This is a genomic window from Psychrobacillus sp. 05T411, assembly GCF_056396485.1.
The window spans coordinates 1-57,671 of record NZ_JBFTLO010000024.1 but is presented as its reverse complement, the minus strand read 5'-3'; the positions used below and the strand labels follow the sequence as shown (position 1 = coordinate 57,671).

The 57,671-nt window shown below is 38.0% G+C and carries 54 protein-coding genes and 1 other annotated feature (1 of these 55 running past the window's edge); of the genes, 14 read left to right on the top strand and 40 right to left on the bottom strand.

Annotated features, from left to right (window positions below):
• The 4 genes from AC1DFT_RS16065 to AC1DFT_RS16050 all read left to right on the top strand — a co-directional run.
• A protein-coding gene (locus AC1DFT_RS16065) for a nucleoside 2-deoxyribosyltransferase (RefSeq protein WP_478159854.1) crosses the window boundary here: on the top strand, positions 1–459 show its 3' portion. 24 nt of this gene lie to the left of the window's left edge; only the last 459 of its 483 coding nucleotides appear in the window; its start codon lies off the left edge, out of view; its stop codon occupies positions 457–459.
• A gap of 210 nt (positions 460–669) precedes the next feature.
• On the top strand, positions 670–1,239 hold the full coding sequence (locus AC1DFT_RS16060; RefSeq protein ID WP_478159852.1) for a GNAT family N-acetyltransferase: 570 nt from the start codon (positions 670–672) through the stop codon (positions 1,237–1,239).
• A 153-nt stretch (positions 1,240–1,392) separates the two neighbouring features.
• Complete coding sequence (locus AC1DFT_RS16055) at positions 1,393–1,761, top strand: potassium channel family protein (protein WP_478159850.1); 369 nt, start codon at positions 1,393–1,395, stop codon at positions 1,759–1,761.
• Between the two features lie 424 nt (positions 1,762–2,185).
• Entirely contained in the window at positions 2,186–2,335 is a 150-nt protein-coding gene (locus AC1DFT_RS16050) for a hypothetical protein (protein WP_478159848.1), read from the top strand.
• Between the two features lie 69 nt (positions 2,336–2,404).
• Here the strand turns inward: AC1DFT_RS16050 and AC1DFT_RS16045 are convergent, their stop codons facing one another.
• From AC1DFT_RS16045 to AC1DFT_RS16035, 3 genes are all read right to left on the bottom strand, one after another.
• Positions 2,405–3,049, bottom strand: a complete 645-nt coding sequence (locus AC1DFT_RS16045; protein WP_478159847.1) for an FMN-dependent NADH-azoreductase — start codon at positions 3,047–3,049, stop codon at positions 2,405–2,407.
• Between the two features lie 146 nt (positions 3,050–3,195).
• Positions 3,196–3,993: an alpha/beta hydrolase family protein gene (locus tag AC1DFT_RS16040; protein ID WP_478159845.1), complete on the bottom strand. Its 798-nt coding sequence runs from the start codon at positions 3,991–3,993 to the stop codon at positions 3,196–3,198.
• A 264-nt stretch (positions 3,994–4,257) separates the two neighbouring features.
• Positions 4,258–4,842: a LysE family transporter gene (locus AC1DFT_RS16035; protein WP_478159843.1), complete on the bottom strand. Its 585-nt coding sequence runs from the start codon at positions 4,840–4,842 to the stop codon at positions 4,258–4,260.
• Between the two features lie 114 nt (positions 4,843–4,956).
• Here AC1DFT_RS16035 and AC1DFT_RS16030 point away from each other — a divergent pair, with 114 nt between their 5' ends.
• Positions 4,957–5,511, top strand: coding sequence for a helix-turn-helix domain-containing protein (locus AC1DFT_RS16030; protein WP_478159841.1), 555 nt, complete (start codon positions 4,957–4,959; stop codon positions 5,509–5,511).
• A gap of 173 nt (positions 5,512–5,684) precedes the next feature.
• A complete protein-coding gene (locus tag AC1DFT_RS16025) occupies positions 5,685–6,464 on the top strand; it encodes an ABC transporter substrate-binding protein (protein ID WP_478159839.1) in 780 nt (259 codons plus the stop codon).
• A gap of 54 nt (positions 6,465–6,518) precedes the next feature.
• Here AC1DFT_RS16025 and AC1DFT_RS16020 read toward each other — a convergent pair whose 3' ends face one another.
• The 4 genes from AC1DFT_RS16020 to AC1DFT_RS16005 all read right to left on the bottom strand — a co-directional run bounded on the left by AC1DFT_RS16020 (position 6,519) and on the right by AC1DFT_RS16005 (position 12,205).
• A complete protein-coding gene (locus AC1DFT_RS16020) occupies positions 6,519–6,794 on the bottom strand; it encodes a YqhV family protein (protein WP_478159837.1) in 276 nt (91 codons plus the stop codon).
• A 277-nt stretch (positions 6,795–7,071) separates the two neighbouring features.
• A complete protein-coding gene (locus AC1DFT_RS16015; RefSeq protein ID WP_478159835.1) occupies positions 7,072–8,250 on the bottom strand; it encodes an MFS transporter in 1,179 nt (392 codons plus the stop codon).
• 20 nt (positions 8,251–8,270) lie between these two features.
• The gene (locus AC1DFT_RS16010; RefSeq protein WP_478159833.1) at positions 8,271–8,684 is read right to left on the bottom strand and encodes a MarR family winged helix-turn-helix transcriptional regulator; all 414 of its coding nucleotides are present in this window, start codon (positions 8,682–8,684) and stop codon (positions 8,271–8,273) included.
• 434 nt (positions 8,685–9,118) lie between these two features.
• Positions 9,119–12,205 carry an efflux RND transporter permease subunit gene (locus AC1DFT_RS16005; protein WP_478159831.1) on the bottom strand — a complete coding sequence of 1,029 codons (3,087 nt, stop codon included), beginning with the start codon at positions 12,203–12,205 and terminating at the stop codon, positions 9,119–9,121.
• 100 nt (positions 12,206–12,305) lie between these two features.
• Between AC1DFT_RS16005 and AC1DFT_RS16000 the strand changes: the two genes are divergently transcribed.
• Positions 12,306–13,139 (top strand): TetR/AcrR family transcriptional regulator, encoded by an 834-nt coding sequence (locus AC1DFT_RS16000; RefSeq protein ID WP_478159829.1) that lies wholly within the window; start codon positions 12,306–12,308, stop codon positions 13,137–13,139.
• 45 nt (positions 13,140–13,184) lie between these two features.
• Here the strand turns inward: AC1DFT_RS16000 and AC1DFT_RS15995 are convergent, their stop codons facing one another.
• The 4 genes from AC1DFT_RS15995 to AC1DFT_RS15980 form a co-directional block, all read right to left on the bottom strand.
• On the bottom strand, positions 13,185–14,792 hold the full coding sequence (locus tag AC1DFT_RS15995; protein WP_478159827.1) for a thiamine pyrophosphate-binding protein: 1,608 nt from the start codon (positions 14,790–14,792) through the stop codon (positions 13,185–13,187).
• Positions 14,793–15,102: 310 nt separating this feature from the next.
• The gene (locus tag AC1DFT_RS15990) at positions 15,103–16,038 is read right to left on the bottom strand and encodes a hypothetical protein (RefSeq protein WP_478159825.1); all 936 of its coding nucleotides are present in this window, start codon (positions 16,036–16,038) and stop codon (positions 15,103–15,105) included.
• A 128-nt stretch (positions 16,039–16,166) separates the two neighbouring features.
• Positions 16,167–16,544: a PH domain-containing protein gene (locus AC1DFT_RS15985; RefSeq protein WP_478159823.1), complete on the bottom strand. Its 378-nt coding sequence runs from the start codon at positions 16,542–16,544 to the stop codon at positions 16,167–16,169.
• A gap of 128 nt (positions 16,545–16,672) precedes the next feature.
• Positions 16,673–17,020, bottom strand: coding sequence for a winged helix-turn-helix transcriptional regulator (locus AC1DFT_RS15980; RefSeq protein WP_478159821.1), 348 nt, complete (start codon positions 17,018–17,020; stop codon positions 16,673–16,675).
• 112 nt (positions 17,021–17,132) lie between these two features.
• On the opposite strand from AC1DFT_RS15980, the gene AC1DFT_RS15975 reads away from it, so the two are divergent.
• Entirely contained in the window at positions 17,133–18,191 is a 1,059-nt protein-coding gene (locus AC1DFT_RS15975; protein WP_478159819.1) for an LLM class flavin-dependent oxidoreductase, read from the top strand.
• 367 nt (positions 18,192–18,558) lie between these two features.
• On the opposite strand, the gene AC1DFT_RS15970 is transcribed toward AC1DFT_RS15975, so the two are convergent.
• Complete coding sequence (locus tag AC1DFT_RS15970; RefSeq protein ID WP_478159817.1) at positions 18,559–19,797, bottom strand: MFS transporter; 1,239 nt, start codon at positions 19,795–19,797, stop codon at positions 18,559–18,561.
• Between the two features lie 331 nt (positions 19,798–20,128).
• Entirely contained in the window at positions 20,129–20,599 is a 471-nt protein-coding gene (locus AC1DFT_RS15965) for a DinB family protein (protein WP_478159815.1), read from the bottom strand.
• 165 nt (positions 20,600–20,764) lie between these two features.
• On the opposite strand from AC1DFT_RS15965, the gene AC1DFT_RS15960 reads away from it, so the two are divergent.
• A complete protein-coding gene (locus AC1DFT_RS15960) occupies positions 20,765–22,009 on the top strand; it encodes an aminopeptidase (protein ID WP_478159813.1) in 1,245 nt (414 codons plus the stop codon).
• 168 nt (positions 22,010–22,177) lie between these two features.
• Positions 22,178–23,311, top strand: coding sequence for a cation:proton antiporter (locus tag AC1DFT_RS15955; RefSeq protein WP_478159811.1), 1,134 nt, complete (start codon positions 22,178–22,180; stop codon positions 23,309–23,311).
• Positions 23,312–23,352: 41 nt separating this feature from the next.
• Here the strand turns inward: AC1DFT_RS15955 and AC1DFT_RS15950 are convergent, their stop codons facing one another.
• From AC1DFT_RS15950 to AC1DFT_RS15900, 11 genes are all read right to left on the bottom strand, one after another.
• The gene (locus AC1DFT_RS15950) at positions 23,353–23,931 is read right to left on the bottom strand and encodes a DNA-3-methyladenine glycosylase I (RefSeq protein WP_478159809.1); all 579 of its coding nucleotides are present in this window, start codon (positions 23,929–23,931) and stop codon (positions 23,353–23,355) included.
• Positions 23,932–24,083: 152 nt separating this feature from the next.
• On the bottom strand, positions 24,084–24,563 hold the full coding sequence (gene rraA, locus AC1DFT_RS15945) for a ribonuclease E activity regulator RraA (protein ID WP_478159904.1): 480 nt from the start codon (positions 24,561–24,563) through the stop codon (positions 24,084–24,086).
• 120 nt (positions 24,564–24,683) lie between these two features.
• A complete protein-coding gene (gene metG / locus AC1DFT_RS15940; protein WP_478159807.1) occupies positions 24,684–26,324 on the bottom strand; it encodes a methionine--tRNA ligase in 1,641 nt (546 codons plus the stop codon).
• Positions 26,325–26,370: 46 nt separating this feature from the next.
• Positions 26,371–26,610: a binding site (T-box leader), on the bottom strand.
• Between the two features lie 210 nt (positions 26,611–26,820).
• Positions 26,821–27,042, bottom strand: coding sequence for a helix-turn-helix domain-containing protein (locus AC1DFT_RS15935; protein ID WP_478159805.1), 222 nt, complete (start codon positions 27,040–27,042; stop codon positions 26,821–26,823).
• 9 nt (positions 27,043–27,051) lie between these two features.
• Positions 27,052–27,534, bottom strand: coding sequence for a DUF2975 domain-containing protein (locus AC1DFT_RS15930; RefSeq protein WP_478159803.1), 483 nt, complete (start codon positions 27,532–27,534; stop codon positions 27,052–27,054).
• A 95-nt stretch (positions 27,535–27,629) separates the two neighbouring features.
• Positions 27,630–28,370 carry a ZinT family metal-binding protein gene (locus AC1DFT_RS15925; protein ID WP_478159801.1) on the bottom strand — a complete coding sequence of 247 codons (741 nt, stop codon included), beginning with the start codon at positions 28,368–28,370 and terminating at the stop codon, positions 27,630–27,632.
• 394 nt (positions 28,371–28,764) lie between these two features.
• Positions 28,765–29,682: a VOC family protein gene (locus tag AC1DFT_RS15920; protein ID WP_478159799.1), complete on the bottom strand. Its 918-nt coding sequence runs from the start codon at positions 29,680–29,682 to the stop codon at positions 28,765–28,767.
• Positions 29,683–29,816: 134 nt separating this feature from the next.
• The gene (locus AC1DFT_RS15915; protein WP_478159797.1) at positions 29,817–30,575 is read right to left on the bottom strand and encodes an ABC transporter ATP-binding protein; all 759 of its coding nucleotides are present in this window, start codon (positions 30,573–30,575) and stop codon (positions 29,817–29,819) included.
• 3 nt (positions 30,576–30,578) lie between these two features.
• Entirely contained in the window at positions 30,579–32,891 is a 2,313-nt protein-coding gene (locus tag AC1DFT_RS15910; protein ID WP_478159795.1) for an ABC transporter permease, read from the bottom strand.
• Between the two features lie 438 nt (positions 32,892–33,329).
• Complete coding sequence (locus AC1DFT_RS15905) at positions 33,330–34,112, bottom strand: glucose 1-dehydrogenase (RefSeq protein ID WP_478159793.1); 783 nt, start codon at positions 34,110–34,112, stop codon at positions 33,330–33,332.
• Between the two features lie 17 nt (positions 34,113–34,129).
• A complete protein-coding gene (locus AC1DFT_RS15900; protein ID WP_478159791.1) occupies positions 34,130–34,900 on the bottom strand; it encodes an SDR family NAD(P)-dependent oxidoreductase in 771 nt (256 codons plus the stop codon).
• A gap of 143 nt (positions 34,901–35,043) precedes the next feature.
• Here AC1DFT_RS15900 and AC1DFT_RS15895 point away from each other — a divergent pair, with 143 nt between their 5' ends.
• On the top strand, positions 35,044–35,688 hold the full coding sequence (locus AC1DFT_RS15895; protein WP_478159789.1) for a TetR/AcrR family transcriptional regulator: 645 nt from the start codon (positions 35,044–35,046) through the stop codon (positions 35,686–35,688).
• 158 nt (positions 35,689–35,846) lie between these two features.
• Here AC1DFT_RS15895 and AC1DFT_RS15890 read toward each other — a convergent pair whose 3' ends face one another.
• The 7 genes from AC1DFT_RS15890 to AC1DFT_RS15860 all read right to left on the bottom strand — a co-directional run bounded on the left by AC1DFT_RS15890 (position 35,847) and on the right by AC1DFT_RS15860 (position 45,606).
• Positions 35,847–37,778 (bottom strand): FUSC family protein, encoded by a 1,932-nt coding sequence (locus tag AC1DFT_RS15890; protein ID WP_478159787.1) that lies wholly within the window; start codon positions 37,776–37,778, stop codon positions 35,847–35,849.
• A 268-nt stretch (positions 37,779–38,046) separates the two neighbouring features.
• On the bottom strand, positions 38,047–38,424 hold the full coding sequence (locus AC1DFT_RS15885) for an SET domain-containing protein (protein WP_478159785.1): 378 nt from the start codon (positions 38,422–38,424) through the stop codon (positions 38,047–38,049).
• 335 nt (positions 38,425–38,759) lie between these two features.
• Positions 38,760–39,143: a VOC family protein gene (locus AC1DFT_RS15880; RefSeq protein WP_478159783.1), complete on the bottom strand. Its 384-nt coding sequence runs from the start codon at positions 39,141–39,143 to the stop codon at positions 38,760–38,762.
• A 180-nt stretch (positions 39,144–39,323) separates the two neighbouring features.
• Positions 39,324–39,599: an ArsR/SmtB family transcription factor gene (locus AC1DFT_RS15875; protein ID WP_478159781.1), complete on the bottom strand. Its 276-nt coding sequence runs from the start codon at positions 39,597–39,599 to the stop codon at positions 39,324–39,326.
• A gap of 406 nt (positions 39,600–40,005) precedes the next feature.
• The gene (locus AC1DFT_RS15870; protein ID WP_478159779.1) at positions 40,006–40,722 is read right to left on the bottom strand and encodes a dihydropteridine reductase; all 717 of its coding nucleotides are present in this window, start codon (positions 40,720–40,722) and stop codon (positions 40,006–40,008) included.
• Between the two features lie 596 nt (positions 40,723–41,318).
• Positions 41,319–42,860 carry a right-handed parallel beta-helix repeat-containing protein gene (locus AC1DFT_RS15865; protein WP_478159902.1) on the bottom strand — a complete coding sequence of 514 codons (1,542 nt, stop codon included), beginning with the start codon at positions 42,858–42,860 and terminating at the stop codon, positions 41,319–41,321.
• A 181-nt stretch (positions 42,861–43,041) separates the two neighbouring features.
• Positions 43,042–45,606: a beta-glucosidase gene (locus tag AC1DFT_RS15860; protein ID WP_478159777.1), complete on the bottom strand. Its 2,565-nt coding sequence runs from the start codon at positions 45,604–45,606 to the stop codon at positions 43,042–43,044.
• Between the two features lie 568 nt (positions 45,607–46,174).
• Here AC1DFT_RS15860 and AC1DFT_RS15855 point away from each other — a divergent pair.
• Entirely contained in the window at positions 46,175–46,483 is a 309-nt protein-coding gene (locus AC1DFT_RS15855; protein ID WP_478159775.1) for a hypothetical protein, read from the top strand.
• A gap of 116 nt (positions 46,484–46,599) precedes the next feature.
• The gene (locus tag AC1DFT_RS15850; RefSeq protein WP_478159773.1) at positions 46,600–47,283 is read left to right on the top strand and encodes a polysaccharide lyase; all 684 of its coding nucleotides are present in this window, start codon (positions 46,600–46,602) and stop codon (positions 47,281–47,283) included.
• Between the two features lie 132 nt (positions 47,284–47,415).
• On the opposite strand, the gene AC1DFT_RS15845 is transcribed toward AC1DFT_RS15850, so the two are convergent.
• Positions 47,416–47,565, bottom strand: coding sequence for a hypothetical protein (locus AC1DFT_RS15845; protein ID WP_478159771.1), 150 nt, complete (start codon positions 47,563–47,565; stop codon positions 47,416–47,418).
• Positions 47,566–48,206: 641 nt separating this feature from the next.
• On the opposite strand from AC1DFT_RS15845, the gene AC1DFT_RS15840 reads away from it, so the two are divergent.
• Positions 48,207–49,097, top strand: coding sequence for a LysR family transcriptional regulator (locus AC1DFT_RS15840; RefSeq protein WP_478159769.1), 891 nt, complete (start codon positions 48,207–48,209; stop codon positions 49,095–49,097).
• Between the two features lie 16 nt (positions 49,098–49,113).
• Here AC1DFT_RS15840 and AC1DFT_RS15835 read toward each other — a convergent pair whose 3' ends face one another.
• From AC1DFT_RS15835 to AC1DFT_RS15800, 8 genes are all read right to left on the bottom strand, one after another.
• Positions 49,114–50,130: an ABC transporter ATP-binding protein gene (locus AC1DFT_RS15835; protein WP_478159767.1), complete on the bottom strand. Its 1,017-nt coding sequence runs from the start codon at positions 50,128–50,130 to the stop codon at positions 49,114–49,116.
• Complete coding sequence (locus AC1DFT_RS15830; protein WP_478159765.1) at positions 50,108–51,112, bottom strand: ABC transporter ATP-binding protein; 1,005 nt, start codon at positions 51,110–51,112, stop codon at positions 50,108–50,110. The genes AC1DFT_RS15835 and AC1DFT_RS15830 overlap by 23 nt, the downstream gene beginning before the upstream one ends.
• A 17-nt stretch (positions 51,113–51,129) precedes the next feature.
• Positions 51,130–52,065, bottom strand: coding sequence for an ABC transporter permease (locus tag AC1DFT_RS15825; protein ID WP_478159763.1), 936 nt, complete (start codon positions 52,063–52,065; stop codon positions 51,130–51,132).
• A 15-nt stretch (positions 52,066–52,080) separates the two neighbouring features.
• Positions 52,081–52,998 carry an ABC transporter permease gene (locus AC1DFT_RS15820; protein ID WP_336499243.1) on the bottom strand — a complete coding sequence of 306 codons (918 nt, stop codon included), beginning with the start codon at positions 52,996–52,998 and terminating at the stop codon, positions 52,081–52,083.
• A gap of 182 nt (positions 52,999–53,180) precedes the next feature.
• A complete protein-coding gene (locus AC1DFT_RS15815; RefSeq protein WP_478159760.1) occupies positions 53,181–54,731 on the bottom strand; it encodes an ABC transporter substrate-binding protein in 1,551 nt (516 codons plus the stop codon).
• A gap of 28 nt (positions 54,732–54,759) precedes the next feature.
• A complete protein-coding gene (locus tag AC1DFT_RS15810; RefSeq protein ID WP_478159758.1) occupies positions 54,760–55,947 on the bottom strand; it encodes a M20 family metallopeptidase in 1,188 nt (395 codons plus the stop codon).
• Between the two features lie 1,068 nt (positions 55,948–57,015).
• Entirely contained in the window at positions 57,016–57,240 is a 225-nt protein-coding gene (locus tag AC1DFT_RS15805) for a hypothetical protein (protein WP_478159756.1), read from the bottom strand.
• A 178-nt stretch (positions 57,241–57,418) separates the two neighbouring features.
• Positions 57,419–57,671, bottom strand: a 253-nt coding sequence (locus AC1DFT_RS15800) for a nuclear transport factor 2 family protein (protein ID WP_478159754.1), incomplete at its 5' end; no start/stop codon positions are given.

Below are 57,671 nucleotides of genomic sequence, written 5' to 3'. Positions count from 1 at the left end.
GGGTTATTTGGTCTAGGGGATAGATTAATCAATGAATTAGTCGCAAAAGAGGTACGAGCGGCGATTCCAGGAGTAGATCTATACGTACCACAAGAAAACATGGCCATTAATGACAAAGCTGCTTATGCAGATAGCCTGGCAATTGCTGGAGCGGATATGAAGGCATTAAAAGAAAGCGACTTTTTAGTGGCTGTTATGGACGGTGTTGAGATTGATGCGGGTGTAGCTGCTGAAATCGGTGCATTTTCTATGTTAGATCGACCTATTTTCGGACTTTATACAGATACACGCCAACAAGGTCGGGACAATACGAAAAAAATTGATGCATTAGTAGCGGATGGAACCGAAAACCAATTTATGTATCGCAATTTATTTGTAGTCGGTTTGATTAAACAAAATGGGATGATTGTAAATACTGTGGAGCAATTAGGAGAAGTATTAAAGAAAGCGAAGTTATAATTTATTCAACATCTATTTAGCTGTGCACGATTACAAAGCCGTTTTCTGCTATATAATTATTTGAATATTTAAATTATAATTTGTATACATACTCGAAAGGAGTGTTAATGATGAAAAACTTACAAATGGTGATTGGAAAGTAAAGGCATATGCCGTCTCTTTTCAGTCCAATTCATATACCTAAAACTATGAAATGAAAAGAGGAATTTGATGTTTTATCAAGATGATGAATTGATTATTCGTCCACTTCAATCGGATGATTTACCTAGACTCTGGGAATTAGCTTTTAAAGACGCAGCCCCTGAATGGAAAAAATGGGATGCACCTTATTATGAGCATAAAGCAATTCCATTCGATACATTTATGGAACAGGCAGATTCTTATGTTGCTCGGGATAACTTTTGGGCCATTGAAGTTGCAGGGTACGTTTGTGGAATCGTTTCATATTATTGGGAACATGAGCCTTCCAATTGGCTTGAGATGGGAATCGTTTTCCATGAAGCCCCTAGCTGGGGAAAAGGTCTAGGGACGCGTGCCTTAAAACTTTGGATGACGCATTTGTTTCATACAATGCCCCTTGTTCGTGTTGGCTATACAACATGGTCGGGTAATAAACGTATGATTCGTGTCGGAGAAAAGCTAGGAATGACAATGGAAGCACGCATTCGAAGCGTTCGTTTTTATGATGGTCAAAATTATGATTCCATTCGAATGGGTATTTTACGTGAGGAATGGGAATCTTTAAGAATAGAAGTTGCAACAAACACAGAGATAAAATAGTAGTTTGCTTTTTACGAAGGCTAAGTTAGGTCTATCTAACCTAGTCTTCTTTTTTATGAACGTGAAAAATAGTACTCGGCTTTCTGTTAGTACGTGCACTGATGTTTTGCTATACTACTGAGATATAAAATTTATTTTTGTAGGTGAACCAATATGTTGTCCTTTATATTAACTGTTAAAAGATTTTTAGAAGCTTTTATAAAAGCTTTCAAGGAACCAATCTTTCTCTCCCTGTTTACCACTTTATTTTTTATCCTTCTTTCCGGTACTCTTTTCTATACGAAAAAAGAAGGATGGGACGTATTAGACGCTATTTACTTTTGCGTGGTAAGTCTAATTCCTACTGGTGTAGAAACAAACCTTTATCCAGCTACGGATTTTGGAAAAGTGTTTACAATGATTTACCTAGTGGTAGGAACTGGCGTAATGTTTATCACCCTACTTACTTTAGGTAAAACGATGATTAACGCTGAAGCATTAGAAGAAAAAAGAAGCAAATTACGTAGCAAGGCGAAAAAATAATGGAATAGTATTTTTCAAAGCCGAAGATTTCATAAAATCTTCGGCTTTTTACTTACTATTTCTTATTCTAGAATAATTATTGACTACTCAGAATAATTATATTAGTATTATAACAATTTAGTAGACGGAAGGAATATATAATAGAAGTAGCTATCATCATTCGTAACATGCTCATCTTGGAATCGGTTAACAGAGCTTTGCATGAATGGGGAGTAGTAGAAGATCATATTCATTACGAAGTGTTTAATCCCATTGCGATTTTGGGTAGTCAGAAATAAAGTAAATAGGGAAAGCCAGAGATTTCTTAACGAATTCCTGGCTTTTTATTGTTCACTTTCATTCATATACTCGGTGTTCCAAGTTTACTTTCAAAGACACCAGGGTAAATAGATTACAAGAGTAAATAGAATAGGAGTGATTAATAATGGACGAAGAAAAACGTGTGGAAGTACATCGGGAAGAAAAAACAGATTCAGGTTTGGTAGGGGCAACATTTATTAAATACGCTGCCTACCTAATTATCTTTTTTGGCATACTCTGGTTTTTAATCTCGTATGTTTTCCCAAAGTTTTAACAAATATAAAAACCCCACATTCAGCCTTTCGGGTAGAATGTGGGGTTTTGTAAATCTATTTATATTTTATTAAGCGTTAACAGTTTCTGAAGACAATGATTTGGCAATCGCAGTAACTCTTTCAAGACCCTCAGCAATAATTTGTTCTGCTTTATCCGGCATAGCATTATGACCTTCGATAATTACTTCTTCTACGGACATTCCGAATACGCCACCAAAAACATTACGCATATAAGTAGCTGCCATTTCCATTGGTGCTGACTCAGGTGTAGAGTAGATTCCTCCACGTGCACTTAATAGAATTGCTTTTTTCTCCGTCATCAAGCTAACCATTTGACCTTCTGGAGTATATTTAAATGCATATCCTGCTTGATATGTGTAATCTACAAATGTTTGTAATTTTGCTGGAATTGTTAAGTTCCATAATGGGAATGCGAAAACCACTACATCTGCAGCAGATAAAGCGTCCATTGCTTTTTGTTTAGCAGCTAGTAAGCGTTGTTCTACATCTGTTAACTCTCCGCCATTTTGTGTTTTTCCAAATGCATTAAACAAATCTTGGCCAAAATAAGGCATGTCTTCTGCAAACACGTCAAAAGTTGTTACATTTAGATCTTTTGCGTCTTTTACAGTTTCCATAAATGTTTCATACATTTTGCTTGATATTGCTTCCGTCGCTGGACGGTTATTTGCTTTTACTACTAAAATATTCATTGATTTCTTTCCTCCAAGGCTTTTCTTGCTACGGTTACCTTTAGTAACTAACATAACGTTCTTTATTCTAGCACACGCTTCAATTAGAAATCTATTTTAATGCTCATGATGGAAAGATAAATGAAATAGTATAGTAACGAAACTATTTATAACGCTATTTTATTAGAAAGCACTTCGGTCTTTTCTAGCCACACAAGTGTTTCCTCAAACAATTTCTCTTCGAAAGAATAGCTAGCAAATGTATGATTAGCATCTTTAATAAAACGGATATTTACTGTACGTCCACGTTTCAACGACTCTGAATAGTAAACAGCGTTCTCTTTTGGAACATCTTCATCTTCCGCTGCGTGAATGACAAGTAACTGTCCTTCGTAAGACCGAATCGCTTCGAGTGGATAATGTTTTTTTAGATCCTCTAAAAACTGATGACTTACATAAAAACCATGATAATCAAATACACCTAACACTTTCGCTTGCTGTAAAGCTGCATCTCCGACAATAGCCGCAATATCTTCATATGGTTTAGCAACAGGCGACCACAAGATCAGCTCACGGATACGCTTATCCACAGAAGCTGTTAAAGAAGCAACTGCACCTCCTAAACTATGGCCAATCAAAATAATATTATTAGTATCCACTTCTTTCAGCGTTGATACATAATTAAGTACAGCTTGAACCTCGCTCAACTGCTTTGTAACTGTGACATCCGCATAATCTCCATCACTTTCTCCACAACCACTAAAATCGAAGCGAAATACAGCATATCCTTTTTCTGTGAAATTTCGTGCAGCCTTCACAAACAGTCGATGTTCTCCTACCTTGCTCCCTACAAAACCATGTAATAGAACAATAAGCGGAACTTTTTCGCTTTGGATTCCATCAGGGAGTTGAAGTACTCCAGAAAGACGTACGTTATCACAAAGGATTGAAATCGATTCAGTCATATTATCCTGCTCCCTTCTTTTAATTTTACTATTCTAACCTGTTTACTAGGTATTATAAATGAGTGATATCATTAGGTCAATTCATAATATAAGATATTCCCCTTAATATAGCGAGTTTAAAAACAATTCTTAGAAAAACACCAAGTAACGAGAATATAATTTATCTTATTTAAAATGAAATCATAAGTTTATCAACTTACCCTTATAAAAAAAGTATTGCTAATCTAATAACAAAAAATCCATCTTTTTTAAAAAATTACTGTTTTATCCTATAATAATAGTAATGGCACTATAAACTAATAGCAAAGCCATTACTATATTAAACTGACTTTTATACTTTGAAATAAACTCTTTAAAAATGGAACCAAACATACTCCAGCTGCTAGTTGATAGGATAGCTATAGCGGCTAGCAACAATGAATATAAAAGTAAGCTGAAATGTGAACTATTATATGGAAGAACAAAAGTTGACATGGCAGTTATACCATATAAAATAGCTTTTGGATTAATGAATTGCAAAACTACTCCCACAAAAAAGCTATTATTATTACCTCCATCAGAGTCGTTACTATTATTTTTACTAGTAACAATTTTTATCGCAAGATACAGCAGATAAGCTGCACCTATTAGCTTCAACAAAAATTCTATTTTAGGAATAACACTATGAAGCAGCAGATTAAAATAAGCACTTAGGATTAATATGACAAAAAATCCTACACCTACCCCCAAGCAAAATCTAAATGTTTTCTTAAAACCATACTTGTTCGCAAATAACATGGCCATAATATTATTTGGACCTGGTGTAAAACTAGAAACAAAAGCATATAACAGCAATGAAAATAACGGCATATAAGAACCCCTCCTCTTTTGTATGTTATAATGTCCTATACGAACAATATAGCGTCTTACGCTTTATTGTACATTACAGACGTTATATAGTGCAACAAGAATAGGAGTGTTTTTATGGAAGAAATACATCTTATCATTGCCAGAAATTTAAAGGCTTTAAGAGAAAAAAAGAAACTAAGTCTTGAAAAGGTAGCAGAGTTAACTGGAGTAAGTAAAACGATGATAGGTCAAATTGAAAGGGGAGAATCGACACCAACGATCACAACTATTTGGAAAATAGCAAATGGGTTAAAGATTTCTTTTACGTCACTTATAAATACTCCGCAAACAGATACGAAAGTGATTTTACGAAGTGATATAAAGAGTTTATCCGAAGATAATGGTAAATATCGTGTCTATCCCAACTTTCCTTTTGAGAATGATAAACGATTTGAAGTTTATTCCGTTGAAATCGAAAAAGGTGGATTTTTAAGTGCGGATGCGCATATGGATGGGACGGAAGAGCTCCTAACTGTTTTTGAAGGGGAACTAACTATACGCGTAAATAACAATGAATACACAGTAAGAAATGGTGATTCAATCCGATTTAAGGCGGACAGACCGCATACTTATCATAATTCAGGAGAAGTATTAACTCGATTAAGCATGATCCTCTATTATCCATTATAAAAAAGGCTATCCCATTAGTCGTAAATGGTCGACTCGTGGGGTAGCCCTTCTTTGTGACTAAACTTCTATATCTCTTTATTCTATTAGTAATATCCGCATAGAAAAAGGAGAACACTCCTCTAACAGCGAATGATATACCAGAGAGCACTGAATATTGTTTAGGAGGAAATTGAATGACACAAATATTAACAGACCATACTGGAAGACAAGTAAACATCCCCGCCCCGCCAAAACGCATCATCACAATTTGTCCGGCCATTACTGAAACACTTTTTGCACTTGGTCTTGAAGATGAAATTGTCGGTCGCACTAAATACTGTATATTTCCAGAAGGAATTGTCGAAAACGTGCCCATTGTCGGGGGAACAAAAGAGGTAAATGTAGAGAAAATACGAGCATTGCAACCTGATCTCATCTTAGCCGAAAAAGAAGAAAATACAGCAGAAATCGTACAAACTCTCGAAAAAATTGCACCCGTGTTTGTCTTAGAAGTTCAATCAATCCAAGATTCCTATCGATTTATAAAGACACTTGGAACGCTAACCAATAAAAATTCTAAAGCCGATTTAATCGTTGACTCTTGTAAAGCTACATTTCCTTCTTCACGTGAACAGGTAAAAAACGCCGCGTACGTAATTTGGCGAAAACCATATATGGTCGTTGGAGGAACTACTTATATTAATGATGTTCTACATACGCTCGGTTTGCATAATCCTTTTGCAAATGAAGGTTCAAGATATCCTGCTGTCACCAAAGAAGATTTAGCAGCCGCAAATATTGACGTTCTTTTACTTGCTTCCGAACCATTTCCTTACCAAGATAAACATATAGCAGAATTTCAAGCTTTTCTGCCAAACACCAAAATCGTATTAGTAGAAGGTGAAATGTTTTGGTACGGATCTAGAATGGAATTAACGGGTCCATACTTGGAAAAGTTAGCAACAAATCTTTAGTTACCAGCTATCAAACCAAAGAGGATCATGTAGCAATTAAAGCTACATCGATCCTTATTCCGACTTCAAACTAAAAAGAATAAGTATAATTCCACTAAAAAGGCAGATCATTCTCGTCAAGGAAATCTTTTCAGCTAGTCCAAATAAAGCGATTCCTGTCGTAATAATTAATATGCATGGACCTACTAAGGCTAGTAATGTATTAATGTAAAAGGCTTTTTCCAAATCATTAAATTTTAACATCAACATTGCCGCACCTATATCAATACTACCGGAAAAAATCCTTAATATAATAATGAAAAGAAGTGCTTTTTCAATCAGTATCAACAACCCTCTTCCCTATAATTTACCTGATCATTCCCTCTAAATTGTATGCACGCTTATCCACTTTTACCATAGAAGTTCTCAACTTACAGAGAACTGTCATTTTATCGAATTCATATAATAGAAAAAATAATAGAGGAAGGATGCTATTAGTTACGGTTGGAACCATACATACACAAAAAGTCACACGGGATAATGCAGAAGACAACGAATTCGAGAACCCATCACATCTATTAAAAAATCCTGTGTAAAATTTCACACAGGATTTTTTGCTTGATATATTTTAAGACTCAAGGATTTCTTTGTCTCTCTTACCATGTAGCGCATAATAAACGAAAATCCCAATTACAATAAGCATAACCAATGATAAATATAAGCCTCTGTAACCGAATATAGGAACTAAATAACCTAATAAGAAAGGCCCTAATCCAAGACCCAAATCTAGGAAGATAAAATATGTCGAGTTCGCCAGTCCCATTCTGTGAGGCGGCGTCACTTTAATAGCTAATGCTTGCGTAGTAGATTGGAAATTACCATAACCTAATCCGATTAATGCAGCCGCCAACAAGAATATGAAGCTCGTGTGCGTCTGGCTAAGTAATAACATCCCTATTGCAAATAGTACCATTGACGGGTAAGCAACCTTGTTCCCTCCTTTACTATCTAACATCTTCCCAGTAAAAGGTCTGGAAATTAATATAATTACTGCATACACAAGAAAATAAAAACTTCCTGCTTTCACTAGATCAATTTCTGCGGCATATGTCGTGATAAATGATAGAATTCCTGAATAAGCTAAAGCCATAACGAACATTGCAATGGATACCGGCATCGCTTTTGTTTCAAAAAAGCTTTCGAACTTAAAGCCACTGCTTTCAGAGCTTGCTTTATACTCTATTTGTGGAGCCTTAACTGGGAGTGCCATGATTAAACTCACAATCCCCATCACTAAGGAAAATATAAAAATACTTGTGTAACCAAAAGAGGCCATTAAAGCAAGCCCTATTAATGGTCCAACAGCTGTAGATAGTATGGCACTTAAACTAAAATAGCTGATTCCTTCCCCTCTTCTACTAACTGGAATAACTTGTGACACGATTGTACCAGTTGCGGTAGTAGCTAGACCAACACCTATACCATGTAGAAGGCGAATAAGTATTAACATATAAATATTCGTTGGGATAAAATAAAAAAGCGTCACAATACTAAATATTATAATACCAGTTATTAGCATTTTCTTGCTTCCCATTTTCGCTATCTGCTTCCCACCAAATAGTCGCCCTATTAATGAACCAATGATGAAGATGCTAGCAACTAATCCAGCAGTACTTGCTGAGGCATTATACGTTTCGGTCGTATACGTTGCTATCGTCACTAATAGCAAATACATTGATAGCATCAAGACGAAGTTGACTACGGATATAAATATAAAATCTTTTGTCCATAATTTTTCTTTTTCCATACATCTCATCCTTTATTTGCTTATAGTTTTCCCGAGATATCTTTTAAAACTCGGGCCACGATTAGTCTTTCTTCTTCGGATATCCCTTCTAGTAAACCCTTTTGGAAATGGTCAATTTTCTCTCGCACTTGACCATATACTTTCATCCCATCTTCTGACAATTGAACGATTTTCACCCTTTTATCATCTCCAGCCTGAATTTCCACATAACCAAGTTCCATTAGTTTTTGAATCAGTTTTGTTGTGGTCGGTTTTTCTACATTTTGATATGTGGCAATGTCACCAATTGTCTTTGTTCCTTCTCTATAAACAAAATACATAATAGACCATTGGGCAGTAGTCAGATTAAATGAAGTTAGTAACATATTTAATTGATTTACATATGGTCGATACATATTTATATATTCATTAAATAGTTGTTTATACGATTCCATGAAAACACCTTCTTTTTAATTAGTTAGTGAAACTAATTAAAAGTATATAACACTTCACACAAAAATGTCTACCAGGTTTAACTAATCAGATTAATCTGACATTTTTCGATAAATTATTTCCCGAGGAATAATTTATTCCATATTTGTGCATAAACAATAGCGCAAAGGCTATCGGTTATCTTAAGACGCATTATACCTATATTGCGTGCAATATTAAACACTTTACCTTAATGTTACTTGAGGAAAGTTATCCATATGTCTAAACTTTATTGTTTCCTAAGCAGTAAAAAACACCTCTTCAGCATATAGCGGAGAGGTGTAATGTATTTCTCTATATTGTTGCATTATATATGATTTCTCGTCATATTTGTTTAAGTTTCTTCTCTTTCAAAAAAGCCCGACAGGATGATCTCTCATCTCGTCGAGCTAATTCATTAGTTTTCTTCTATTTCCTTACGATTTTTCTTAAATAGTTTGGATAGCATTTCATACACAATCGGTACAACGATTAATGTTAATAAAGTAGAACTTACTAACCCACCGATTACCGTAATACCTAACCCTTTCGAGATGAGACCGCCTCCGCCGCCAGATCCAAGTGCTAACGGGATTAATGCACCAATTGTTGCAATCGCCGTCATTAAGATTGGACGTAGACGAGTACCGCCCGCTTCTAGAATCGCTTCACGCATTGTCATACCATCACGTTCCATATGCACAATACGATCCACTAAAACAATCGCATTCGTTACAACGATACCTATTAACATTAATAGACCCATCATAACAGATACAGAGATCGTTTCACCCGCGATTAATAAACCAACAAATGAACCAATTACTGCAAATGGTAACGAGAATAGAATCGCAAATGGTGCGACACCTTCACGGAATGTAACAACAAGGATAAAGTATACGATTGCAATAGCCGCAAGCATTGCAACAATCAACTGTGTAAAGGTCTCTTCCATATCCGCCGCCGCACCAGCAGTGTCAATAGTTACGCCTTTAGGCAAATCTAATTTATCAATTGCCTTATCAACTTCTGATGTAGCTTTAGAAATGTCCGCTCCTAGAATCGTACCTGAAACAGATGCGTAATATTCCCCTTTACTACGTGCAAGTGTATTTAATGTCGTACCTTCCTCGACAGTTACAAGCTCGGAAAGTTTCATCGTCGTACCAAGTGCTGTTGGTACTTCTGTTGCTAAAATGTCATCGATAGATTTAGGTTGCGTAGCTTGTTCTTGCTGAACAATTACTTGTAATGTGTCACCGTCTTTTTCAACCGTCGTTAAAACGTCTTGTGTTTTACTCGGATTCAACATCATTACAATTTGACCCGTTGTTAAGCCATATTGCAGAAGTTCGTCTTGCTCTACATTGAATGTATATTCTACGTATGCATCCTCTGCACTAGAAGAAACTTCTTCTAAGCCTTTGTTTTTACTCATAACTCCTTCTACCATTTTTACTGCTTCATTTAGCTTATCTAAATCTTCACTGTAGAATGTATAGCTAACTTCGTTTGTAGACATCGACATAGAAGTGAAGTTTTGGCTCTTCCATTCGCCGGTTTGACCAATGTTAAACACATACTCTTCAATTTCCGTCCGTACTTCTGGGAAGTCTTTCATGTCAGGGTCAAAGATTAGGTACATTAATGCACCACCTGCTCCTCCACCCATCATCGCTGACATTTGATCGCCACTCTCCGTTATAGATAGTTGGACAATATCAATATCATCACGTTTTAATAATTCTTCCTCAACTACCCCAACGTTTTCTAATGTATCTTCTTTCAGCTCGCCTGCTTCTGGCGTATACGTTAAGTACATTACTTTTTCTTCTTCACTACCCATGAAACTAAAACCGATTAATGGCGTTAATGCCACACTTCCAGCTAATAGAACAATGGCAATGAGAGAAGTAATAACTTTATGATTTAAACTCCAGTTAAGAATACCTTTGTAGCCATTTGCCATTTTGCCTGCTTCTTTATGGCTACTTTCTATTTTTTCACCATATAACTTTTTCTTAAATAAGAAATGAGATAAAGCAGGAACGATCGTAATCGCTACAATTAATGATGCTACAAGTGCAAATGTCATCGTTAATGCGAAAGGCATGAACAACTCACCAACCATACCTCCAACGAAAATAAGTGGGGCGAATACTGCCACTGTTACTAATGTAGAGGACATAATTGGTTTGAACATTTCAATCGTTGCTTCACGTACAAGCGCTCGGCCTGATAACTTCTCTGATTTCAAATGTAGACGACGATAAATATTCTCCACTACTACGATGGAGTCATCGATTACACGACCGATTGCAACCGTAATGGCACCTAGCGTCATCATATTTAACGTAATATCCATCCAATTTAATAGCAGTAATGCCATAAAAATCGAAACTGGAATCGAAACAATCGAAATAATAGTAGATTTAAAATCACGTAGGAATAAAAGGATGATTAATACGGCGATCAAACCACCAAATAGTGCTTTTTCGATCATCGTACCAATCGATGCTTCAATTGGCGCACCTTGGTCTAACGATATATCGATGACAATCCCATCAATAGCAGCTTTTTCCTCTTCAACTAATTCTTTAACAGCATTTACAACATCTACTGTGTTCGCTTGTTGTCCTTTGATTATTTGAATAGCAATCGCATTTTCACCATTTGTACGTGAAACAGATTGTACTTTACCTACTACTTCAATCGTAGCAATATCACTAAGTTTTACAAATGGTGATTGATTTGTCTCTGATGGTGTAACAGGGATAAGCATTTCTTTTAGCTCATCGGCTGTCATAAACTTACCATCTACCGCGACTGCTTGTTCCCCTTCTTCAAACTCATATAAACCTAATGAAACAGCTAAATCGCTCGCTTGAATCATTTGTTTTACATCATCTTTTGTTATACCAAGTTCAGCCATTTTTTCTTCGTCATATGTAAGCTGAACTTCTTCAATATGTTGACCAGTAATAGTAGCAGATGCAACCCCATCAATTTTTTCGATTTTTGGGAGTAATAGATCTCCTACTGTTGATGTCAGATCAACAATATCTTCTGTAGTACTACTTACACTTAACGCCACAACAGGCATCATATTCATGCTAATCGCAGTAATTGTTGGCGCTTGTGCTCCTTCTGGTAAATCCAATGTATCTAATGCAGATTGCAAAGCACGCTTCGCTTCATCCATGTCTATCCCATACTCGTACTCTACTTGAACATTTGCCATATTCGAGTATGAATTAGAATAAACGGATTTCACATCTTCTAAGTTCTCAACTACTTTTTCTAACGGCATTGATATATCTTCCATTACTTGCTCAGGAGTTGCCCCGGGATATACTCCCATAACCATTAAGTAAGGAATCGAAATATCCGGAATCGTCTCCGTTTTCATTTGTGTACCCGAATAAATACCGGATGCTGTTATAATAATCGTAAGTAACCATACTGCTAGCTTATTCTTTAATACAAAGTTAACTAAACCTTTCACTTTTACACCTACCCTAAATTGACTTATCTAGCTCCGTTAATTATACTAATGACTAATCGGTCAATTGTCAACAATATTACCTAGGAGCGATACAAGAAGCATGAGTAAAAAACAACTAATAATGGAAAGAGCATTAGAACTTTTTGCGAAACAAGGTTTTGAAGCGACTTCCGTTCAACAAATCACCGACCATTGTGGTATTTCTAAAGGGGCATTTTACTTGTCCTTCAAGTCAAAAGATGAATTGATTTTCTCATTGATCGACTACTTTATGACACAACTTATTTCAGATATTGACTACAAGGTCAAAATCGCACAAAATGATGAACTTTTGTTCACATATTTCTACACGACTTTTCAAACTTTTTTTCAACATTCGGATTTTGCAAAAGTTCTTATGAAAGAACAAGTTCAAACATTTCATAATAAAGAACTGATTGAAAAAATGCATATATACGATAGATTATTAGATAAGGTCACTTTATCTATGATTGAACGTTTATACGGTGAAGAAGTCCACAATACGAAATATGATTTAGTATATTGTATTAAAGGATTAATGGGTAATTATTCAAAGCTCATGCTATTTTCGAATGCCGCACTCGATTTGAAATTGCTATCTGAATCACTTGTGGAAAAAACAAACCTACTTGCAAAGCATGCGACGATTGCATTTATATCAGAGGATTTTATACAGTCGATGGAACAACCCTCTCTTAAAGAAGTAACAACAGAACAGCTACTAGAAATGATTGCACAAAAAATTGAAGAGATGGAGGAATCTATCGAAAAAGAATCATTAATCCTACTTAAGCAACAGCTGCTTGAACCAACTTTAAATCCCGCTATTGTAAAAGGATTAATCGAAAATATTCGCAATCATCCACATTGTAAATGGGTTTCTTATTTACTTCGTAGTTACTTTAATTTTTAAAAAAGTGCCAGTCACCCGAATTCAGAATCGTTCGGGTGACTGGCACTACTCTGTTTCAGGGAAAAACGCCTGGGCCGTGTACATATCAACTAATACTGGACCGGTAGTTTGGATAGCGTCTTTAAGAATCGATTCTATTTCACTATCTGTTTCTGCTCGATATCCTGTCCACCCGCATGCTTTKGCTACCTGAACAAAATCTGGGTTAGTCAATTGTGTTCCTAATTCTTTATCCCCGGCTGCTTGGATTTTGTCACTTTCCATCTGTAAGGATCCGTTATTAAATACTAGAACCGTAATGTCTAGTTTATAGCGAGTTGCAGTCAAAAGATCCGCAAGTGTCATCTGAAGACCTCCATCCCCAACTATAGCAATGACTTGTTTTTCAGGCTGCACAAGCTTTGCCGCAATTGCCGCTGGAAGACCGAAGCCCATCGAACGCCAATAACCTGAGAATAGGACAGATTGCYGACTTTGGCGAAAATTGCGATTCATCCATACCGTAATATCTCCTGTGTCCAATGTAAGTACTGCATCTTCTGCTACCGTTCGTTCAATTGCCCGAACTATACGAGATGGATGGATAGGAGAACCGGTAATCTGACCTTCTTCCTCATTTTGGTTAGCCCATTTTACTTTTGCTTCTTCTACTTGAGTGTTCCATGCAACATTCTTTTGATAACCCCCTAAACTTTGCAACAACAGTGGAACCACTTGCTCTGCCTTACCATTGACCCCAAGCTCCGTCGGAATCCCTCTATGGGCGGTTGCAAAGTACGGATCAATTTGGATGATTCGAGCATCATTAGGCACGTATCCCTCCGGCCACCAAGTGACTCCTACAAGAAGGACAACATCCGCTTCTTTAAAAACTTCAGCTGCATGAGGATTTCCTCCTTCTCCAATTCCTTGAAGAAGACATGGTGTAGATTCTTTAAACAGTCCTTTGCCACCTAGACTGGTAAGAATACCTGCTCCCCAAGTTTCAGCAAGCTCTTCAACAGCTGAAGCTGCCTTTTTCGCCCCTGCTCCTGCAAGAATTATTGGCTTTTTCGCTGTTTTCATCACTTCAGCTATTCCTTTTAGATCTTCTATTTCAAAAGAGGCTGTTCCTTCTATTACTGTCGGCAGTGCACGAGCCTTTGCAGCTGTCTTTACTTGGAACAAATCTTTTGGTATGGACAGATGGGTGACCGCACGCTGCTGAAGGGATGTTTGAGCAGCCTTTTGAAGTAGATCCACTATAGCATCCTCACTCGCAAGATTTGCTGAATAAGTCGCGAATGGTTTGAAAAGTTCCTGTTGATCCACATACTGTTGATAATCTGTGCCTATCTTATTGCGTGGTGCCTGACCAGTTATTGCTAAGACAGGAGCTTTATCCGAATAAGCGTCTCCAAGACCATTTAGTAAATTGGCTGCTCCTGGTCCCATTGTAGCGGTACACACCGCAAGCTTTCCCGTCAACTTTGCCTCAGCAGAAGCCATGAATGCAGCGACAGATTCATGTTTGACAGGAATAAACTCAATCTGTTCCTGTTTGGCCATAGCATCTAACAATCCTATAATTGCATCTCCAACGACACCGTAAATATGCTTGACCTCTAATAAAGCCAATTGATCTAGTATTACTTCTGCAACAGTTTTATTCATAAAAATTAACCTCTCCTTTTAGCATTTGCTAATCAAGTAATTTCCCTTAAATGATGAAGATAAACATTATGCTACAGTTATACCTAAATTGGGGATAAGTTGTGCATAAGTTATGAGATTCTTTCGACAATTAAGTGGAGTCCAAGTGAAAAATAATCATTTGTGAATAAGTCGGGGATAACTTTGGAGATGGGAGGAGTGCTCATTCAATCTATAGTATAATATTGGTAGAATTTCTATTTTTCCAATTGACTCTTACTATTTTGTTGTAAAGGAACCTCTTCCAAAGTTCCTCAATGCCTCATCGTCATTAACTTTCCACGCATTTGGTTGGGTCTATTTTTGTCTCTTCCCATGTACCTTGCCTTCTTTTTATTAATTGGGAGACCAGCACATCTGTATCATTCGTTAATTGAACGAAGATGAACCGATAGTCGTTTCCATCCGTTCCGATTATATCAATGAATTTCACATAATCGTCTCTTTTCGTTGGCAATCTTTTTTTAATTAATTTACACCAATTTCCATATTCAATATCAACAACAGTTTCTCCTTGTTGACGCCAGCCATGATAAGCATCACATAGAAAATCCTCACCGGTCAATGTGATGTTATCAATTTTATATAGCCCATCTTCTTTTCCAATAGAAACAGTGCCGTAATGATATTGAAAAGCGGAAATACCTGTTGCTGTCCCATTTATCGTTTCGAGTTCGATAAAAAAACGAATTGGTTGGCCAGCTTTTTGATTGGGAAGTTTATATAATTTAATTAAATTTGTATGACCAATGCCTTCGAAAGAAGCAAGATACCTTGTATAGGGCATTTTTTGTTTATAGTCTTTCGTGAAGAAATTATACGCAATTGGAAATGGTGTATTTGCCCACCCTACTGTACCGCAACCTCCCATAAGCTCTTCCGTTAAGTTTTCAGCTTCTCGTAAAATGCTAAAATAATGGAGGATTGCATTTTCTGGCGTATCTAAAAAGGAAGGCGGCAGACTGATTTCGCTATAGGTTTTTCCATTATAGGGATTGAAAAAGTGATAATCAAATAACCTATGATTTAGAATGGAACGACGAGATGGGCGAAAGTATTTTTCCGCATCTATCTGTTGGTATGTTTCTTTTTCCTCTTCATTTTCACCTTGATGCCATTTTTGTTCTTGCCTTACCGCTCCCATCACATAGACGGATGTATGGTTACCAGCTTGCTGTCGAGACTTGCGACGCCTCATAAACCTCATTTTACGACTCCTCTTAGCTTCTATTGCTATAGCATATTCTATAGACAAAAAAGCTGCTAAACCMATCTAGGTTTAACAGCTTTCATTTATACAAGTGAACGCCGAGTCTTCTTGCTTTATCCAAGTACTTATTTCAAAACATATGCAGCTAGCACACTTTGCACTTTATAAATATTCAAAGATTTATTGAATTTCTTTTGAATCGGAGCCGCACTTCCAGATAACCAAATTTTCAATTCAGCATCCATGTCTAAAGTTCCCGCTGTTTCAATTGAAAAATGAACCACACTTTTGTATGGAATCGTGTGATATTCCACTTTCTTACCAGTCATACCTTGCTTATCGATGAGCAATAATCGTTTATCCGTGAATACAAATAAATCACGAATAAGCTTATATGCATGCTCTACTTTTTCAGATGGAACTAGTAAATCCTTTAGCTCTTTTTCAACTTTATCCAGTTCAACCTCTGACGCATTTCCCATTAAACCATCTAAAAATCCCATTTTCATTTCTCCTTTTGTTCATTTATTTAGTTGACTCTTTTACTTTACTTTACCATATAAACAGGATGAATATCAGATTATTGCAACTATTTAAGGCTAGATATTTTAAGGCGATATAATTTTAAATACTAACCCATTTGTTGTTGAGCTTTTCTCATTTTATGTTGGGCATGTGCAGCTCCCCATTCATGCATTGCTACTAAAATAGGTTCTAAGCCCTTACCATATTCCGTAATAGAATATTCGACTTTCGGTGGTACTTGCGGATATACTTTACGTACAATAATGTCCTCCTCTTCTAATTCGCGCAATTGTTTGGTTAACATTTTCTGAGTGATTCCTGGTACTCTTCGTTTTAATTCGCTGAATCTTTGTGTCCCCTCTTGCAATAATATTAATAAAATAATCGGCTTCCATTTTCCTACTATTATGCCCAGCACATCCTCTACACGACATAACTCCGGTTGCATGTCCATCTAGTTTCACTCCTGTAGTATCTTTTTGTATACTATACCACTTTAAAGTGCGTACTTAAATTTTATATACTTGGAGATTATACTAAAATTAATGAAAGGTAGGGGTAGAAGTATGGAAAAATATCGTATAGATGAAAGTAACGGTCTAGAATTTGGACTTTATACACTAGGAGATCATATCCCTAGCCCACTTACCGGGGAGCGCATTTCCGCTGGACAGCGGATTCACGAAATCATTGAGTTGGCCAAGCTTGCAGAACAAGCGGGTCTTGACTTTTTTAGTGTCGGTGAAAGTCACCAGGAATATTTTACGACGCAAGCTCATTCTGTCGTCTTAGCCGCAATAGCTCAAGCAACTAGCAAGATTAAAATTGCAAGCTCTTCTACGATTATTAGTACATCAGATCCCGTTCGGGTCTATGAGGATTTTGCGACGATCGATTTGATATCTAAAGGAAGAGCAGAAATCATCGCTGGTCGTGCTTCACGTATCGGGCTTTTTGAATTGCTTGGCTATGATGTTCGAAACTATGAAGCATTATTTGAAGAAAAGTTTGCCTTACTATGTAAGATCAATGAAGAAAAAGTGGTCAATTGGAGTGGAGAATTTCGGGCTCCTTTAAACAATGCACAAGTAATCCCCCGTCCCCAAAACGGCTCATTGCCTATTTGGCGTGCAGTTGGTGGACCACCGGCAAGTGCCATTAAAGCTGGTAATGCTGGAGTTCCTATGATGCTCGCTACCTTAGGTGGACCTGCTACTAGTTTTAAAGTATCGATTGATGCATACCGCGAAGCTGCACTGCGCAGTGGTTTTGACCCAGGTACACTCCCAGTAGCAACAGCCGGGTTTTTTTATGCCGCCGAAACAACACAACAAGCGCAAAGCGAGACATATCCTTATGTGAACCAAGGAATGCAACTAATAAATGGACGAGGTTATCCAGAGCAACAATTTGTACAAGGGGCAAATCCTCATGATGTCATGAATATAGGTAGTCCACAACAAATCATTGAAAAGATTCTCTATCAGCATGAGCTATTTGGTCATCAACGTTATATTGCACAAATGGATTTTGGCGGTATTCCATTTGATAAATTAATGAAAAATATAGATCTGATTGGGACAGAAATTTTACCTGCTATAAAAAAATACACAGCAAAAAAGTAAATGCACTGTGCTATAGCGTAAACACCGGTCTCTACCCGATATAGAAAATCGGAAAGAAGATTAGAATGAAGCGCATAATAAAGATGATGCGCCATAGTCATCGTTATCTCAATCCAAGTAAAATTGCTGTTTTGGGAATTGGTTGCTTTCACTGGCAATTTGGTTGCTCTAGGATTAATTTGGTTGCTTTCAGACTAAAATTTATTGCTTTCAATGAACGATTTGTTTCCCTTAGCCATTTACTGGTTAATAAAATTCTATTTTTAGTAAGTTGGTATTGAGTAAGTAAGCAATTTTCCATTTACTTCCGCTCGTACAAGATAAAGACCGCTTAATGCCAATGCATCAAGCGGTCTTCATTTATATTCTACTCAGAAACTTCCTTCACTGTCGGTTTTCCTGCCTCCAGTAATACTTTACTACGTCCTAAGAAAACACCTACTATTAAAATTAGTATCCCAGTTCCTACGAGTAACCATTCGATTTTTACAACATCCGAAATCAGACCAAAAATGAGCATTCCAATTGGCATCATAGAAGTAGAAATCATCCCAAACACACCAAATACCCGGCCAAGATAATTGCTTTCCACTTTCTCTTGGACTAAAACCATTGTTGGTGTATTGAAAATCGGCATTGCAACTCCGAATATACCCATAAAGGCTAAGTAAATCCAAAATACAGGAATAATTCCGAGAGCAAACGTACAAACACCCATTAAAATACTTGCGAGTGTCATCGTGTGTACCCTATTGGAAAAGCCTCCCCAAGAAGCAATAATTCCTCCACCTGCCATCATTCCAATTGAAAAAGCGATTTCGATGGCCGTTAAACGCCATACATCGTCACCGAAACTGCGCGCCACTTGAAGTGGAGTCAAAAAGGCAGCAGGTGCCATCAACACAAAGAAAAAAGCGAAAAACAGAAAAAACTTCTTCAAAAAAGCGTGCTGTTTAATATACACTAGTCCTTCTTTAAAATCAGTTAAATAGCTTGTTGTTTGTTTTTCAGATGCCTTTTCATGCACTGCAATTTTCAAAAATGCTAATAAGGTTATAATCGCTATTGCTGCAGTAACGACATCGATAAAGAAAATTACTTCAAGCGAAGTCATCGTTAGTAAGGCCGCACTGACCATTGGTGACACGAACATAATAATGGCTTGGATACTCCCATTTATTCCATTCACTTTCGTCAGTTTATCTTCCGGGACAATTTGAGGTAAAATAGCTCCCACTGCTGGTGTTTGAATACCTGTACCGACTGCTCGAATTGCAGCCATAACAAACAATAACCAAATTGCTTCATAACCCATTAAAAAGACAATTGCGAGTATAAGTGTAGCTGTCGCAATCAAACCATCCGATACGATAATGAGTAGCTTACGGTTATAACGATCAGCCCATACCCCAGCTACTGGAGATAATATAAAAGTGGGGATAAAGCCACAAAGAATAAACAGTGTCATCATCATTCCTGACTGTGTAGTAAGTGTAATATGCCACATAATCGCATATTGGACTAAAGAAGATCCAAAAAGTGATATTGTTTGGCTACTTAAAAAGATGATGATATTCCTTTTCCAGTTTTCATATGTCGAATCCATATTATTTCACGACCTTTTCTATAGATAATTTTTACTTAAAAGTAAATGGAGCAGGTCTATTTTTTACTGGAAGTAACTATTATTCTTTTATGTTTAAAGACAGCAAAAAAGAGGGCAGACTCGTCCCCCTCTTTTTAAATCATAAAATAAAGGTTTTCCTAAAATAGACAGACCAATCCCATTTACTCTGCTTATGCGCAGAGTTTTTGAACGTATTCAATTAACGATTCAAAAATTGGATTCTTAGTCTCATTGATGCTGTCAAAAGGAAAACCTCCATTTCAATATAGTGGATTTCATTTTACCATACATTTTTCTACTATGACAATTATTATTGCATCTCTTTTGTCGGTCCCATAACACCTGGAACAGTTAAACCTGCTTGACGTAGTAATACAGTCATTTGACCACGGTGATGAGTTTGATGATCGATTAAGCCGCGTAAAAATTTACCACGCACTGTCGGTCCAACAAATCCATTTACTTCCTCTAGTAACATATCATCCGTGAGCTTCATTGCTTCAGCTTTAAATGCATCTGCTACCTTCTCATAAGCTTGCACAATCTCTCTTACATCTGTTGGTATTGGCTCATCGCGACCAGGTGCTGGAACTTGAAGTCCTGCAAAATGACCATAAGCTCCTGCAGCACCTACTAAATGCCAAGCAAGCCAACCGAGTGTACTATGCTCTTCTTCTATTGCTTGATCTAGTTTATCATTTGTAATTGCTTGGATTACATTTAATGTTCCCGCTGCTGAAACTGCCCAATCTTCTATAAAATCCTCTACTTTACGATACATATACACCACTCCTGTTTTTATAATATTTTTCTACTTCCATCATAGCTAGTGGCGAATTCGTTTGCAACAAAGAGGAACATAAATGAAGTTTTTAAGCGTTTACATAGAGTTGTTTTCGTTTAAGCATGCTAAAATTATGAATGAAGACAAATTATTGGAGGAATTATGATGTTAGCTAATTTTGAAGAAAACTTACAAAAATATGCAAAACTACTAGTAGCTAAAGGTATCAATGTTCAATCTGGTGATTGGGTGAAAATGACCATTACGGTTGATCAGGCACCATTAGCACGATTAATCACGAAAGAGGCATATGATTTAGGTGCTGAAAAAGTCATTATTAAATGGTCCGATGATGAAATTAGCAAACTACATTATTTGCACCAATCTACAGAAGTATTGACCGACATTCCAGATTATGAAATCCAAGAATCCGAAGATCATGTGCTAAATCGTCGTGTAAGTCGTCTTTCCGTAGTATCTAGTGATCCAGGACTACTAAACGAAGTGGATCCTGCTAAAATTGCTGCCTACCAAAATATTGCAGGAAAAGCATTCAAAGCACAACGCGTAGCAACTCAAAACGATGACTTGAAATGGACTGTTGCAGCTGCAGCAGGAGCAGGCTGGGCTGCACAAGTATTCCCGGACTTATCAACTTCTGAAGAACAAGTCGATGCTTTATGGGATCAAATTTTCAAAACATGCCGTGTTTATGAAGAGGATCCAGTTGCTGCATGGGATGAACATAAACTAACGCTAAATGAAAAAGCAGCTATATTGAATGAGAGCCAATTCGACGCATTACATTATACTGCACCAGGCACAGACTTAACTTTAGGTTTACCAAAAAACCATATTTGGGCATGTGCAGAAAGTTATAACCCTAAAGGCGAAGAGTTTATCGCTAATATGCCAACAGAGGAAGTCTTTACTGCACCAGATACACACCGAATGGAAGGCGTTGTACGTAGCACGAAACCTCTAAGCTATGCTGGGACGCTAATCGAAGGTATTGAAGTGCATTTCAAAGATGGCAAAATTGTAGATATCTCTGCTGAAAAAGGAGATGAAACAATAAAAAAATTAGTTTTTGACAATGAAGGTGGGACAGGTCTAGGGGAAGTAGCGCTCGTTCCAGATCCATCTCCAATTTCCCAATCAGGTGTTACTTTCTTTAATACACTATTTGATGAAAATGCATCCAATCACTTAGCAATCGGTTCAGCTTATCCGACGACGATTCAAGGCGGGACAAAAATGAGCCAGGAAGAATTACTGAAAAGTGGCATGAACACTTCCATTGTTCACGTTGACTTCATGATTGGTTCTGACAAGATGGACATCGATGGGATTAAACAAGATGGCACGGTCGTTCCTATTTTCCGAAATGGCGACTGGGCATTTTAACCATTGCCTTCGGAAGGAATTCCCCAATATTTGGGGTGGTTCTTAAGCGCATGACCTGTTATACTAGATTCATAACTGAATGATAAATTCGATACATGGAGGAGCCTGTCACTAAGGCCCCTTCATGTATTTTTTTTGTTCAGAAAACTGTTTAATGGGAGGAAATCTGTGTTTATTTTACAAATAGTAATTATTTTACTTGCAACAAAATTAGCTGGTCAGTTAAGTATCCGACTAGGACAACCATCTGTTTTAGGTAAGATTATAGTAGGGATTATTCTTGGTCCAGCATTACTAGGCTGGGTACAGGATACAGAGATAGTTTCTATCTTCAGTCAAATAGGAGTACTACTTTTAATGTTTTTAGCAGGACTGGAAACAAATTTAAAGGACTTAAACCGGAATCTAAAAGCCTCGGTATTCGTTGCAATCGGTGGAATAATAGCTCCAATCATTGGTGGATATGCAGCATCCCAATATTACGGACTATCGATAGAAGAATCCATTTTTATTGGTTTATTATTATCGGCAACTTCTGTCAGTATTTCTGTTCAAACGTTAAGAGAATTAGGATGGCTGAATAGTAAAGAAGGTTCTACCCTATTAGGTGCAGCAGTTTTAGATGATATTATTGTTGTTATTTTAATCGCGATTGCTATGAGCTTCTTTGTCGGTTCTGACGTTAGTATTGCCTTATTAATAGGCAAAAAAATCTTATTCTTCATCCTGATTATTTTAGCTTCTAAATGGTTAATACCTAAATTTATTCAAGTATTCTCTAAACTAAAAGTTACAGAAGCAACATTAAGTGCAGGATTAATCATTTGTTTCAGCTTTGCTTACTTTGCAGAGTATCTTGGAATTGCAGGGATTATTGGAACGTTTTTTGCAGGGATTGCCATTGCACAAACGAAATTTAAAGAAGAAATTGAGCATAAGGTCGAACCAATTGCCTATGGAATTTTCGTCCCATTCTTCTTTGTCAGCATCGGTTTAGCCGTATCGTTTGAAGGTATTGGTAACCAAGTTGGGTTAATAGTTGTTTTCTCTGTCATTGCGATTATTTCCAAATTCATTGGTTCAGGAGCTGGAGCTCGTTTATCCGGTTTCAATCCAAGATCATCTATGGGTATTGGAGCAGGGATGATTTCAAGAGGAGAAGTGGCATTAATATTAGCTGCTATGGGGCTTGAAAGTGGTCTATTACCTTCAGAATACTACACAGCAATGATTATAGTAGTCATTATAACCACACTTGTTACACCCCCATTATTAAAAATGTTTTTCGGAAATCGGGAATAGACAGTTAGTGCCAGGAACCTATATGGTTCCTGGCACTTCGTTTACCCTTGGACTTTTACATTAGACGGGTGACAAAAACAATTTAATGTATGGTCATTTATCATCCCTACCGCCTGCATATATGAATAACAAATTGTACCGCCTACAAATTTAAATCCATCTTTTTTCAACCGTTTGCTCATGTTATCGCTTATTTCAGTTGTAACAGGGACTTCTTTTCCTGTCTTCCAATGGTTAATAATTGGTTTGGTATCGACAAAACTCCAAATATAATTCGAAAATGAACCATATTCCTGTTGGATCCTCAAAAATGCCTTCGCATTTGTTACGACGCTTTGAATCTTTAACTTATTCCGTACAATCCCAGTATCTTCTCTTAATGATTGCAACTTTTCATCGGTATACTGAACAATTTTTTCTGCTTCAAAATGATCAAATGCTTTTCGGTAATTTTCTCTTTTTTGTAAAATCGTCCACCAACTTAAGCCCGCTTGAGCCCCTTCTAGACAGAGCATTTCAAATAACAGCCTATCATCGAATACAGGGACTCCCCATTCCTTATCGTGATAATTCATATACAAAGGCTCTTTTGTCGCTGCCCACGTGCATCGTTCCGTCATTTATCATTTCCCCCTCGCGCTATTTATTATAGGGATATTATACCACACATACGTTCCATTTAATGCTTGTATCAATTAAAATGGAAGTACTAAAAAGCGTTCCCTTTGTGAAAACAGAGAACGCCTCTTGAATTGTCTGGGTGACTGGCACCTTATAAAAGGGCTTGTTCAGAAAGAATAACTCCGTCCTCATCCGCATACACATAGTCTCCCGGCTTCCAGTCAACTCCTCCGAAGTGAAGGACGCTATTACGTTCGCCAGTGCCAGCTTTTTTACTTTTTAGCGGATATGTTCCTAATGCAAGAATACCGACATTCATTTTCGCAAGCTCAGCAGAATCTCTTATATAACCATTAATAATAACACCAGCTAACTTTCTAGATTCTGCAATGCCCGCTAGACGATCGCCAAGAAGTGCACATCCCTTAGAACCACGACCGTTCACCACAATGACAGAACCTTCCGGGACATTTTCTAGTGCTTCCACGACTAGCACATTATCCTCAAATACATTTACTGTTTCTATTTTTCCTGTAAAGCATTTCTTATTTCCGAAAGAACGGAAGTCGATATCACAAATTTGCAATGAATTTGAATGGTCGTCGCACAAATCAGTTGTCTTAAATTCTATCAAAGCTAATTCCTCCTACTCTTTTCTTTCTTATATAATTCAACATTCATTCCTAGTATACACGATATTCTATTCTGGATTGTACGTGACACGGGGGACATTCTCTTGAACCAACTTAAGCTAATCATTAATTGCATTTACTTTTAGTTTTTCAAGTTCCAGTTCGATTTGTTTTACATCTATGCGTTCGTATAGTGGCTTAATATGTGTAATTTGTAATGGCAATAGTTCAATAACATTCCAGTTGTTAAATTGTATATTCAACATTTTTCCAATCTCTTTACACCCAAAAGGCAGAAAAGGTTGTAATAGTTGTGCTAAATTTTGAATGATGTACACACAAGTAGCTAGTGTTTCTTCGCAGTGCACTTTATTAGTATTCACTGTAATCCAAGGCTGTCTTTCATCAAAATAACGATTTGCTGCACGGACAGCTTCAAATATTGTTTCTATTGCTTTTTTGAAACTTCCTGATTCTATTAACCGCCCTACCGATTGATATAAAGAAGCTATTTCACGTTGTACAATTTCATCCACGGTTTCTTGAGGCACCCTTGAATCAAATGTTTTTTCGATAAACTTTAAGTTGCGGTTCACAAAATTAGCGAATGCACCAAGTAATTCACCGTTATGACTATAAACAAACTCACGCCAAGAAAAGTCTGTATCACGGTTTTCCGGGGCATTGACTGTTAAAAAATAGCGAAGTGAGTCAGGATGATAGTCTTTCAAAATATCAGGCACCCAAACCGCCCAATTTTGACTTGTGGACAGTTTTCGTTTTTCCAGTGTCAAATACTCATTCGATATAATATTCGTTGGAATAGCTGGATTTCCAAAACCCATTAAAATGGCTGGCCAAATCACCGTATGGAATGGAATATTATCTTTTCCATGAATATAATAGGATGTCGCGCTAGTATTCCACCATTTTGAAACGTCTATATCATGCTGTTTTCCCCATTCTAAACTTGCGGTATAATACCCTGCTACCGCTTCAATCCAAACGTAAATCTTTTTCCCTTCAAAGCCAGGCACTGGAACATCTATCCCATTTGGCAAATCTCTTGTTACAGCACGATCGGGAAGCCCTTCTGCTAAATAGCGTTTTGTTAAAGCAATAGCATTATCTCGCCAACGTTTTTCTAAGGCTGCTTTTGCAACATAACCTTCTAATTCTTGCTGGAATTTACTAAATGAAAAATAGAAATGCTCCGTCTCTCGAATTTCTGGTTCATTCCCACAAATTTTACATCGCTTTTCTAATAAATCGAGTGGATCTAAAATCGTTGAGCAGTTGTCGCATTGATCGCCACGAGCTTTTGAACCACAGTTCGGACAAACTCCTTCGACAAAACGATCCGGCAAAAATTGAGTGTCTGTTGCGCAGTATGCCTGCTCTATTTTCTTTTTGTATAAGAACCCATTTTCAAACAATGTTAAAAATATTTTTTGTACGGACTTGTGATGATGCTCAACATCGGTTCTAGTGTATAAATCATAGCTAAAGCCAAGCTTATGGAATGAGTCTATAAATTCATGATGATAATGATCTGCAATTGCTTTTACAGTTGTATGTTCTTGATTGGCCCGAATCGAGATCGGTGTTCCATTACAATCACTCCCCGAAACATATAAAACATCCTCTCCCTTTTGACGAAAGTATCTTGCTAAAATATCTCCTGGTAAAAGTGCTGCAATATGTCCTAAATGCAACGATCCATTTGCATACGGCCAAGCACCACCGATGAAAATTGCCATATGTTACTCCTCCTTTAAAATAAAAAAACGCCCTAATCGTAAAAACGATTAGGACGAGTAGACTCGTGTTACCACCTAAATTCGCAAATAGCTCACACTATTTGCCTTATCCAGTACGTATTCATACTGCTGCTGTTATAACGAGTGCCCTTCTCGTCGTAGCCTACTATTAGTTCGGTACGAAAGCTCAAAGGTCATGTTCAGTAAGGTTCATTTGCTTCTTTCCCACCATCAGAAGCTCTCTTTGAAAATCTACTTACTTACTCTTCCTTTTCAACGCGTAGTTATTCATTTGAAATTTATTCTACCAACACAGGAACAAAATTGCAATATTCAAATTTTATAAATCATTTGCACCAAGTCGATTCTTAAATGGTATGTAGCCAACAGAAAAACACCTTGAAGTTGGCTTTAAGTATTTAATACCTGTTTTCCAATTTCAACGTGTTTTTAATTTAGGTATCATCATTGTTTAAATACCCAGCTTTGTTACCTATTATGCTTGAACATCTTCGTCGCTTTTGTATTCCAAAATGTCCCCCGGCTGACAATCCAAAGCTTTGCATATCGCTTCTAATGTTGAAAAACGCACCGCTTTTGCTTTGCCATTTTTTAAAATGGAAAGGTTGGCCATCGTAATTCCGACCCGCTCCGAAAGCTCCGTAACGCTCATTTTTCGTTTTGCTAACATCACATCAATATTAATAATAATCGCCATATCCTCACCTCAGACCGTTAAATCATTTTCAGATTTTATATCTATGGCATTTTTCAGTAGCTTTTGAAGAACTGCCGCAAAGACTGCTATCACTAGAGTAGCAAAAATCAGAACCATTCCAATTAGGATAATACCCGGGGCATCGTCCATCTCTGCAATCATATAGAAAAGTGGCATGCCTAGTACAAACAAAATACTTATTGTGATTGCACTGTATTTTATCTTCTTTAAAGCTGTTATAGATAATTCCGAGAAGGCTTTATTCTTATCAATATAATCTAACAGTTTAAAAGATTGATACAAAGCAAAATAAAAAGGTATTGCTGCAGCATACAAATCGACATATACGAGATATTTTAAATACACGTGATCCGGATACAATTCTGTAACAAAACTTGCTATCTCCGGCACTAAAAAGATACACAAAGCCAGAACCGGCATTCCCATAACAATAAGCGCTAACTTTAAAAATAATGTTGTTCCTCGTTTCAAAAAAGACACCTCACTTATTATTGTCCTTTTTAATTTAACACATTATTTATCGATTTACAATAATATTTTATTGTTTAATGATTAATGATTAATGATTAATGAGCTATCATCTCATGGGCAATATCATGTCCACCCAATTCTGACGGGTAGTAGGTAGGCCATTTCGTAACTTCCTTTAATAAAGCCTCACGGTCTTCCCCCCAATATAGGTGGTAATGATCAGATTCGGTTGGAAAGATAATATGATCACTAAATTGAATATACCGTGGAAGTCCTTCCTTTTCTTCAGCTAGTTTAAATATGTATCTTACTCCTCTATTCCCCGCATCATACGTTAGAATTTCGTACCCGTCATGGTGATACTCACCGCTGTATTCTTCTCCATTTTTGAAAAACGTTACAATATCACCTTTAATCACGATACGCTCAACGTCTGTTTTATAACCTATATTATAATATTCTTTGTATGCTTCTGCTGTCATATCACCTTTATGTTCTGCTTTATGAGCAAATACTTCGTCAAGCGTACCATCTTGTAGGTATGGATATACAGATTGCCAGTCCCCCTCCCAGTCGGAGAGTGAACGATCTTCCACTTGACTGTCTTCAAAATAGCCATCATAGTTTTTTTTTGTTTCTTCATTACTTACATGACTGTGATCATGTTCACTTTCAGATGTCTGCTCTTGCGTTTTGGATGAACCTTCTGCAACTGACGAAGGTGCTGTTGTTTCATTAGACTCGGCTTCGGATGAACCTGAATCCTGACACCCTGCTAATACTAGTAAAATACTAATAGTTAATAGGCCTAACCCTTTTGTAAAAGAAATTTTCATAAAAACTCTCCCTTTCCATAAATCGTAATGATTACGCTTTGAATTATATATATCACTTGTATTAACGTCAAGGAAAATTATCTTTATATAAAAGAATAATTTCGCCATTCCAACATTTTTCAGTGTCCTAGATGGCATTAGTGCCCCAATGTAAAGAACAAACTTAATATCCCTAGTAAAAGCATTTTTTTCTCCTACCTGGACGGCGCATATTAAAGGGGATAACAGTATCAGTGACCAATCCACCTATTATCCGCAATTTGAAGAGAATAAAAAATTTTATGAATGAATGTTCGATACATTTTTAAAATAAAAATAATCAATTATAGTACCGGCGCATAAAAAAAGGATGATGCTCACTTTCGAAGCATCATCCTTTTATTAATCTAAACCTTTATTTTCCCTTGTATGCTTGCTGTAATTCGGCCAGATTTAATTTTTTCATTTTTAGAAGCACTTGCATTACACGGTCAATCTGCTCCGGTGTACCATTTTGCATCATTTCGTCCATTACGCTCGGTACGATTTGCCAAGACAAGCCATACTGATCTTTCAGCCAGCCACATTGCTCCGATTCAGGGACGAAAGAAAGCTTTTCCCAATAGTAATCCATCTCTTCTTGTGTGTCGCAATACACCATAAATGAGATGGCTTCGTTGAAACTGAATTTATGTTCATGCGCACTGTCCATTGCAACAAACCAATGATTTTCAAGCATCATATCAGCAAACATAACGGTCCCTTCTTTGTCAGGTTCCATTCCTTTAGGGTAACGTACGAGACTGCCCTGCTTTGCATCCTTCAAAACGGACGTATAAAAATGAATCGCCTCTTCCGTTTTCCCACATTTTTCGCCGACAAACAAAAGGGACGGCACTATCGAAGGTCGCTCTTCACCTTCTGGGTTCGTCAGTATTAACTGCCATGACAGTCCATACTTATCTTGAATCCAACCATACTTTTCACTAAATGGATACTGACCGAATGGCATCAACACTGTACCACCTTCGGACAATTGGTTCCAAACCTCACTTATTTTCTCTACTGCATCTTTTTCCCTCGACGGATCAAAATTAACCATGAAGGAAATGGACGGATTGATCTTAAAAAATGGACCACCATCGATTGCCATAAACTTCTGTCCCCAAATTTCAAAAGAGACTTGATCACAGTCACCAGATGGTGTATCACGCAATGTTGTTATATCTGTAACTTTGGAATGTGGAAATATAGAAGTGTAAAATTCTGCTGCTTCTTTTGCTTCTTTGTCATACCATAAATGCGGAACGATTTTTTGGACTGTTTTAGTCATAGTTATTCCTCCTGATTTTTTTATAAGACAAAGTTGTTCGTTTCTTTTCAATCACTTCACGGATATTATAACGTAAAAAAACGAGACATCATACAAAAATACATGTCTCGTTTTGGGTTCCTGATACTCAACATTCAGATTCCTATTTCCCGCATTTTCAAGGTAACCTTTTCAACTCTTCCATCAATATCCTTCCCAACAAACTTCGGAAGCTTCAACTCTCTCACTATTTTTCCGTCACGCATAAACAGAACCCGCTCCGTCCGCGCCGCAACCTTCGCATCGTGCGTGACAAGCATAATTGCTGTACCGTTTGCGTTGATTTCGGAAAATATGTCCATTATCTCCTGTGCAGATTTTGAGTTTAGTGCTCCCGTAGGCTCATCGCCGAATATGATTTTCGGGTTGTTCATAAGTGCGCGGCATATTCCTGCACGCTGAAGCTGACCTCCCGAAACCTGTGTAATATCGCGATTTTCAAGCGCTTCAATACCTACCCTTTTCATAAGCACTCTTGCCTTTTCCGAAATGTTGTCAACGTTTTTTCTGTTGTCACGCATAGATGGAAGAATGATGTTGTCGAGGATATTCAAGTTTTTGAGCATGGTCGGCTGTTGAAAAACAAATCCCATTTTTGTTCTACGTATATCTGAAAGCTCCTTCTCTCCTACCGTCGATAAATTTCTGTCGTCAAAAAAGACGTTTCCACCATCAACACTATCCATTCCACTCAGCGCAAACATTAGCGTTGATTTTCCCGAGCCTGATGGTCCCATAACTGCAACGAACTCGCCCTCTCTTATTTCAACAGTCACTTCGCTTAGAACATTATGCTTTTCATCGCCCTGGCCGAAAGATTTTACGATATGATCACCGATAATAATCTTGTTCATACTCTACTCCTTTATATGTTCGGATATTTTTATTTTTCCAGCATTTGATGTACCAATTATTGTTGCAATAAGTACTGCACATCCCATTAATAGTGGACTAAGCAGGTATGCTGAAAGCGGATTGACCGTAAAATTAAATGTCGACGCTCCAAACGAGGAAATCATCAGACCCGCAAGCATCTCTCCGAGTGTGTTTGCCAGAAGCGTACCGACAACAATGCCTACTATTAATACGAATATGGACCGCGATATATATTGCATCTTAATGTCTGAGTTTGTAAAACCAAACGACTTCATGACAGCAATGGAATGCCTATCCTTTGCAACAAGCATTTTCATAAATAACAGTGTAACAAGTATTGTAATAATCAATGCAATGGCAACGGCAGCATAGGATGCCATTTCAACAGAACTTATTGTAGAGCCAAGCGTCTGCGAAACAAATTCATCTATGTCGGACACCTTTGCAAAGTCAAAACTGTCCGTATATTCCGAAACTTTTGTTTCTACAAGCGATTTATCCGAAATCCCAACACTAACAATGCTCCAAATAATGTCCGCCGAATGGTCGGTAAAAACAGCTTTTGCAGTTTTACCGCCGTTAGTAATATCGGAATATATTCCACTTACCATGAGGTCTTTCTCCTGCCCCTCCATCACTAGCGTAATGACATCGCCAACCTTTTTGCTCATCTCACTTGCGTTAATAGCTGAAAGTGCAATTTCATCATTACCGACAGGTGCTCTGCCTTCGGAATATTGTATAGGAAATGCCGAATGGTCGCCGAGTTCAATTTTAATATTTTCCTCTGATCCGTCTTTCGATTTTACTTTAAATGTTTTTGTTGTAAGAAGGGCATATTTTGAAATGGACCTGTCACTGTCTATCGTTTTTAAAATATCAGCAACTTCCTTTTCAGCGGTATTGCTCGTCTGTATACGCAAGTCATAGTTTCCAATCCCCATATAATTGATGAAGCTTTTGGAGGAAATCGTGTTGTATAGATTCTGTGGAACAATTAGGATAAATGCCGAAATCACCAGCACCGCTAAGATAGTACTGTACAGCTTTTTCCTTGTGAGAACATCTTTGATACCGAGAAAAATATTCGTGTTAAAGAACCTATTTCTACTCAGGGAAAAATGCTTTACACCCGTAGTTTTTTCCTGAGAAGTACCAAAGCGTATTGCTTCTGCGGCGGATATTTTCCGAAAGCGTTTCAAAACGAAGTTTACATAAGCAATAATTGCAAGAAATACAAGCAGGATGCCGATGATTCCTAAGACAGAAGCAAAAGTGGAATTTTCGCTCTCCCCCATAAAAAGCCGAATATTTTCAAGAAGCATACCTTGAAATACAAGCGAAAGAATATACCCAAGAATACTACCTGTAGCGGCAATTGCCATGTATTTCGAAAGATAAATCTTCTTTATGTCGGAAAGACGGAGCCCTATTGCTTTCATCACGCCAATTTCACGGTAATCGTCTTCTATTTTCGCAAGAAGCGTAAAACGTATACTCATAAACGCGATTGCAACGACAAGTACGCTTACAAGAAGGATAACTGCAATCATCATTCCGTCCGAAATCGCGTTCATCATTTTGAAAAGTGTATAGGTAACTGTTGGCCCGTTCGCTTCAAGTCCTGCTGTCGCATAAGCAGTTTCAAATGCCCCGAGCTCCGAGAAATCCTTTAATCTGAACTCAATCAAATACTCCGTACTTCCAAGGTTTTTCATGTCCGCGTAATCATGGCTACTTACAAGAAATCGCTTAGATGCAGAGAGTGAGGAATTCATCGTTGAATCACGGAGAAATCCCGCAACGGTAAATTCCTTCCCGCTTATGACGGCCTTGTCACCGACCTTTGTCGTGTTGTCCTTCATATAGCTTACTGGAACATACAGTTCACCGTCAGATACGTTGAGGATGTTACCATCAAGATCAAGAAGGTAATCGAATTTTTCGTTCTGTACGCTGAGACCATTGTCCTGGACACTATTGGCAAGCGATTTATCGCCAAGAATAATTTGCGCACTGTCTATGCCTAGAAATTCAACTACCTGAAATTCATCGACATTGCTATGTTGCTCCGCAAAAGATGTAAGCCGTGCTGTATCCATTTCACCCGAATGCATCTGCATAAAATGTGGAGTTTTCGCTTGTGTCATCAGGTTATCGACTGCGCCCGAAAGATTGACGACGAGTATTGCCGCAAGCGAAACAAGCATAGCTGAAACAGCAACAAATACCATTGTTGTAAAACTGACTGCTTTGCTTTTTAATAGGTCATTACGGATAATTCTATAATTCATAAGTCACCTCTGTTTCAAGATAAAATACCTGTAAAAACAAAAAATCTAAAACCAACTACTCCTAAAATGATTCCCCCTTTCACTTATAAAGTCTTCTATTATGTAACTATACAATTGCACTCCATTTTACTTATCGGTCTTTAAGTTGAATTTCACCTGAGACTTTAGACTGACTAAAAGGAAAATTGAAACAAAAAACCTTTCCAATTAACATGGAAAGGTTAACATATATCTTATGGTTTAGAAAAAATAAGAGTTGTCGAAACAACTCTTCGGATAACACTGATAACTTATTTCTTCAAAACAGGGAAATTGCATAATTAGTATATATGCCTTTTATGGTGCCAGGCACGCAAACAATTCAGAGCACACACAAAAGGTATTGGTTTCCCAATACCTTTTGTGAACTTAACGATTCATCGAATAAATCGACAATAATTAATATTTATAAGATTGGCCGCCATCGATTGGCACAACTACACCATTAATGAAATCTGCTTGATCGGAAAGTAGGAAGGCAACTAAGTAACCAACCTCTTCTGGTTTACCGAAGCGACGCATTGGGTTTGGTTGTACAAACTCTTTTCCTATCTCTTCCCAATTATCGCCACCCATTTGACGTAATGAGCCCTCTACCATTGGTGTCATAATTGCACCTGGCGCGATTGCTTTAATCGACACGCCGAATTGCCCATATTCAATCGCAGAGTTACGTGTTAGCCCTACAACACCGTGTTTAGATGCCGCGTAACCAGATTGATTACCAACCCCGCGAATACCCCCAACAGACGCAGTATTCACAATTGAACCAGAGCCTTGTTCTTTCATTACTTTTAATACATATTTCATGCCGTAGAAAACACCATTCAAGTTAATGGAAACAACTTTTTGGAACTCTTCGATGCCGAAGTCTTCTGTTAAGTCTTGTTTTCCTTCGATTCCTGCATTGTTAAAGAAGCCGTCAATTTTGCCGAACTTTTCAACCGTTGCATCTACAAAGCCTTTTACAGCATCTTCATCCGCTACGTTTGCCGTTATTAATAACGTTTCAGTTTGTGAAGCAATGGCTAACACTTTTTCTTCTGTTTCTTTTAAGCCTGCTTCGTTTAAGTCCACTAATACTAATTTAGCGCCCTCCGCTGCCAATTGAAGGGAAGCTGCTTGTCCAAGACCTGAGCCTGCACCTGTAACGATTACTACTTTTTCATCAAAACGTTTCATGTTGTTTCCCTCCGTTTTTAAATATTATATAATGCCCCATCGATTGTGTAAGATGAAGAACTTACATAAGAAGCTTCATCTGACAGTAAAAATGCAATGACATTCGCTACCTCTTGTGGTTCACCATAGCGTTTCATTGGAACAGCCTCTTGATATGCTGATTGTGCTGCTTCCGCTGCTCCTGGAGCTACTTTTGATTCAATCTGACGCATCATTTGTGTATTGATGACACCAGGGTTTACTGTGTTAACGCGTACATTATAAGGTGCAGCTTCTAACGCCGCTACTTTATTCATACCCATTAATGCATGTTTGGAAGAGTTATACAGCATCATATTTGGCGAGCCAATTAATCCTGCTACTGAAGCGGTGTTAACAATTGATCCTGCTTGTTGCTGTTTCATGATTGGTAATACATATTTTAAACCGTAGAAAGCACCTTTTACGTTAATGCTATATACGAAATCGAAATCTTGTTCTGTAATTTCTTCTAAAATTTTTGCTGGTCCTTCAACCCCAGCATTATTTGCGAATCCATCAATGCGACCGAATGTTGCAATTGTTTGATCCACATAATTTTTTACTTCTGCTTCTTTTGAAACATCTGCTTTTAATGTAAGGACACGATCTTTCCCTAAGTGAAGCTCTGCTGCAACAGATTGCACTGCTTCCTCATTTAAATCAACAAGTGCTAACTTTGCCCCCTCACTAGCAAGCTTACGAGCAATCTCTTTACCGATACCGCCTGCAGCACCTGTAATAATTACGACTTTGTTTTCAAATCTCATTGTCAGTACCCCCTAATGATTCTACGTCACTTACAATCATATTTTACTCCACCTTCTTTACTATATACCATCCGTAAAAGTTGCTATAATGTTGAAGAAACCAACACTTTCATTAAATTTGTCTAATAGGGGAGAAATATTTTATGAAACCCAATTCCACCCAATCTTTACGTACAAAGCATTTCTTAAAAAACGCATTTATTGAAATGGTACTTAAAAAAGGATTCAGCGCTGTTACGGTAATAGACATTGTCGATTATGCACAATACAATCGAACAACTTTTTATGTGTATTATCAAAATATAGATGATCTTGTTAAAGAATTAATGGATGAAATGTTCGAAGCCATTCAGTATTACAGCGTGTCTAAGTATAAAAGCGATAATCGGATGAAAGTAACAGAGTTAACATCAGACTCTTTCGAATTACTGTATTACATTTACGATCATCGTGATTACTTTAAGCTATTACTGTTAAAAGATACATTACCACATATTCACCACCAACTACCTGATGCAATTTTTCAATTATTGAAAGTTAAATTCGAAATTCAATATGATGCTCCTTTTGTTGATGATCATGCACAAAAACGCTATATGGCCTACGGTACAGCTGGTTTAATCATGGACTGGATTGCAAAAGATTTTGATGTAACCCCTGCCGAAATGACGAAACGCCTGATTAGTATTTTAAACACCTTCGCAAAAGGATTTGTTATCAATGAAATGGAAGCGCCAACAGATATTAAACAAGATTTAACAGATGGAAAAGCAGGACAAATTCGATGAACATTGTAATGTTTTTGATGAGATTAAATATGAGATAATAGATACTAACTGAGTAAAATTATTAGCAGACTAAGAGGTTAGGTTAGGTTAGATTCGATTGACTTGCTAAGATAGAAAAAGGAGTGCTAGGCTTCTATACCTGCACTCCTTTTTCTATTTCATTCACCCTTCATCCCACTTGCATGCAGTGAATCCTGCAGACGTTGGACTTCCGCTTGTATTTTATTAAATCTTTTTATAGCAGGAATCGACTTTTTAGAAAATCCTATTTCCTGTTCTGCTGATTTTGCCATTGTTTCAAATACGAGTAGCATTTGCGAAAGTTCGCTATCAGTTAGTACAGGTCGATCTTTATATTTAGCCGAGGTATCTAGTAAATAACCGAGCTGTTCAATCGAATGGATCGCAGGATATAGACGATCCAGCCGTCCTTTATCTCTAGGAATTTCTCCTAAAGCAGTCGTATAGACAATTTTTAAATTCGTAAGGTTTGTCTGCATTTTGCTTAGCTCTCTTGAATATTCAGGTTTTATTAGACTAGATTCGCTCGAAAAAAGTGTATGAAAAAACTGTTGTTGGCTTCGAATTGTTTTTGCCATTGTGTGGGGAACCATACTTGCTGCACTTTTCCTGTTCATAATGAGAGTCCCAATTATACCGATTGCACATCCGATGAGTACATCCAATACACGAGCAGATGCAAAATAGGAGATATCATGTATTTTTGCAGTACTTTCCGCAAGCAATAATGCATTCGGAGTAATAAATAAAGCTGCTATCCCATAATTCAAAACAATTGCAAGTTCTGTTAAAAATGTCAAAAGAAAAATAGCGATTGCAATGACATATCCCTCTGGTTGAAAATAGAGAATAGCTGTAGCGGTTAAAATGCCAATAATTGTTCCAATTGAACGCTGAATCGCCCGATGGAATGTCGCCATAATAGTAGCCCCTGATAAAACTGCGGCACACGATAACGTTACCCAATACGAGCGGTTAAAATCAAATGATTGTGCAATAACTGCAGCTACAAAAAGAACAGAACCGTATCTAATTGTATTCAAAAATACAACAGAATTCTTATCAAATGCTCCTCCAAGTACGATACGAAGAGATGGCTTAGAAATACTTATCTCTCGTTGAATATGGGACAACGGTTCATATAGAAGTATGCTAGCTTCATTTACTATTTCATACAAATGGGCAAGCTGGTTATTAGGCACTTCAAGTGATGGGATAATTTCTGGCTTTTTCTTTTCAATTGTATTGGAAATAGTTCGAAGGGTCTCTCCAATTTCGCTTGGCAATTTCCTCTCTAGCTTTTCCATATTTTCGAGCACATACAGAAACATATTATTTGCCTCTTCGTGCAATAAAACAAGGCGTTTAAACGTTTCCGAAACTCGCCAAGGAATGYATCCAGACAAGAGAAGTTCTTCTACTGATTTTAAAGAAGTTCCGATTTTTTGTTTGGAGCTATCGAAACCTTCCGTTCCCACCGATTCGATAAAAACAGCAAGTTCGGCGTATATTTTCTTTACTGCCACTTTCTCTGGTCCATGGGGGTTATTAAACCAACCAATCATACCAATAACCCAAGAAAATGCTCCACCTAGAAAAACAAGTCCTGCACGTAGTAGAGCTAATGATGGATCCACAGGCATTCCTGTACCCATTAAAAAAGCTAAAACAAAGAAGATTGCTGCCGGACCTGTAATTCGTAAAGCCCCAAACAAGAATGTACCAATAGCTCCGATTAAAGCAACGACAAACGCTGATACAAAGGGATAAGGTGCAACCAACGTGCCTAGTCCCATTACAATCGATAACCCCATTAATGCAAAAAATAATTTTTTAGCCCGAAATGCATAAGGTATATTAAATACATAAAGATATGTTAAGCCACCGAGACCAGCAATAAGTCCGTACTCTAAACTACCCAACAAATAACCGATTAGCACTGGTAAACCAGCACAAATACCTGCGCAAAAAGCCTTCATCCAAGGAAGGGGGTTCTTATTTACTGCAAAAGCTTGTTTAATGGTCAAAAGAAGTGTGGAAAAGATGGATTCAGAAGTGATATTTTTCAAGTAGATTCCCCCTTTTTAATTAGTAATTATACTGTCGAAACTGGGAGATAACAAAATTTTTGTACAGAAAGGGAGGCTTTCAACAAAGAAAAAGTGAAAGTCCTCATGGAAGTAAGCTGTTGCTAAAAAAGCGACACAGTTAATAGGTAAAAGGAGATCTATTTTTAGTGTGCTACTTAGTGTTTGTACTCTATGTGAGAATCAAACATTGAAATCAGAACATTCACGTTGTTGGAATGAACGTGAATGTTTCTAGCGGGGGCGTTTATTATTCCTGATTAAACCAAAGTGGATCTTTGTCATCAACGTCCCCATTATAATTGATTAGAATTTCATCTCCTGCTTTTATATCTGTAAAAGCATAAAAGTCAAATGTGTGATTTTTAAAGTTAATCTCATAATTTGCATTAGGTTCATAAGAATGATTAAACAACATTCCATACCCAAGAAGGATAGCCGATTTATTTGTTCCATATTCAAAAGCATAATCAGCGAGTAGCGTTTGCTCAATGTATTGATGTTCTTCGTTTGGATAAGAAATGACAGGTGCTTCATGGAAAAGTTGCCCTTTTTTAATATCGCATGTTGCAAATACGCCTCTATTGAATTCTCCATCACTTAATGGCGATGTTTTTACCTCAATCATATTTGTTCTCCTACTCATGTTTAAAATTTTCTTTCTAACTGTAACATTAATTTGCACATTGAGCTCTTTATTTGGCTATTTTAAACAAATTTCTAAAAAAAGATTTAATCAAAATTATATCCATAACTATTGTAGGTTCAATTCTTATATTAATAATTCCCTATCTTATTCGAACTTTTTTATAGAAATTTAAGTATTCTTTCCACAATCTGTCCTATTAGTCTGAGTGCATGAAAAAATCATCTATCCTCTAAGAAAGCAATAGAGGATAGATGATTTTAATCAAATGCCAAGCTTAAATATACTTTTTGAATTAGTCCTATGCCGTCAAAAGTTTACTGCTGTATTATCTGAATAAGGTTCCCGCATGTATCGTCGAAGACAGCTATTGTGACTTCGCCCATTTTTGTCGGTTCCATTGTAAACTTCACGCCGTTTTCCAATAATCGTTCGTATTCTTTATGAATATCTGCAACACCAAACATGGTTACTGGTATGCCTTCTTCAAATAGCTTTTTTTGATACTCTTTGGCTGCTGGATGATTATTGGGTTCGAGCAAAAGCTCAGTACCTACTTGCTCTTCGGGAGAAACAAGCGCAATCCATCTATATTCTCCGGTTGGAACGTCGTGCTTTTTTATAAAGCCTAGCTTTTCTGAATAAAACTTTAATGCCTTGTCTTGATCTTGTACAAATATACTAGTAACTATAATTTTCATATTGTTCTTACCTCCATTGATATTTGCGTCGTCTGGTACTATGGCTCTAAGCAAAAACCAGTTGTTCGCCCGAAACCCTATTCCTATAATGTCATCCATTCATAACAAACTCAGTGACTTCATCTACTTTTTTGACCCCTTACTTACGTCTGCGGGATATTTTGATCCTATTTTTTAAAATTATTCTATCCATTCCTTCAGCAAGTCTTTTAGTGGTTCGTTGTCGAACATAAGTACTCGATATTTTCCCTTTCGCTTTGATTTTACAAGCCCTGCATCTTCCAATAGAGAAAGATGTTTGGCTATCCCTTGTCGTGAAATGGTAAGGTTGTGCTTCATAATGAGACGTGCCGTTAATTCATATAATGTCATTTCCTTGCGTTCGGCTAGTTCGTCTAACATCAGTCGTCGAGATGAATCACTGAGTGCCTTGAATATAGCGTCTTTGTCCCACATACTTCTATTATAAGCAACCTTTTAGTTGCGTGTCAAAGAATTGATATTTAAGATTGGAGTACTTTAATTGAACAATGCTGTTGGAGTTTAAGGGTCAAAAAAATGCACTCCAATTGTTAGATGATGTCTAATAGTTGGAGTGCAGTTTCTAATAAAGGGTTTTATCGAACTTCATTTTAAATGATCAACTGTTATTCCAATGTTGTTTTGGAATAATGTTCGATTAAAAACACCTCGAAAACCCATATTTTACGTTACATAAAAAGACCCTATTTTGAAAAAAGATGGATCAAAACGGGCCATTCTTTATGAAGTATTATACAATTTTTATAAAAATATGTTGTTCCACAGTCGCCCACTGATCAATCATCTATTTAGTATTTACTAAGAAACTATTTTGTCTCGTTTAAATGGACAATTCAATCGATAAAAACTCAGACAGCTTTTGTTCGTGTTTGTCGAGCATAATCTGTTCTGGCTTGATGCCCTGCTCACGCAGTACTTCAATGTTCTGCACGAGGAATTCGTCGCTACCTACAACATAGAAGAGTCCATCCTTGTCTGCAGCAAGATTTTTCACTTCTTCATAATAGTCTTTACGATTATCGACGAACTGTGATGTGAACTTCTTGTCAGGTGCAGATTCAAAAATATTAGTGAACAAGAAATCTTTTGATGAATCGATATTCAAAGAATGAATTTGATTGACGTTGTCAGCACGTTCGAAATAATCAAGTACAAGCGGTCTGAAAGTGGCCAAACCAACACCTGATGACAGCAGGTAAACGTTTTTTTCTTCTCTTTTAAGCGGTACATTCGAATGGGTCTTAAATATTGCAACTTCATCGCCGACTTCAAGATTTCTTAAAATCGTTTTAAACTCAGAACACTGCTCTCTGATACGTGTTGTAATACCAATCGAATTTTCGTGCGGTAAAGTGGAAATCGACATATGGCGAATCAGGCTACGGTTTGGTTTATCTCCAGCATTAAAACCTTGCAATGCGAAGTGGGTGTGGGAACCTTCTTCCCATGTAAAGTCTTTCGGACAGTCGAGCAGGTACGTTTTAACCTCAGGTGTTTCTTCAATAATCTTATTTATTTTAGTCCAGTATATTTGCATGATATATTCTCCTCGCTCAATTATATGTATTGCTACTATCTAGCATACAATAATTGATAACTATTCTCAATTAAAAGGATTAATTGTTTTAGATAATTTATACAACTCGACTTTACAAGCACTTTAGAAAAAGGTTTTGAACTTACTACGGCTGAATATTCTATAATACGGAAAATAAAAAAAGCCAATTAACATAGACTTAAAAAAGGATAAATTAAATAAACATTAGTTGAAAAAATAATTTCACAAATAAGTTACAATTTCGAGCTTGTTCATATAAATTTCTTCCTATTTCAGTATAAATAAACGGCTACTTATTCTTTTAACAAATAATTTTAATAAAATTCATTGGATAGTCGATAACTATTAGAAGAAGTAATTATTCTTATCTTATGGTAAAGACGGGTTAATGGTGCGAAATGCTAACGGGTTTAGTAGTTTAAGATGGGAAGAAAAAACGCTCAGAGAAATATTCTCCAAGCGTTTTCATGTTATTTACAATTAGAATGTTAATTCGTAAGATTCTAATCATAAAATACTAGGATAAAATTACAAACTAGCCACTTCTTTAGCACGGGAATCAAATACCAACTCTCTTAGTTTGAGCCCTGACCCGCGACCTCGATCCCGTCAGCTACCCTCAGCTCGGCTCCGTCTATGCCGTCGACGACGTTTTCGACCACGCTGAGGTCCTCCCCTGCATCAATCTTAATGCCGTTGGCTGCCTGTCGAATTACGTTGGAATCGATCCTGATGCCTGTGGGGATTCCTTTGCCCCGTCCGTCGGTGCCGCTATCCTTATTGAGCCAGATGGCCCAGAAGCCATCACTCCCTCCAGTGATGTGGTTATCGTGCAACTCCGTGCCAGGCGCATTGCGGACCTCGATGCCGGTCTTCGAATCCTCCGTGGCAGTAATCCAGTTGTCCTCGATGAGGGTGTCAGGAGTTCCCAGGATGACGAGGACCCCCTGACGGTTTCCAATCAGGTAGTTGGAGTGAACCCAGTTTCCAGGTCCTGATGCGTCGTGCTTGTTCTTTGCCCCACCGGAATTGCCCAGCGCAATGCCCGCTCGCTGCCCACCGATAACCGTGTTATCTCGGATATCGTTCAGATATTCACCCTCGCCGTGCAGGTCAATGGCGTCGAGGTGACTGCCGACGATGATGTTTTCCGCCACGAGATTATTGTGTGTGGGGAATTGCAACAAAATAGCGTGCCGCAGATGCTTGCCATCGAAGGTATTTCCGATGACGACATTGTGCCGGGAATCGTTGGTGGCATCCGGGTCATGTTGGTCCCTTGAGCCCTCGATAGCGATGCCGTAGCCTTGTCCACCAGGTCCAACGGCAGTTGCCTCACTGATGTAGTTTCCTGATATAGTCACTTCACGGCTGGCCTTGACGGAGATGCCGTGGCGCTCGAACCTACGGATGCCCAGGTTCTCCACCAGGATCTGGGAGCTAGCCTGCCCTTTATGCGCTCCGAGGTGGATCCCGTACATCGGCCCGCCACCCGCGTCACCATCGTCGGGGTCGTCGCCAAGTGGGCCCTCATGACGGGAAGTGATAGTGAAGTCAGCGACGATGACGTCGTGGACGCCGGAGCCACGGATTACCCGGCTGTCATCCCCGCCGTCCAGGGAGGTCAGCAGCACTGTTTTCTCCTGACCTTCACCGCGCAGGTCCACGCCGCTGCGCAGCACGATGTTCGCCGACTCGTCGGCCGGGTCAGTGGAGCGCAGGTCGTACGTGCCGGCCGGCAGTACGACTTCGTCACCCGGTACAGCCGCTTCCAAGGCCGCCCGAATGGCCGCTGCGTCGTCGTCTGAGTCCGGATCCGGATTTGCCCCAAAGTGCGTAACGTCAAGTCGCCTGCCCGTGGCCTGCCCCGGCGTCGGCACCTCGATCGGCGCTCCGGAGCGGTCCACCAAGCCGGGGGACTGCCAGTCGCCGCGCTCGGACGGCGCAGGTTCTATGGCTTCATCTCTCTCAGAAGGTGCAGGTTCTACGACTTCATCTCTTTCGACCGGTCCGTCGGATTGCCGGGCAGTGCATGCAGTCAAAAGGACCACCAGGCCAAGGATCACCCACCACGAATGCGCCGAACCCCGTCGGCTATTCTTATCGGATTCCTTCATCAAACTTCTCACGTCCTTTCTGAACTCTTTTCGTCCCTCTCATCATCCATAGAAGCGACGAGAAAAACGGTGAGCTCACGCGCTCACCGCTTTCGGATGCTCCGACGCCCCTAACGGGTCGCCGACCTCATCCCATGGCCGGGGTTCCTACCGATTAAAGTTCCCCTTGCCATTGCTATTATCATTGGCTGTTGCCATCGTTGTTGCCTTGGCCATTGCCTTTGTTGTTACCTTTGTTACCTTTATTACCTTTGTTATTGTCTTTGTTGTTACCTTTATTACCTTTGTTATTGTCTTTGTTGTTACCTTTATTACCTTTGTTATTGTCTTTGCCGTTGTCTTTGTTAAGTTTGAAGTTCAACGGAATTTCTTTTTCCAACGGAGTGACTGCCGAGGAACCACCGACATGCACGCGGTATTTCCCATCAACAGTAGCCCACTCGCCATCAGCCCAATTCGCTAGGTTGTCCGGTTCTTCCGGAATGAAATAAGAGAACGGGTGGTTGGAGTCAGCCTGGTTAATACGCACAGTCACCTGTTTACTCTCACCTGGCTTAAGGTCAACCTTCTCGAAGTTAACAAGTCGCTTAGTCGGCTGCCCTGCTTCATTCGGCAGTGTCAAGTATACCTGTGTCGCTTCTTTACCAGCAACATCGCCTGTGTTCTTGATATTGAAGGACACGTCAATACCAGCTAACGAGCCGTTATTGCCATTGCCTCCGCGAACTTGTTTCACCTTAAGATCTTTATATTCGAAAGTCGTGTACGACAGGCCGTACCCGAATGGGAATACTGGCTTCACATCATTTGCTTCATACCAGCGGTAGCCCATCTCTAGTCCCTCAGTGTACTTGGCGATTAATTGGTCGGAACCATCACCATACGCTCCTGGGCCACCTGGCTTGCCAGTATCTTGACGAGTTCCAGGGAACTGCTCCTCAGTTGCGAAGGCGGCTTCACGCTCGGTCGCACCGAACGTCATAGGTAGCTTACCAGAAGGATTAACTTTACCATAAAGCAAGTTGGCCACAGCATTGCCATCTTCCATGCCTGGGAACCAAGCCTCAAGCACTGCTGGTACCTCATCCAACCATGGCATAAGTACTGTACCGGAAGTCTTCAGGACAACAGCGGTGTTCTCCGCATTGGCCTCTAGAACCGCATCGATTAGCAGCTCCTGCTCCACCCAGTTCTCTCGTTCCGGGTGTTTGTCAAGGTCGATAGCTGGGAAGCCAAGGGTATCGCGGTCCACAGTCTCATGCGGGTTGTCGCCGACCATTAGCAGCACGACGTCGGACTCAGCAGCCAACTCAGCGGCAGCCTCTGGGTCACGACCATCGTTGTACGTTACTTCAGTGTCGTAGCCTAGCTCCTCGATGACGTTCTCTAGGCCCTCCTGTGGAGTGACCGTATAAGGAGTCACGACGTTCTCGTTATTGTCCCGAATGGAACGTGGGGACATCTTTGCCCCACCGGCGAACCACTCGACACCGATCAACGCGATAGACTTCGGCTCGCCGTTCAATGGCAGGAAGTCGTTCTCGTTCTTTAACAGCACGGCCCCTTCCTCAGCCATCTTACGTGCGCTAGCACCATTAGCAATCGGATCGACAATCTCCGGCAGGAACTTGTCGTAAGGCTCATCCATATGTCCAAACTCAATCATCTTAATGTAGCGCGGACGAAGAAGATTGTCGATATCGTCCTCGATTACCTTACCTGAATCAAGAGCATCCTGGATTTTCTCCTCAGTGTAGTACTGTGGTGCCCAGTCAAGCTCGACATTCGTGCCCGCCTTAATAGCAGCAACCGTGTCGTGAATTGCGCGACGGTCACTCATAACGTAACCATCAAATCCCCAGTTGTCCCGTAAGGCATCTTGGAGTAATTCAGAGCTATCACAAGCATAAGTCCCGTTAACATCCGGGAATGAACACATCACTGAAGCTGGGTCAGCATCCTTGACAGTCATCTCGAAAGGCAACATGTACAGCTCGTTCATGGCCTTTGAAGGAACTTGGACACCCATCGTCCAACGCTCAGTTTCTTGCTCGTTGCCGGCTAAGTGCTTAAGCTGTGCCTGTACCCCTTGAGCCTGGATACCCTTGACTTGCTCAGTCGCCAGGATACCCGTCAAGTACGGATCCTCACTGAAATATTCATAGTTCCGCCCACCGTATGGGTGACGTATTAAGTTCATGCCCGGCCCGAGTAACACGTGATGCGCGAAGGCACGAGTCTCTTCCCCTAAAATTCGGCCAGCCTCATAGTTCAGCTCGCGGTCGAAAGTCGCGGCCAGTGCTGGGGTAGACGGTAGTCCCGTCGCCTCCGGGTCATTGCCACACGATCCGCCCTTTACGCCCGTACCACCATTGGTCATGCGGACTGTGGGGATGCCCAGTTCCTCAATTCCACGGATCTGCCGACCAGTGTCCTGCCACTCGCACCCTGGCAAGGTACCTTGTGGTGCGAATTCGCCATTCTGGTACTTGTTACTACCGCCTCTGTTGATGACGACTGTCTCACCAGTGTCGTTTTCATTGAAGCGCGATATGGCGATTTGTTGAATTTTCTGTTCTATCGTCATCTCATCGAGAAGCAGCTCAGTGCGCTCCTCAGCCGACAGCTTGGTGTTCATCCAGGGATTGGTCCCTTCCGTTCCTCCGGTCATCGCATTAGTAGGATTTACAAACGCAGACATGGAGATCGTTGCTGTCAAAAAAATTGAAGTAATTCGTTTTATCATTATTCTATCTCCTTTGCTAACTATTCCCTATTCCGTTTATTAGTATAGAGGAAGATTATTACGCTATTATTAACGCTATATTACAAAACAATAATAAAAATAACTAGATTAGTAATGCTCCTAAAGTCTAAAAGTAGTATTAAAACACCATAACAACAAAAAACATGATATTAGTATCGCTACCAAATGCCCAAATAAAAATCCAAACATTGTAGCAAGAAATTTTCCCTAAAGAACCAATCAAATTAAATTTGATGAGTATTATGTTTCATTACCCTAAATATATGGAAACAGGATAGAGGAACTTCTATTTATTTAAATAAGCATTGTTACTATCCGTTTGTACATTTCCAACTTTATTTGTCCTACACTAAATATGTAATGATAATAAAGTTAGTAAATTTTGAGATCAATATAAGGAGGCTGGGACATAACTAGCTTCAAATAAAGAAAAAAGAGAAAATGAGCGCGCTCAACTTCTCTTTTTTCTTTATTCTGCGTTTAGCGTTGCGAGTAAATAATCAATATAAAATACCGATATATTGATTGAGTATTATATTGGAGGTGCATGGATATATATGAAAGAATTTTTTTATCGGCATTAATAATTCCAGCATTGCTATTATCCACTGTTACTATAACGGAAGCATCAACTAAAGTAATGTGGGGAAAAACAGAATTAAGAAAAGGACAAATTGGTAAGATAACTGTGCTAAATACAGCTCAACTTTACCAAAATAACAATGAAGGCATACTTGGACAAATCAATAGAACCTTACGTAAAGGTGAAGAATATAGAGTCTACAGTTATAAAAGTAAAGATAGTGGTTATTATGGACTTGGCGGAGGTTTGTTCGAAAAAAGTCAAATGTTATAAAATATGAAACTCCATCTAAAGCCAAGCTCTCATTGGTAGAGGATAAATACCTCCCTTCCACTTCAAATACTGACGAAAAAGAGCTTGGATTTAAAGAAGGTGGCTTTGGGAATAGATTGATAGGTTTCAAGAATCATCCCGCATGGACTGTTTATGGGAGCAATCAAGTCACTGAGGATTTTGGTAACTATCGAGTTTTACAAGGTGGCAATCGATTAAAAATTGATGATATAGGAAGATTAACTTTTGAACTCCCAAAAGGTTCAGTGGGAAGTTCACATGGTGGAGGCATTATTAAAGCTGATATGGCTAAAAAAGATACATATACTTTTGAGTATGAAGTCTTTTTTGACCAAAACTTTCCTTGGAGTAAAGGGGGAAAATTACCAGGACTTAGTGGTGGTGTAGGCTATACTGGTGGTACTCCTGCATGGAACGGGGATGGCTTTAGTGTTCGCATTATGTGGAGAGAAGATGGAAGATTGCTTCCATATGTTTATCATAAAGAACAACCGGGCAATTATGGTGATACTTTTGGAGCCACGATTGGATATTTAACGGATGGTAAACCCCATAAAATTAAATATTTGGTAAAGTTAAATACAGGCAGTAACCATGATGGAATTTTAATGATTTATCTTGATGACGAACTAAAATTAGAAAAACGAGATATTGTTTATCGAACAAATGATTCCAAAATCGATACAGCTCACATTTCTGTCTTCCCAGGAGGTTCAACCAAAGATTGGAAAATGATCGACACTGGATATATAAGATTCAATTCGATTAAATGGGAATAGATTTTAACTCATGAATAAAGAACTGTAAATGAATTTTTCATTTTAAGGTACCACATTGTCGAGAATGGGATATTTTTCTCGGCAATTTTTTATTAGAAGTATATTCACCAACAACAAAATCTCTAGCACCTGCTAGTAATTTTCCGATTTAAAAAGGAGATGGTCGGGATGAAACGTTTTCGACAATTGTTCGATTTTTTTATCTGTATACGCTGTTTCCAGTTTCCACATGAGTTCCTTGATTGTCTTTTCATTTATTTTCGGTTTTCTTTTGAAAAACATTTTATGCTACCTCCAGTGAACATCCCAACTATATTAAAAATCAAAATGACCCGCATTTTTAAATGCTTTTATTATTTCCACTCCTATAAAAAAGCATTTGATTACATATATTGTAATTAAATGCTCCCTATTTTTAAACAACTTTATTTGTGATCAATATTATTGTCCAGAGACATTATAGTTGGTAACTCCAAAATTCAATAATAGCAACGAAATACAGATGTTTCAGAAAACTTTATTTTACATTATAGTTGGTAACCCATCAAATCGTACTCCAAGGTTATTTTACATTAAAGTTTGTAACCCATGTTTTTCGTAATGTTATGATTTTAACAATATAATATGCAGGAATTCTATACTGATGATTGATTATTTCGGAAAGCGAATATTTAACTAAAGCACCCGTTAGTAGAAGAACAATAGTCCTTTCAAGCTCGGAAAAACAATAATTAGTCAAACTGTGCGAAAATTAGACCATCCCGTAATTCCTCATAGTTTCATTTTATCAAAATAATAAAACGCAAAATAATCAGAATAGTTTAAATTTAACTCTAGCACAGGGACTCTTTTTAAGCGTGTATAATTCAAGTATAGTTATACTTAACCTAGTCAAACGTCTCACAAAGAGGAGATTCCAATTTATGAAAGAACAAGATTGCTTATTGTTAGTGATTATACATGAGGAACAAAATATTACGAAGGCAGCGAATCGGTTATTTATGTCTCAACCTGCTCTTACCTATCGGCTGCAGCAAATTGAGCAGGAGTATGATATTAAAGTTCTGAAACGAGAAGGTAACAAAATGAGGTTTACACCCGAGGGGGATTACTTAGTTGAATTCTCAAAAAATATGCTACTTGAGATAAGTAAAATGAAGGATTATATGAGTTTAATCAAAAACAATACCCAGGGACGACTTAGAATAGGTGTTTCTAGTAATTTTGCGTTGTACAGTCTACCCCCTATCATTAAAAAATTCCTGGAGTTGACTCCTAAAGTGCAAGTTAAGATAAATTCTGGTTGGAGTTCAGAGATTGTACAGTTATTAAAAGAAAATGTTATTCAAATTGGGATTGTAACAGGAAACTATGATTGGTATGAAGATAAGATACTTTTACATGAAGATCCAATTTCCATTATTTCTATTAGACCTATCCAGCTGAAAGAGTTGCCCTCTACACCAATGATTTCCTATCAGCCGAATAACCTTATTAGAAAAACGCAAAAGCCTTCAAACCCTTTATCCAAACTAATTGAAAATTGGTGGCAAGAGAACTTTACATCAGCTCCAATGATTAGCATGGAGATTGATAAGGTAGAAACATGCAAAGAGATGGTTGCGAATAATTTAGGATATGCCATCATCCCTAAATCAGCTCTTACTTCACATGACTCATTCTATACATATGATTTAAGAGCCGAAAATGATGAGTTAATAACCCGGAAGACATGGCTAATGTACCGAGAGTCTTCCCTTGAGCTTTCACCGGTTAAAAGCTTTGTCGAACATATGAAAAAAGCCTTATTATAGGCTTTTCTCTATAAATCTAGTACGGAAAATGGCAGGCAACAAAATGACCACTCTCTTTTTCAGTAAATTCTGGTAGCACGTCTTTACATTTTTGGGTTGCAATTGGACATCTCGTATGGAACTTACAGCCAGATGGTGGATTAACTGGACTCGGGATATCTCCCTCGATGCCAACATCCTTACGATTATTTCTTAATGTAGGACTAGAAATAGGGACAGAAGATAACAATCCAGCAGTATAAGGATGCATCGGCCTTTTAAATAACTGCTCTTTCGTTGTTAACTCAACTAGATCTCCTAAGTACATAACACCAATACGATCACTAAAATGTTTAACAGCTGGTAACCCGTGCGCGATAAAAATATAAGTTAAATGATATTTTTTTTGAATAGAGGATAACAAATTTAATATTTGAGCTTGAATGGATACATCCAATGCAGAAACTGGTTCATCACATACTATAAGTTTAGGCTTTAGTGCAAGAGCTCTTGCAATCCCAATTCTTTGTCTTTGCCCACCACTAAACTCGTGAGGAAATCGGTTGGAGTATGAAGGATCTAGACCTACATCATCCATTAATTCAAACACTTTTCGTTCCAACTCATTTTTATCGAGTTTCATATGAGTAATTAACGGTTCAGCTATGATATCAAATAATCTCATCCTCGGGTTCAATGATGAGAAAGGATCTTGAAAAATCATTTGAAAATCTGTCCGTTTCTTCTTCAATTCTTTTTCTTTTAATGAGGATATTTCTATTCCATCAAAAACAATCTTTCCTTCTGTAGGTTTTAATAAACCCATTATCAAATTGCCTAACGTTGATTTCCCACACCCTGATTCTCCAACAATCCCTAGAGTTTCTCCTCTATTTACGGTTAGATCGATGCCATCGACCGCCTTCAAATATTCTTTATTCTTTTTAAGAAGATGTCCTCCTACCTCAAAATGCTTTTTGACACCTTCTAAGATCAACAGTTGCTGTCCAGTTTCTCCATTTAAACGAATGCTATCTTCCAATGTTTTCAGCATAAAGCAACTCCTCCTGGTTTTCTTCATAAAGCCAGCATCTGACCTTATTGGAATCCCCCAAGCTTGTTAGATTTGGGCTCTCTTTGCGGCAGATTGCCTTCACGTGTGGACATCTTGGATGAAAGGAACAACCAGTAGGTCGATTCGCTGGAGAAGGTACGTTACCTTTAATTGGTTCTAAATCATCCTTTTCATCATCCAGATGGGGAGTACTATTTAATAATCCCTTTGTATATGGATGCCTTGGATTTGCAAAAAGACTAAATACATCTGCTTCCTCTACTACTTGACCTGAGTACATAACAATCACTTTATCCGCTATTTCTGCTACTACACCCAAATCATGTGTAATTAATAAAATGGATGTATCAAAATCATCTCTTAGTCCTTTCATTAATTTTAAGATTTGAGCTTGAATAGTTACATCTAAAGCAGTCGTCGGTTCGTCAGCGATTAATAACTTTGGGCTACAAGCCAATGCCATAGCAATCATCACACGTTGCCTCATCCCACCACTTAACTCATGGGGATACGATTCATATATCTTATCAGCTCGTGGTAATCCTACTTTATTTAACATCTCTATACTTCGTTGTTTAGCCATTTTTTTTGTTAGTTTTTGATGAAGGATAAGTGTTTCAATCAGCTGTTTCCCAATTTTAACCACCGGATTAAGAGAACTTAGTGGCTCTTGAAAAATCATCGAAATGTCATTACCTCGTATCGATCTCATCTCTTTTTCTGAAATCTTTGTTAAATCTTTCCCTTCAAAAATAACTTCACCATCTACAATCTTTCCTGGTGAATCTACTAATCTCATGATTGAGTAAGAAGTGACACTTTTACCGCAGCCTGATTCACCAACAATTGCAATTGTTTGTCCTTTATCGATGGTGAATGACACGCCATCTACTGAAGGAATAATTCCTTTATCTGTATAAAAATGAGTTTTTAAATTGACTACTTCAAGCATCTTTGTCATTTCCATTCCTCCATTCACTAAGATTTAGTTCCTCGTGATCTAGGATCTAGTACATCCCGTAACCATTCTCCTAAAAAAATAATTCCAAGGACTGTAATCGAAATTGCTACACCAGGAAAAGTCGATAACCACCAACTAGTTGCGAGATGTTCCCTTCCTTCACTCAGCATAATACCCCATGAAATGGCAGGAGGTTGAATACCTAATCCTAAAAAACTTAAAGAAGATTCTGTAATAATAGTTCCAGCTATACTTAATGTCGAAATGACGATAATTGATGAAAAAACATTTGGTAAAATATGACGGAAAATAATATTAAAATTTGAAACTCCAATTGTCTTCGCCGCTTTTACATATTCTCTTTCTTTGATACTTAATGTTTCACTTCTAACCAAACTTGCATACATAACCCAATTCGTGACACCAATGACAAAGATCAGAGTGAACAATCCAGGATTTAATACCGTTAAAAAAACGATACAAAATAAGGTAGTCGGAATCGCCAAAAAAGAATCTACCAATCTCATAATAAGGCTATCAACAATTCCACCATAATAACCTGCAATAAGACCAAATACAACGCCTATTAACCCTCCGACAACAACAGATAGTATACCTACAATAATAGATATTCTCGAACCATAAATAAGTCTGCTTAAAATATCACGTCCAAGATTATCTGTACCAAGAATATGACTTAAGTCCCCGTTAACAAGCCAAAATGGCGGCTTTAGCATATTAGCGGTATCAATTTTATTGGGATCGTATGGTGCGATGACCGGTGCTAACAACGCCATCAAACATACAGTTAACACGATAAGGAGACCTACAACTCCCGTTTTGCTAGTTAATAACTTTTTTAATAGTACTAGAAACTTTTTACTCATATTTTCTTTTTGTCTACTGCTCTCAACTGGATAAGGAGATAGCTCAGCCTGATTATTCAATTCCATCGATTTACCTCCTCGTTAATTAAACTTTATCCTTGGATCTAGTACACGGTACATGATATCCGTCAGTATATTGATGAATATAATCATGCTCGCTGTGACAAAGACTGCGGCTTGAATTATTGGAAGATCCTTTGCATAGACCGCTTGGATGATCAATTGCCCAAGTCCTGGCCAAGCAAATATCATTTCCGTAATTAACGATCCACCAACTAAAGCTGCGGCTTGAAGGAAGGTAATCGTAATTACAGGTACCAATGAATTTTTAAAAGCATGTTTAATTACAACGGCCGAATATTTTAAGCCTTTGCTTCGTGCTGTTCGAATATAATCCTGATGAAGTATTTCTAACATACTAGAACGCACAAGACGCGTGATTTCTGCGGACATCGCCGTTCCTAAAGTAATGGCAGGCAAAACAATATGGGAATAGCTTCCTGTTCCTGAAACCGGCAAAACTTTTAGAGTGACAGAAAAAACTAAAATCAACATAATTCCTAGCCAAAAGTTTGGTATAGCTTTTCCTAATACAGAAAAGCTAGTTGCAAAAAAGTCAATGACAGTATTAGGTTTTACTGCAGATATTATCCCCAATGGAATAGCAATTAGAATCGCAATAATCATCGATGCTGTAGCTAACTCAAGCGTTGCGGGTAGCCTTTCTAACACAAGTCCTAATGCTGAAGTCCCGTATTGATAGGATTCACCAAAGTCCCCCCGAAACAAATCTAAGATATAATTTCCAAATTGGACATAAAACGGCTGATCAAATCCCAATGCATGGCGAAACTGAGCTATCTCCTCTGGTGATGCATCTGCAGGTAACATTGTAGCAACAGGGTCTCCCGCTATATAAACAAGTACAAAAATCATGATTGTAACGATAAAAAGTACTGGAGGAATTTGAAGTAATCTCTTAGCTAAATATTTCCACACGGCTATCCTCTCCTTTAGTTGAACGGTGTAATATAATATTTTCGATAACAATCTTCCCTTTCACGTACATTGCTACGAAGCTACTTCAAAACAAAGCCCATGACGTTTTTATAGAAATTCCCCCTCTCTATTTCCGATGAAAAAAGGGAGGGGCAATAAGCATAGTGCTTCTTAAAATTAGACTACATATTTGTTATATCTGGAATGTAAATAAGCTCATCCATTCTTGTTTCATACTCTATAGATTTAGAAACCCCAAAATATTGGTCAATTTGAAATAAAGGTAAAATTGGCTTTTCATCATTTGCAATATCTTGAACACGTTGATACATTTCAATGCGAGCGCTTTCATCCATTGACGTTTCAGCATCGCTTAATAACTGGTCAACTTCTGGGTTACTATAACCGTTAATCGAACTAGCACGATCCGTGCCATAGTAATTTAGTGACTGACCAGCATCAAAAAACGAAGAACCTAGTGCTATTAAGTAACCATCTTTAAACTTTTGCTGTTCTCTTAACTCAACGAATGGTTCCCACTTCATCAAATTCATTTCTGTTTTGATCCCTGCTTCTTCTAGCATCCCAGCAATCAGTTGCATTACTTCACGGTCTTGAATGTACCTTCCAGTTGGACCAGATAATTCTATAGTCAGCCCATCTTCATAACCTGCTTCTGCTAATAGTTGCTTTGCTTTTGTAACATCGTAGTTATACTTTCCATATAACTCCTCTTGTGCGCCTATGTCTCCTGGGTTCACACGTGAAAGTGACGGAGTTCCACCACCATTTAACAAACTATCCACGATTGCTTGATCATCAATGGCATAATCCATCGCTTCTCGAACTTTCACATCAGAAGTTGGCCAACCTTCCTGTGTTCGAAGAAAAATCATATAATTTCGATTAGAAGGTCCATTAACAATTTGACTATTGTCAGAACTTTTTACTCGTTCCCAATCACTTGGAGGAACATTTGCAACAATATCAATGTTTCCTGACAAAAGTTCAGCAACCCTAGTTGAATCCTCAGGAATAGCTCTGAAAATAACCTGGTCAACATTTGTTACTTTCTTTCCAAAATAATCTGGATTAGGCTCTAATACAATCTGATTATCCCTTTTCCACTCAACAAATTTTAATGGGCCAGATCCAACTGGACTATTTTCAAAGTTATCCCATCCATTTTCTTCAATATAATCCTTTGGTAAAATTCCGGACGCTTGCCTTGAAATTCTGCTCAAAAGCATAGGATCAGGTTCAGTTGTAATGATTTGAAACGTTAGATCATCCAATACTTTAACTTCTTTTATCGTGTCATAATCACCATGACTTCGAAGAGTATCATCCTTTGCAACTCTTTCAAGTGTAAACTTAACGTCCTCAGCTGTTAAATCTTCCCCATTATGAAACTTGATGCCTTCGTTGAGTTTAAACTCTACAGTCGTATCGTCGATTTTATTCCATTCTTTTGCTAAATGGGGTTGAATTTCTCCTGCCTTGTCTCTCATCAATAAGTAATCAAATACATTAACGTGAATTGCCTCTGTAGTTGTAGTTGTATGGTTATGAATATCCCATGTCATAAGATCCGGCCCTAAGGAAATGATTAATGTCTTATCTTCTTCCTTAGAAACTTCTGTAGTTGCACCTTTCGATGTAGTGGTGCAGCCAGCTAGTAACAAGATAGAAACTAGTGCACAAATCGATAAAGCTGAAAATTTGCCCCTCATATAAATCCCCCTAGTTTTTGGTTGTAAATTAATTAGTTGACACAAGTTCTTCTGAATTGCTTTCTAATGTTTGTTTTGCAACTATGAATTCAGCTTTAATCCTATCTAACAATTCCGGTGAATAAACTAAATCTAGACAAGTCCCACTTAATGTCTTGGCAGCCACTAAAATTGCTTCATTTCCAACATTACTTTTAGAGGCTTCCACCCATTCTTCTGTATGATTTGATGTTCCATAGGGTACAAAAGAAACACGTATACATGCACCAGGCACGCGGTGAGTGACAATACTGAAATCAGTAGAACCAGTTCTTTCACGGGGTGGTGTAATATTCTTTGCTCCTGAAAAATGTGCATTTTCTAAGAGCAAATCATTTAAACTTTGAACATTCAACTTATTCTCCAGTGACTTTAAAGTATGAATGATTACCTTAGTTCCGGTAGCTAATGCCGCACCTTTAGCTACGTTAAACACTCGTTCCACAACTTCATTTAAATATTTTCGATCCTTCGCACGAACGGAAAATTTGGCTGTTGCCCTTTTGGGTACAATGTTAGGAGCTTTCCCTCCATCCGTGATGATGCCATGAATTCGAACATCCGTACGAACATGCTCGCGTAAATATTCCATTCCATTAAAGGTCATAAGAACTCCATCTAGTGCACTAATTCCTTGTTCAGGAGCCACAGCAGCGTGTGATTCCTTTCCGATAAATTCAAATTCAAAGTTATCTACAGCTAGTGATCTTCCATCAACTGTTGTCCGGTCACCACCGTGCATCATTAATGCCACATCAAGATGGTCAAAATATCCTCCGTTAGCCATCGGAATCTTGCCACTTGTTGTTTCCTCGGCAGGAGTTCCGATTACTTGAATCGTTACATCCTTGTGGCTCAATTGCCTCGAAAGAGCAATGGCTGCTCCTAATACGGATGCAGATTGTAGGTTATGACCGCATCCATGGCCAAGACCCTTTAATGCGTCATATTCACAAAGCAATCCAATTACCGGACCTCCCAATCCATTTTTATAGGTGGCGATAAAGGCAGTTTCTAATCCGGCAATCCCTTTTTCAATAGTGAAACCATAGTTTCCTAATGTCTCCGTAATCTTCTGAACTGCCTTAAATTCCTCATTACCTAATTCAGGATTATCATGGATGTAATCACTAATACTAAATAAAACATCACTTAAACTTTCTACTTCTTTAAACAATACACTTTTCTCATCCAGCAAAATCAACACCTCAACTCTACTTAGTTTTCAATTAATAACATAAACCAATAAATAATAAAATATTAAATATTCAGATTCATTAGTCTAATATTAATGAAACATAAAATTAAAAGGAAATTTAAAAAAGTTAAGTCAGTTATAAAAAAATTCTATAGTTGTCCTTTACCTGTTTTGGCGAAAACCTTTTTATGTATGCAAAATAATAGTTTACCATAATTATTTGATAATTTTAATGATTATTACTACTCAGGTGTTTTCCAGATTGGACTGAAATGATTGAGGAAAGTACTTTAATCTTCTGTGTTCAAGGTGGGAAACGATGTCAAGGATTTGCTAAAATTGCTCAGTACCTTCGACTACGTGGAAGGTGTGCCCTATTTTAAAGCCACTTAATACAAATTCTATGAAACCTTAAGACATAATATAAAATCACTATAGATTATGGGTTTTACTTTTATTTTTTGAATTGCAGTAAATTGTCAGAATAGGGTAGAATTGTTTCTACCACAGGGACAAAAAAAGAAAGAAAAAAGCGTAATCCAAATAGGAGTACGCTTTCTTCCCTTAAGAGGGAATACACTTGGAAAATTTGTTAATGTTGCTAAGTTAAACCGTAACTGACAATTCCACATTCATCTCGTCAGTGCAKTTATGTCATCTGATATGAAACTACCAGACATTTAGGTGCACTTCCACAAAAAACTTTTCTTTCACTTCCAGGTAAAACACGTTGGACCTGAACCTAAATATATCGGTTTCCGACGAGAGTACCTTTTGTCAGTAAAGCAAATTTTCCGCCAAGGCTGTGCAAATCATCCATTGGAGTCTCTTGTAAACACATAGTTTACCAGTCCCTTCCTACGGTAGTTTCGCCTAGTACTATTTATATACCCCGCTTAAAAATAATTAAACATCTTTTATTAAATTTGTTCAAACTTTTTTATGTAAGTTTTGAAAGGATTTTTTTCCATCCAGCTCCTGCTGTATTATATCTTGTTTTTGTATAAAAAAACTTGCAAAAAGATTAGTTGAACAAGAATTCTTATTTTAGTAGTTTTTTAATTCCACTATCACCACTAATGTTTTTCGATAGTAGTCTATTTCTTTCTCAGTAAATTGGATAATTTCTAACTGATTTATAATTTTATCCTGAAAATCACTTAGTTGTTCTGGGAAGTTAGCTGTTCCCATTCTACTTTGAAATTCAATAAGACCATATTCTTTTTTTATAAACTTCTCACATAAGAGGAGTAATTTATTTTTATCAGTCATTGTATACCTCACTTAATTAATTTCATATTTCGTACACTTCAGCTAATCTGCCGCTTTAGTTAAAGAAGAAAAGAGGTCTGTGCAACCCTGTGAACTTTACTAAAGCACCCGTTAGCTTAATAAGAATAAAGGAATTGCTGCATCAATCCCTTTACCTCCAATCAAAATATTTTATTTTTTACTTCAAGTTAAAAATTCCCTTACCAGTCTCCATATTTATAGGCAATGATGAATGTTCATGAGATATGACCCAAGATTCATTCACTATTTTTAAACCATATGTGAACCGATTTGTCATTTGACGAAGTATCTCACCAGATTCTTCTTGGTGAGCAGCAAACGTTACAGCACAATGTACAAATGCGAGATATGAATTTTCTTCAACTACTAGGTTATTAAATTCAACTTTAAGTAAATCAACTTTAAGTAAA

Bases quoted from the DNA above. Each gene is read 5' to 3' on its own strand.
- AC1DFT_RS15980 (WP_478159821.1), bottom strand. From the start codon at position 17,020: ATGGACATGCAACCGGAGTTATGTCGTGTAGAGGATGTGCTGGGCATA.
- AC1DFT_RS15840 (WP_478159769.1), top strand. From the start codon at position 48,207: ATGAAAGAACAAGATTGCTTATTGTTAGTGATTATACATGAGGAACAA.
- AC1DFT_RS15830 (WP_478159765.1), bottom strand. From the start codon at position 51,112: ATGACAAAGATGCTTGAAGTAGTCAATTTAAAAACTCATTTTTATACA.
- AC1DFT_RS15815 (WP_478159760.1), bottom strand. From the start codon at position 54,731: ATGAGGGGCAAATTTTCAGCTTTATCGATTTGTGCACTAGTTTCTATC.
- AC1DFT_RS16030 (WP_478159841.1), top strand. From the start codon at position 4,957: ATGGAAGAAATACATCTTATCATTGCCAGAAATTTAAAGGCTTTAAGA.
- AC1DFT_RS15990 (WP_478159825.1), bottom strand. From the start codon at position 16,038: ATGAGGTTTATGAGGCGTCGCAAGTCTCGACAGCAAGCTGGTAACCAT.
- AC1DFT_RS15825 (WP_478159763.1), bottom strand. From the start codon at position 52,065: ATGGAATTGAATAATCAGGCTGAGCTATCTCCTTATCCAGTTGAGAGC.
- AC1DFT_RS15885 (WP_478159785.1), bottom strand. From the start codon at position 38,424: ATGATTGAGGTAAAAACATCGCCATTAAGTGATGGAGAATTCAATAGA.
- AC1DFT_RS15925 (WP_478159801.1), bottom strand. From the start codon at position 28,370: ATGAAAATTTCTTTTACAAAAGGGTTAGGCCTATTAACTATTAGTATT.
- AC1DFT_RS16055 (WP_478159850.1), top strand. From the start codon at position 1,393: ATGTTGTCCTTTATATTAACTGTTAAAAGATTTTTAGAAGCTTTTATA.
- AC1DFT_RS15915 (WP_478159797.1), bottom strand. From the start codon at position 30,575: ATGAACAAGATTATTATCGGTGATCATATCGTAAAATCTTTCGGCCAG.
- AC1DFT_RS15870 (WP_478159779.1), bottom strand. From the start codon at position 40,722: ATGCAAATATACTGGACTAAAATAAATAAGATTATTGAAGAAACACCT.
- AC1DFT_RS15880 (WP_478159783.1), bottom strand. From the start codon at position 39,143: ATGAAAATTATAGTTACTAGTATATTTGTACAAGATCAAGACAAGGCA.
- AC1DFT_RS15965 (WP_478159815.1), bottom strand. From the start codon at position 20,599: ATGTATCGTAAAGTAGAGGATTTTATAGAAGATTGGGCAGTTTCAGCA.
- metG (WP_478159807.1), bottom strand. From the start codon at position 26,324: ATGGCAATTTTCATCGGTGGTGCTTGGCCGTATGCAAATGGATCGTTG.
- AC1DFT_RS15910 (WP_478159795.1), bottom strand. From the start codon at position 32,891: ATGAATTATAGAATTATCCGTAATGACCTATTAAAAAGCAAAGCAGTC.
- AC1DFT_RS15960 (WP_478159813.1), top strand. From the start codon at position 20,765: ATGATGTTAGCTAATTTTGAAGAAAACTTACAAAAATATGCAAAACTA.
- AC1DFT_RS16035 (WP_478159843.1), bottom strand. From the start codon at position 4,842: ATGCCGTTATTTTCATTGCTGTTATATGCTTTTGTTTCTAGTTTTACA.
- AC1DFT_RS16045 (WP_478159847.1), bottom strand. From the start codon at position 3,049: ATGAATATTTTAGTAGTAAAAGCAAATAACCGTCCAGCGACGGAAGCA.
- AC1DFT_RS16025 (WP_478159839.1), top strand. From the start codon at position 5,685: ATGACACAAATATTAACAGACCATACTGGAAGACAAGTAAACATCCCC.
- AC1DFT_RS15970 (WP_478159817.1), bottom strand. From the start codon at position 19,797: ATGGATTCGACATATGAAAACTGGAAAAGGAATATCATCATCTTTTTA.
- AC1DFT_RS15975 (WP_478159819.1), top strand. From the start codon at position 17,133: ATGGAAAAATATCGTATAGATGAAAGTAACGGTCTAGAATTTGGACTT.
- AC1DFT_RS15855 (WP_478159775.1), top strand. From the start codon at position 46,175: ATGGATATATATGAAAGAATTTTTTTATCGGCATTAATAATTCCAGCA.
- AC1DFT_RS16040 (WP_478159845.1), bottom strand. From the start codon at position 3,993: ATGACTGAATCGATTTCAATCCTTTGTGATAACGTACGTCTTTCTGGA.
- AC1DFT_RS15875 (WP_478159781.1), bottom strand. From the start codon at position 39,599: ATGTGGGACAAAGACGCTATATTCAAGGCACTCAGTGATTCATCTCGA.
- AC1DFT_RS16015 (WP_478159835.1), bottom strand. From the start codon at position 8,250: ATGGAAAAAGAAAAATTATGGACAAAAGATTTTATATTTATATCCGTA.
- AC1DFT_RS15805 (WP_478159756.1), bottom strand. From the start codon at position 57,240: ATGACTGATAAAAATAAATTACTCCTCTTATGTGAGAAGTTTATAAAA.
- AC1DFT_RS15905 (WP_478159793.1), bottom strand. From the start codon at position 34,112: ATGAAACGTTTTGATGAAAAAGTAGTAATCGTTACAGGTGCAGGCTCA.
- AC1DFT_RS15950 (WP_478159809.1), bottom strand. From the start codon at position 23,931: ATGACGGAACGATGCACGTGGGCAGCGACAAAAGAGCCTTTGTATATG.
- AC1DFT_RS15865 (WP_478159902.1), bottom strand. From the start codon at position 42,860: ATGAAGGAATCCGATAAGAATAGCCGACGGGGTTCGGCGCATTCGTGG.
- AC1DFT_RS15920 (WP_478159799.1), bottom strand. From the start codon at position 29,682: ATGACTAAAACAGTCCAAAAAATCGTTCCGCATTTATGGTATGACAAA.
- AC1DFT_RS15845 (WP_478159771.1), bottom strand. From the start codon at position 47,565: ATGTTTTTCAAAAGAAAACCGAAAATAAATGAAAAGACAATCAAGGAA.
- AC1DFT_RS16010 (WP_478159833.1), bottom strand. From the start codon at position 8,684: ATGGAATCGTATAAACAACTATTTAATGAATATATAAATATGTATCGA.
- AC1DFT_RS16050 (WP_478159848.1), top strand. From the start codon at position 2,186: ATGGACGAAGAAAAACGTGTGGAAGTACATCGGGAAGAAAAAACAGAT.
- AC1DFT_RS15860 (WP_478159777.1), bottom strand. From the start codon at position 45,606: ATGATAAAACGAATTACTTCAATTTTTTTGACAGCAACGATCTCCATG.
- AC1DFT_RS15835 (WP_478159767.1), bottom strand. From the start codon at position 50,130: ATGCTGAAAACATTGGAAGATAGCATTCGTTTAAATGGAGAAACTGGA.
- AC1DFT_RS16060 (WP_478159852.1), top strand. From the start codon at position 670: ATGTTTTATCAAGATGATGAATTGATTATTCGTCCACTTCAATCGGAT.
- AC1DFT_RS15935 (WP_478159805.1), bottom strand. From the start codon at position 27,042: ATGGCGATTATTATTAATATTGATGTGATGTTAGCAAAACGAAAAATG.
- AC1DFT_RS16000 (WP_478159829.1), top strand. From the start codon at position 12,306: ATGAGTAAAAAACAACTAATAATGGAAAGAGCATTAGAACTTTTTGCG.
- AC1DFT_RS15985 (WP_478159823.1), bottom strand. From the start codon at position 16,544: ATGGGATTTTTAGATGGTTTAATGGGAAATGCGTCAGAGGTTGAACTG.
- AC1DFT_RS15900 (WP_478159791.1), bottom strand. From the start codon at position 34,900: ATGAGATTTGAAAACAAAGTCGTAATTATTACAGGTGCTGCAGGCGGT.
- AC1DFT_RS15895 (WP_478159789.1), top strand. From the start codon at position 35,044: ATGAAACCCAATTCCACCCAATCTTTACGTACAAAGCATTTCTTAAAA.